This window comes from Actinophytocola glycyrrhizae (assembly GCF_042653545.1).
Taxonomy (GTDB): domain Bacteria; phylum Actinomycetota; class Actinomycetes; order Mycobacteriales; family Pseudonocardiaceae; genus Actinophytocola; species Actinophytocola glycyrrhizae.
The window spans coordinates 1-56,631 of sequence record NZ_JBHSIS010000004.1 but is presented as its reverse complement, the minus strand read 5'-3'; the positions used below and the strand labels follow the sequence as shown (position 1 = coordinate 56,631).

Annotated in this window: 51 protein-coding genes, 4 tRNA genes and 2 pseudogenes (1 of these 57 only partly in view); 14 read left to right on the top strand and 43 right to left on the bottom strand. The window is 68.4% G+C overall.

Features of this window, described 5'->3' with window-relative positions; translation table 11 throughout:
- From tuf to rplJ, 21 genes are all read right to left on the bottom strand, one after another.
- Positions 1-1,083, bottom strand: the 5' portion of a protein-coding gene (gene tuf, locus ACFPCV_RS09980; RefSeq protein ID WP_378055805.1) for an elongation factor Tu. The gene continues 111 nt to the left of window position 1, outside the view; the window shows 1,083 of its 1,194 coding nt (coding positions 1-1,083); it begins with the start codon at positions 1,081-1,083; its stop codon lies off the left edge, out of view.
- 118 nt (positions 1,084-1,201) lie between these two features.
- The gene (gene fusA / locus ACFPCV_RS09975) at positions 1,202-3,301 is read right to left on the bottom strand and encodes an elongation factor G (RefSeq protein WP_378055804.1); all 2,100 of its coding nucleotides are present in this window, start codon (positions 3,299-3,301) and stop codon (positions 1,202-1,204) included.
- A 62-nt stretch (positions 3,302-3,363) separates the two neighbouring features.
- Complete coding sequence (gene rpsG / locus ACFPCV_RS09970) at positions 3,364-3,834, bottom strand: 30S ribosomal protein S7 (protein WP_378055803.1); 471 nt, start codon at positions 3,832-3,834, stop codon at positions 3,364-3,366.
- On the bottom strand, positions 3,834-4,208 hold the full coding sequence (rpsL, locus tag ACFPCV_RS09965; RefSeq protein ID WP_133906284.1) for a 30S ribosomal protein S12: 375 nt from the start codon (positions 4,206-4,208) through the stop codon (positions 3,834-3,836). The genes rpsG and rpsL overlap by 1 nt, the downstream gene beginning before the upstream one ends.
- A 482-nt stretch (positions 4,209-4,690) precedes the next feature.
- Positions 4,691-5,227 (bottom strand): DinB family protein, encoded by a 537-nt coding sequence (locus tag ACFPCV_RS09960; protein WP_378055802.1) that lies wholly within the window; start codon positions 5,225-5,227, stop codon positions 4,691-4,693.
- Between the two features lie 55 nt (positions 5,228-5,282).
- A complete protein-coding gene (locus tag ACFPCV_RS09955) occupies positions 5,283-6,038 on the bottom strand; it encodes a D-Ala-D-Ala carboxypeptidase family metallohydrolase (RefSeq protein ID WP_378055801.1) in 756 nt (251 codons plus the stop codon).
- Positions 6,039-6,277: 239 nt separating this feature from the next.
- Complete coding sequence (locus tag ACFPCV_RS09950) at positions 6,278-10,177, bottom strand: DNA-directed RNA polymerase subunit beta' (RefSeq protein WP_378055800.1); 3,900 nt, start codon at positions 10,175-10,177, stop codon at positions 6,278-6,280.
- 94 nt (positions 10,178-10,271) lie between these two features.
- On the bottom strand, positions 10,272-13,766 hold the full coding sequence (gene rpoB, locus ACFPCV_RS09945; RefSeq protein WP_378055799.1) for a DNA-directed RNA polymerase subunit beta: 3,495 nt from the start codon (positions 13,764-13,766) through the stop codon (positions 10,272-10,274).
- 424 nt (positions 13,767-14,190) lie between these two features.
- On the bottom strand, positions 14,191-15,246 hold the full coding sequence (locus ACFPCV_RS09940) for a nuclear transport factor 2 family protein (protein WP_378055798.1): 1,056 nt from the start codon (positions 15,244-15,246) through the stop codon (positions 14,191-14,193).
- Between the two features lie 11 nt (positions 15,247-15,257).
- The gene (locus tag ACFPCV_RS09935) at positions 15,258-15,863 is read right to left on the bottom strand and encodes a hypothetical protein (protein WP_378055797.1); all 606 of its coding nucleotides are present in this window, start codon (positions 15,861-15,863) and stop codon (positions 15,258-15,260) included.
- A gap of 15 nt (positions 15,864-15,878) precedes the next feature.
- Complete coding sequence (locus ACFPCV_RS09930) at positions 15,879-17,144, bottom strand: MCE family protein (RefSeq protein ID WP_378055796.1); 1,266 nt, start codon at positions 17,142-17,144, stop codon at positions 15,879-15,881.
- On the bottom strand, positions 17,145-18,323 hold the full coding sequence (locus ACFPCV_RS09925) for an MCE family protein (RefSeq protein WP_378055795.1): 1,179 nt from the start codon (positions 18,321-18,323) through the stop codon (positions 17,145-17,147).
- Entirely contained in the window at positions 18,323-19,501 is a 1,179-nt protein-coding gene (locus ACFPCV_RS09920; RefSeq protein ID WP_378055794.1) for an MCE family protein, read from the bottom strand. The genes ACFPCV_RS09925 and ACFPCV_RS09920 overlap by 1 nt, the downstream gene beginning before the upstream one ends.
- Complete coding sequence (locus ACFPCV_RS09915; protein WP_378055793.1) at positions 19,498-20,490, bottom strand: MCE family protein; 993 nt, start codon at positions 20,488-20,490, stop codon at positions 19,498-19,500. The genes ACFPCV_RS09920 and ACFPCV_RS09915 overlap by 4 nt, the downstream gene beginning before the upstream one ends.
- Positions 20,487-21,536, bottom strand: a complete 1,050-nt coding sequence (locus ACFPCV_RS09910) for an MCE family protein (RefSeq protein ID WP_378055792.1) — start codon at positions 21,534-21,536, stop codon at positions 20,487-20,489. Before ACFPCV_RS09910 ends, ACFPCV_RS09915 begins: the two co-directional genes overlap by 4 nt.
- A 61-nt stretch (positions 21,537-21,597) precedes the next feature.
- The gene (locus tag ACFPCV_RS09905; RefSeq protein ID WP_378055791.1) at positions 21,598-22,947 is read right to left on the bottom strand and encodes an MCE family protein; all 1,350 of its coding nucleotides are present in this window, start codon (positions 22,945-22,947) and stop codon (positions 21,598-21,600) included.
- Between the two features lie 28 nt (positions 22,948-22,975).
- Positions 22,976-23,812 carry an MlaE family ABC transporter permease gene (locus ACFPCV_RS09900; RefSeq protein ID WP_378055790.1) on the bottom strand — a complete coding sequence of 279 codons (837 nt, stop codon included), beginning with the start codon at positions 23,810-23,812 and terminating at the stop codon, positions 22,976-22,978.
- Positions 23,813-23,817: 5 nt separating this feature from the next.
- Positions 23,818-24,612, bottom strand: coding sequence for an MlaE family ABC transporter permease (locus tag ACFPCV_RS09895; protein WP_378055789.1), 795 nt, complete (start codon positions 24,610-24,612; stop codon positions 23,818-23,820).
- Positions 24,609-25,742: an ABC transporter ATP-binding protein gene (locus ACFPCV_RS09890; protein WP_378055788.1), complete on the bottom strand. Its 1,134-nt coding sequence runs from the start codon at positions 25,740-25,742 to the stop codon at positions 24,609-24,611. The genes ACFPCV_RS09895 and ACFPCV_RS09890 overlap by 4 nt, the downstream gene beginning before the upstream one ends.
- A gap of 200 nt (positions 25,743-25,942) precedes the next feature.
- Positions 25,943-26,329, bottom strand: a complete 387-nt coding sequence (gene rplL, locus ACFPCV_RS09885) for a 50S ribosomal protein L7/L12 (protein ID WP_378055787.1) — start codon at positions 26,327-26,329, stop codon at positions 25,943-25,945.
- Between the two features lie 26 nt (positions 26,330-26,355).
- Positions 26,356-26,898, bottom strand: coding sequence for a 50S ribosomal protein L10 (gene rplJ / locus ACFPCV_RS09880; RefSeq protein WP_378055786.1), 543 nt, complete (start codon positions 26,896-26,898; stop codon positions 26,356-26,358).
- Positions 26,899-27,152: 254 nt separating this feature from the next.
- Here rplJ and ACFPCV_RS09875 point away from each other — a divergent pair, with 254 nt between their 5' ends.
- Positions 27,153-27,959 carry a hypothetical protein gene (locus tag ACFPCV_RS09875; protein WP_378055785.1) on the top strand — a complete coding sequence of 269 codons (807 nt, stop codon included), beginning with the start codon at positions 27,153-27,155 and terminating at the stop codon, positions 27,957-27,959.
- 81 nt (positions 27,960-28,040) lie between these two features.
- Entirely contained in the window at positions 28,041-28,949 is a 909-nt protein-coding gene (locus tag ACFPCV_RS09870) for a S1 family peptidase (RefSeq protein ID WP_378055784.1), read from the top strand.
- Between the two features lie 63 nt (positions 28,950-29,012).
- On the opposite strand, the gene rplA is transcribed toward ACFPCV_RS09870, so the two are convergent.
- The 5 genes from rplA to ACFPCV_RS09845 all read right to left on the bottom strand — a co-directional run bounded on the left by rplA (position 29,013) and on the right by ACFPCV_RS09845 (position 31,848).
- Positions 29,013-29,732 carry a 50S ribosomal protein L1 gene (rplA, locus tag ACFPCV_RS09865; protein ID WP_378055783.1) on the bottom strand — a complete coding sequence of 240 codons (720 nt, stop codon included), beginning with the start codon at positions 29,730-29,732 and terminating at the stop codon, positions 29,013-29,015.
- A 64-nt stretch (positions 29,733-29,796) separates the two neighbouring features.
- Positions 29,797-30,228: a 50S ribosomal protein L11 gene (gene rplK, locus ACFPCV_RS09860; RefSeq protein WP_378055782.1), complete on the bottom strand. Its 432-nt coding sequence runs from the start codon at positions 30,226-30,228 to the stop codon at positions 29,797-29,799.
- Positions 30,229-30,265: 37 nt separating this feature from the next.
- The gene (gene nusG, locus ACFPCV_RS09855; RefSeq protein ID WP_378055781.1) at positions 30,266-31,156 is read right to left on the bottom strand and encodes a transcription termination/antitermination protein NusG; all 891 of its coding nucleotides are present in this window, start codon (positions 31,154-31,156) and stop codon (positions 30,266-30,268) included.
- Between the two features lie 71 nt (positions 31,157-31,227).
- The gene (secE, locus tag ACFPCV_RS09850) at positions 31,228-31,713 is read right to left on the bottom strand and encodes a preprotein translocase subunit SecE (protein ID WP_378055780.1); all 486 of its coding nucleotides are present in this window, start codon (positions 31,711-31,713) and stop codon (positions 31,228-31,230) included.
- Between the two features lie 62 nt (positions 31,714-31,775).
- Positions 31,776-31,848 (bottom strand) — tRNA-Trp (locus ACFPCV_RS09845).
- Positions 31,849-32,172: 324 nt separating this feature from the next.
- On the opposite strand from ACFPCV_RS09845, the gene ACFPCV_RS09840 reads away from it, so the two are divergent.
- Positions 32,173-33,393 (top strand): pyridoxal phosphate-dependent aminotransferase, encoded by a 1,221-nt coding sequence (locus tag ACFPCV_RS09840; RefSeq protein ID WP_378055779.1) that lies wholly within the window; start codon positions 32,173-32,175, stop codon positions 33,391-33,393.
- A 279-nt stretch (positions 33,394-33,672) separates the two neighbouring features.
- Entirely contained in the window at positions 33,673-34,428 is a 756-nt protein-coding gene (locus tag ACFPCV_RS09835; protein ID WP_378055778.1) for an IclR family transcriptional regulator, read from the top strand.
- Here ACFPCV_RS09835 and ACFPCV_RS09830 read toward each other — a convergent pair.
- The 8 genes from ACFPCV_RS09830 to ACFPCV_RS09795 form a co-directional block, all read right to left on the bottom strand.
- Positions 34,425-34,835: a MaoC/PaaZ C-terminal domain-containing protein gene (locus ACFPCV_RS09830; protein ID WP_378055777.1), complete on the bottom strand. Its 411-nt coding sequence runs from the start codon at positions 34,833-34,835 to the stop codon at positions 34,425-34,427. The genes ACFPCV_RS09835 and ACFPCV_RS09830 overlap by 4 nt on opposite strands.
- Positions 34,832-35,284, bottom strand: a complete 453-nt coding sequence (locus ACFPCV_RS09825; protein ID WP_378055776.1) for an FAS1-like dehydratase domain-containing protein — start codon at positions 35,282-35,284, stop codon at positions 34,832-34,834. Before ACFPCV_RS09825 ends, ACFPCV_RS09830 begins: the two co-directional genes overlap by 4 nt.
- A gap of 2 nt (positions 35,285-35,286) precedes the next feature.
- Positions 35,287-35,454 carry a 50S ribosomal protein L33 gene (rpmG, locus tag ACFPCV_RS09820; RefSeq protein WP_378055775.1) on the bottom strand — a complete coding sequence of 56 codons (168 nt, stop codon included), beginning with the start codon at positions 35,452-35,454 and terminating at the stop codon, positions 35,287-35,289.
- Positions 35,455-35,646: 192 nt separating this feature from the next.
- Positions 35,647-35,719 (bottom strand) — tRNA-Met (locus ACFPCV_RS09815).
- A 53-nt stretch (positions 35,720-35,772) separates the two neighbouring features.
- Positions 35,773-35,845: transfer RNA gene (locus tag ACFPCV_RS09810), tRNA-Thr, on the bottom strand.
- An 80-nt stretch (positions 35,846-35,925) separates the two neighbouring features.
- Positions 35,926-38,601 (bottom strand): putative bifunctional diguanylate cyclase/phosphodiesterase, encoded by a 2,676-nt coding sequence (locus tag ACFPCV_RS09805; RefSeq protein ID WP_378055774.1) that lies wholly within the window; start codon positions 38,599-38,601, stop codon positions 35,926-35,928.
- A 158-nt stretch (positions 38,602-38,759) separates the two neighbouring features.
- Positions 38,760-39,788: a winged helix DNA-binding domain-containing protein gene (locus ACFPCV_RS09800; RefSeq protein WP_378055773.1), complete on the bottom strand. Its 1,029-nt coding sequence runs from the start codon at positions 39,786-39,788 to the stop codon at positions 38,760-38,762.
- Positions 39,789-39,802: 14 nt separating this feature from the next.
- Positions 39,803-40,948 carry a type I restriction endonuclease gene (locus ACFPCV_RS09795; protein WP_378055772.1) on the bottom strand — a complete coding sequence of 382 codons (1,146 nt, stop codon included), beginning with the start codon at positions 40,946-40,948 and terminating at the stop codon, positions 39,803-39,805.
- Positions 40,949-41,596: 648 nt separating this feature from the next.
- On the opposite strand from ACFPCV_RS09795, the gene ACFPCV_RS09790 reads away from it, so the two are divergent.
- Positions 41,597-42,223 carry a hypothetical protein gene (locus ACFPCV_RS09790; RefSeq protein WP_378055771.1) on the top strand — a complete coding sequence of 209 codons (627 nt, stop codon included), beginning with the start codon at positions 41,597-41,599 and terminating at the stop codon, positions 42,221-42,223.
- A 99-nt stretch (positions 42,224-42,322) separates the two neighbouring features.
- Here ACFPCV_RS09790 and ACFPCV_RS09785 read toward each other — a convergent pair whose 3' ends face one another.
- From ACFPCV_RS09785 to ACFPCV_RS09775, 3 genes are all read right to left on the bottom strand, one after another.
- Positions 42,323-42,553 carry a helix-turn-helix domain-containing protein gene (locus ACFPCV_RS09785; RefSeq protein WP_378055770.1) on the bottom strand — a complete coding sequence of 77 codons (231 nt, stop codon included), beginning with the start codon at positions 42,551-42,553 and terminating at the stop codon, positions 42,323-42,325.
- Complete coding sequence (locus ACFPCV_RS09780) at positions 42,553-43,203, bottom strand: hypothetical protein (RefSeq protein WP_378055769.1); 651 nt, start codon at positions 43,201-43,203, stop codon at positions 42,553-42,555. Before ACFPCV_RS09780 ends, ACFPCV_RS09785 begins: the two co-directional genes overlap by 1 nt.
- An 801-nt stretch (positions 43,204-44,004) precedes the next feature.
- Positions 44,005-44,088: transfer RNA gene (locus tag ACFPCV_RS09775), tRNA-Tyr, on the bottom strand.
- Between the two features lie 130 nt (positions 44,089-44,218).
- Here ACFPCV_RS09775 and ACFPCV_RS09770 point away from each other — a divergent pair.
- A complete protein-coding gene (locus ACFPCV_RS09770; RefSeq protein WP_378055768.1) occupies positions 44,219-44,710 on the top strand; it encodes a YajQ family cyclic di-GMP-binding protein in 492 nt (163 codons plus the stop codon).
- A gap of 58 nt (positions 44,711-44,768) precedes the next feature.
- Entirely contained in the window at positions 44,769-45,650 is an 882-nt protein-coding gene (rfbA, locus tag ACFPCV_RS09765) for a glucose-1-phosphate thymidylyltransferase RfbA (protein ID WP_378055767.1), read from the top strand.
- 266 nt (positions 45,651-45,916) lie between these two features.
- Here rfbA and htpX read toward each other — a convergent pair whose 3' ends face one another.
- A complete protein-coding gene (gene htpX, locus ACFPCV_RS09760) occupies positions 45,917-46,786 on the bottom strand; it encodes a zinc metalloprotease HtpX (RefSeq protein WP_378055766.1) in 870 nt (289 codons plus the stop codon).
- An 82-nt stretch (positions 46,787-46,868) separates the two neighbouring features.
- Positions 46,869-47,657, bottom strand: coding sequence for a siderophore-interacting protein (locus ACFPCV_RS09755; RefSeq protein WP_378055765.1), 789 nt, complete (start codon positions 47,655-47,657; stop codon positions 46,869-46,871).
- 58 nt (positions 47,658-47,715) lie between these two features.
- Between ACFPCV_RS09755 and ACFPCV_RS09750 the strand changes: the two genes are divergently transcribed.
- On the top strand, positions 47,716-49,050 hold the full coding sequence (locus ACFPCV_RS09750) for an amidase (RefSeq protein WP_378055764.1): 1,335 nt from the start codon (positions 47,716-47,718) through the stop codon (positions 49,048-49,050).
- Positions 49,047-49,589 carry a TetR/AcrR family transcriptional regulator gene (locus tag ACFPCV_RS09745; protein ID WP_378055763.1) on the top strand — a complete coding sequence of 181 codons (543 nt, stop codon included), beginning with the start codon at positions 49,047-49,049 and terminating at the stop codon, positions 49,587-49,589. The genes ACFPCV_RS09750 and ACFPCV_RS09745 overlap by 4 nt, the downstream gene beginning before the upstream one ends.
- Before the next feature lie 24 nt (positions 49,590-49,613).
- Here the strand turns inward: ACFPCV_RS09745 and ACFPCV_RS09740 are convergent.
- The 3 genes and pseudogenes from ACFPCV_RS09740 to ACFPCV_RS09730 all read right to left on the bottom strand — a co-directional run.
- Positions 49,614-50,669 (bottom strand): annotated as a pseudogene (locus ACFPCV_RS09740) (MFS transporter); the annotation flags it as partial.
- Positions 50,666-51,226: a helix-turn-helix domain-containing protein gene (locus ACFPCV_RS09735; protein ID WP_465251555.1), complete on the bottom strand. Its 561-nt coding sequence runs from the start codon at positions 51,224-51,226 to the stop codon at positions 50,666-50,668. The gene ACFPCV_RS09735 and the pseudogene ACFPCV_RS09740, both read right to left, overlap by 4 nt.
- 22 nt (positions 51,227-51,248) lie before the next feature.
- A complete protein-coding gene (locus ACFPCV_RS09730; protein ID WP_378055762.1) occupies positions 51,249-51,419 on the bottom strand; it encodes a phosphotransferase-like protein in 171 nt (56 codons plus the stop codon).
- 12 nt (positions 51,420-51,431) lie between these two features.
- Between ACFPCV_RS09730 and ACFPCV_RS09725 the strand changes: the two genes are divergently transcribed.
- Positions 51,432-52,106 (top strand): hypothetical protein, encoded by a 675-nt coding sequence (locus tag ACFPCV_RS09725; protein WP_378055761.1) that lies wholly within the window; start codon positions 51,432-51,434, stop codon positions 52,104-52,106.
- 34 nt (positions 52,107-52,140) lie between these two features.
- Here ACFPCV_RS09725 and ddaH read toward each other — a convergent pair whose 3' ends face one another.
- Positions 52,141-52,962: a dimethylargininase gene (gene ddaH / locus ACFPCV_RS09720; protein ID WP_378055760.1), complete on the bottom strand. Its 822-nt coding sequence runs from the start codon at positions 52,960-52,962 to the stop codon at positions 52,141-52,143.
- Positions 52,963-53,037: 75 nt separating this feature from the next.
- Between ddaH and ACFPCV_RS09715 the strand changes: the two genes are divergently transcribed.
- The 4 genes and pseudogenes from ACFPCV_RS09715 to ACFPCV_RS09700 form a co-directional block, all read left to right on the top strand.
- Positions 53,038-53,487 (top strand): Lrp/AsnC family transcriptional regulator, encoded by a 450-nt coding sequence (locus tag ACFPCV_RS09715; protein WP_378055759.1) that lies wholly within the window; start codon positions 53,038-53,040, stop codon positions 53,485-53,487.
- Positions 53,488-53,676: 189 nt separating this feature from the next.
- Positions 53,677-54,423: an enoyl-CoA hydratase gene (locus tag ACFPCV_RS09710; protein WP_378055758.1), complete on the top strand. Its 747-nt coding sequence runs from the start codon at positions 53,677-53,679 to the stop codon at positions 54,421-54,423.
- A gap of 134 nt (positions 54,424-54,557) precedes the next feature.
- Complete coding sequence (locus tag ACFPCV_RS09705; RefSeq protein ID WP_378055757.1) at positions 54,558-56,450, top strand: 2-oxoacid:acceptor oxidoreductase subunit alpha; 1,893 nt, start codon at positions 54,558-54,560, stop codon at positions 56,448-56,450.
- Positions 56,447-56,631: pseudogene (locus ACFPCV_RS09700) on the top strand (2-oxoacid:ferredoxin oxidoreductase subunit beta); the annotation flags it as partial. The gene ACFPCV_RS09705 and the pseudogene ACFPCV_RS09700, both read left to right, overlap by 4 nt.

The window sequence follows — 56,631 nt, the reverse complement described above, 5'->3', positions numbered from 1 at the left end:
GGAGGTGTTGTCGCCCGGCATGACCATCTCGGTGCCCTCGGGGAGGGTGACGACACCGGTCACGTCGGTGGTGCGGAAGTAGAACTGCGGACGGTAGTTGTTGAAGAACGGCGTGTGCCGGCCACCCTCGTCCTTGGACAGGATGACGACCGTCGCCTCGAACTCCGTGTGCGGGGTGGTGGTACCCGGCTTCACGACGACCTGGCCGCGCTCGACGTCCTCGCGCTTGATACCGCGCAGGAGCAGACCCACGTTCTCACCCGCGCGCGCGTCATCGAGGGTCTTGCGGAACATCTCGATGGCGGTGACGGTGGTCTTCTGGGCCTTCTCGCGGATGCCGACGATCTCGACTTCCTCCATCGGCTTGAGGACACCGCGCTCGACGCGACCGGTGACCACGGTGCCGCGGCCGGAGATCGTGAACACGTCCTCGACCGGCATCAGGAACGGCTTCTCGATCTCCCGCTCCGGCTCCGGAATGCTCTCGTCGACCGCGTCGAGCAGCTCGAGGAGCTTGTTGCCCCACTCCTCGTCGCCCTCCAGCGCCTTCAGCGCGGAGACGCGGATCACCGGAAGGTCGTCACCCGGGAACTCGTACTCGGTCAGGAGCTCACGGACCTCGAGCTCGACGAGCTCCAGGATCTCCTCGTCGTCGACCATGTCGGCCTTGTTCAGCGCCACCACGATGTAGGGGACGCCGACCTGGCGGGCGAGGAGCACGTGCTCCTTGGTCTGCGGCATCGGGCCGTCGGTCGCGGCGACCACCAGGATCGCGCCGTCCATCTGGGCGGCACCGGTGATCATGTTCTTGATGTAGTCCGCGTGACCGGGGCAGTCCACGTGCGCGTAGTGCCGCTTCTCGGTCTCGTACTCGATGTGAGCGATCGAGATCGTGATACCGCGCTGCTTCTCCTCCGGCGCCTTGTCGATCTCGTCGAACGGCGTGAAGGGGTTCAGCTCGGGGTACTTGTCGTGCAGAACCTTGGAGATGGCCGCGGTCAGCGTGGTCTTCCCATGGTCGATGTGACCGATGGTCCCGATGTTGACGTGCGGCTTGGTCCGCTCGAACTTCGCCTTCGCCACTTCTCTCGTCCTCCTGGACTTGTATCTCTCCGCCGTCTGACTCTCAGCGACGGCAGTTCTTGGGGTCAGTTGTGCGAACCATAGGGGGCGCTAGCCACGCAGCCCGCACCGGATTCAGTTACTCGCCGGTTGCCTTGGCGATGATCTCCTTCGCGACGTTCGTGGGAACCTCGGCGTAGGAGTCGAACTGCATGGAGTAGTTCGCCCGGCCCTGGGTCTTCGACCGGAGGTCGCCGACGTAGCCGAACATCTCCGACAGCGGCACCAGCGCCTTGACGACGCGGGAGCCGGTGCGCTCCTCCATGGCCTGGATCTGGCCACGGCGGGAGTTCAGGTCACCGATGACGTCACCCATGTACGTCTCCGGCGTGGTCACCTCGACGGCCATCATCGGCTCGAGGAGTGCCGGGTTCGCCAGGCGAGCGGCCTCCTTGAGCGCCATCCGGCCCGCGATCTTGAAGGCCATCTCCGAGGAGTCGACCTCGTGGTAGGAGCCGTCCAGCAGCGTCAGCTTGATGCCGACCAGCGGGTAGCCCGCGAGCACGCCGTCCTGCATGGCGTCCTGCGCACCGGCGTCCACCGACGGGATGTACTCCCTCGGCACGCGGCCACCGGTGACCTTGTTGTCGAACTCGTACAGCGCCCCGTCCGCGGTCGACATCGGCTCGATCTTGATGACGACCTTCGCGAACTGGCCCGACCCACCCGTCTGCTTCTTGTGGGTGTAGTCGTGCTTGTCGACGGTCTTGCGGATCGTCTCGCGGTAGGCCACCTGCGGCTTGCCGATGTTGGCCTCGACCTTGAACTCGCGGCGCATGCGGTCCACCAGGATGTCCAGGTGGAGCTCGCCCATGCCGGCGATGATCGTCTGACCCGTCTCCTCGTCCTGGTTGACCCGGAACGTCGGGTCCTCCTCGGCGAGCTTCTGGATCGCGGTCGACAGCTTCTCCTGGTCGGCCTTGGTCTTCGGCTCGATCGCGACCTGGATGACCGGCTCCGGGAACGTCATCGACTCGAGGACGATCGGGTTCGCCGGGTCGCACAGGGTCTCACCGGTCGTGGTGTCCTTCAGGCCGATCACCGCGTAGATGTGACCGGCGAGGGCTTCCGTGACCGGGTTCTCCTTGTTGGCGTGCATCTGGAAGATCTTCCCGATGCGCTCCTTGCGGTCCTTGACCGAGTTGATGACCTGCGCGCCGCTCGCCACCTTGCCCGAGTAGACCCGGATGTAGGTGAGCTTGCCGAAGAACGGGTGCACGGCGATCTTGAACGCCAGCGCGGAGAACGGCTCGTCGGTGTTCGGCTTGCGGAAGGCCGGCGTCTCGCCGTCCTGCAGCGTGCCCTCGACCGGCGGGAGGTCGAACGGCGCGGGCAGGTAGTCGATCACCGCGTCGAGCATGGGCTGGACGCCCTTGTTCTTGAACGCGGAACCACACAGCACCGGGTAGGCCGTGCCCTCACGCACGATCGTGCGGATGCCGTGCTTGATCTGCTCGACGGTCAGCTGCTCGCCACCGAGGTAGAGCTCCATGAGCTCGTCGTCGGTCTCGGCCACTGCCTCGATCAGCTGCTCGCGGTACTCGTTCGCCTTCTCGACGAGGTCGGCCGGGATCTCCTCGACCGTGTAGTCCTCGCCCTTCTTGACCTCACCACGCCACGTGAGAGCGCGCATGTTCACCAGGTCGACGACACCGGTGAAGTCGCTCTCCGCGCCGATGGGCAGCTGAATGGGCAGGGGCTTCGCGCCGAGCCGCTCGGAGATGGTGCGGATGGTGAAGTAGAAGTCCGCGCCGAGCTTGTCCATCTTGTTGACGAAGCAGATGCGCGGGACGTCGTACTTGGTCGCCTGCCGCCAGACCTGCTCGGACTGCGGCTCGACACCTTCCTTGCCGTCGAACACCGCGACCGCGCCGTCGAGCACCCGGAGGTTGCGCTCCACCTCGACGGTGAAGTCGACGTGTCCGGGGGTGTCGATCAGGTTGATCTGGTGGTCCTTCCAGAAACAGGTCGTCGCGGCGGACGTGATCGTGATGCCGCGCTCCTGCTCCTGCTCCATCCAGTCCATGACGGCGGCGCCGTCGTGCACCTCGCCGATCTTGTAGCTGATGCCTGTGTAGAACAGGATCCGCTCGGTCGTCGTGGTCTTGCCCGCGTCGATGTGGGCCATGATCCCGATGTTGCGGACCTTGGCCAAGTCGGTGAGCACGTCCTGTGCCACGGGTGTCTTCCCCTGTCTCAATCAGCGTTGGTGCGGCCTGGTCAGCTGTTGGCCGCGGGCCGTCACCAGCGGTAGTGGGCGAAGGCCTTGTTCGACTCCGCCATCTTGTGCGTGTCCTCGCGGCGCTTGACACTCGCCCCGAGACCGTTGCTCGCGTCGAGCAGCTCGTTCATCAGCCGCTCCTGCATGGTCTTCTCCCGGCGCGCCCGCGAGAAGGTGACCAGCCAGCGCAGCGCCAGCGTCGTGGAGCGACCTGGCTTCACCTCGATCGGCACCTGGTAGGTGGCGCCACCGACGCGGCGGCTCTTGACCTCGATGGTCGGCTTCACGTTGTCCAGCGCACGCTTGAGCGTGACCACCGGGTCGGTGCCGGTCTTGTCACGAGCGCCCTCGAGCGCGCTGTAGACGATCTTCTCGGCGACCGAGCGCTTACCGTCCACCAGCACCTTGTTGATCAGCTGGGTGACCAGCGGGGAGCTGTAGACCGGGTCGGTGATCAGCGGTCGGCGGGGGGCAGGTCCCTTGCGAGGCATCAGGCCTTCTCCTTCTTCGCACCGTAGCGGCTGCGCGCCTGCTTGCGGTTCTTCACGCCCTGCGTGTCCAGCGAGCCGCGGATGATCTTGTAGCGAACACCAGGCAGGTCCTTCACACGGCCACCACGCACGAGCACCATCGAGTGCTCCTGCAGGTTGTGGCCCTCCCCCGGGATGTAAGCGGTGACCTCGATGCCACTGGTCAGCTTGACGCGCGCGACCTTGCGCAGCGCGGAGTTCGGCTTCTTCGGGGTGGTGGTGTACACGCGGGTGCACACGCCACGCCGCTGCGGGCTCCCCTTGAGGGCCGCAGTCTTCTGCTTGGCGACCTTGTCCTGGCGGCCCTTACGGACCAGCTGCTGGATCGTGGGCATGGACCGGCTTTCTCCCTGGTGTACTGCTCATTGCTGTGTGGTTGGTGCTCCCGCCGTATCACGAGGTCGGGCGTGTCGCCCTTCCCTCATGGCGCCCAGGCAGGATCGAATCATCCCTACGAGGCTCGGAAGGAACTCCGCGGTTACTGCGAGGTGTCCGTTCGCACGGACTCCGCGCACAGGCACGCGGATCGACCCGACATAGGCCGGGCGCGAGTACTCAAGATACCTGGCGCCCCGAGGGGGGTCAAAACCGGGGTCGACCTATGCCTCAACGCTCGAAGAACGGGGCTTGTTCCCGGCACCTGTCACCGGCCGCGGCTGACACCACGACGATCACCACACACTATATCCATCCCTGGTCACGGGCCGTGCGGCGGCCTCGTCCGGCCGCGGGCCCACAGCTTGGCCACGGCGGAGGAGATGCGGTCGCGGACCGTCCCGGCGGACAGTCCGGGTCCGCGCGTGGAGATCCCCCCGGATCACTGGCCCGTCACGTCGTGCAGGTGGTGGACCGGGTCGTGGATGAAGTAGCGGGCGAACGTGTCCACTGTGAAGTGCGCGCCGTCGCTGCGGGTGCCGGTGCGCTGCCACTGGTCGCCGGTGACCTCGGCGAAGCGGTCGGCCAGGGTGTTCGCGGCCTCGGTGAGTTCCGCGGCGACGGTGGCCGGGTCCTGCTCGCCGTAGCGGTCCGTGACAGCGGTCGCGTCCTGGTCCCAGTTCGGATAGGCGGGAGCGTCCTCGGTGAGCATCAGGTGGAGGCGTTCGGTGTAGACCCGGCAGGTGTCGCGGACGTGGGCGGCGTACTCCAGGGGCGACCACGTCGTGGGGGCCGGGCGCTGCCGCACCGACGGTCCGGCGAGGACGGCCCGCCATGCCGCCGCGTTGGCACGCAGCATGGCGGGCACCTCGTCGTGGTGGAACGTGCTGGTGTCCAGCCCGCACTCGGGGCAGGGACGCTCCAGGACCCAGGTCCAGTCCTTCGTGTCGGGCGGGATCTCCATGCCCGACAGCATCATGGAGCCACCCGTGTGGACACCAGCAAACGTTCCTTCATCATTCGTGAAGCAGTGCTCAGCAGTTCGGCGCGCTCCAGAACCGGCTGGACTTGTTGCCGACGTGCACGTGGTCGTTGTGGCCGGGGTAGCCCGGTCCGAGGATCTCCTCGAACCCGGCGGAGCGGGCGCCGCTCCACATCTGGCACTGGCTCGGGGAGCTGCTGAGACCCAGGTCAGCGCCCTGTCCGTACATGTGCAGGCTGCTCGAGGACCCGCCGACCGAGCTGTTGCACGACACGCTGCGGAACCCGGAGGTCACCACCATCGGCCGGTCGCCCAGCTTGTGCCGCAGGGCTTCGAGCTGCCACATGATCCGGCGGATGTTCTCCTTGGCCGTCGACGCGCTGACCCTGCCGCCGTTGAAGTTGTTGGCGCCGCAGTTGTCGTCGAACTCGCTGTAGCTGAAGTGGATCGGCGTGCAGTCGTTGTCCTGCAGCGCGTAGATCTTGTTGAACGTCTGCGAACCGGCGATGCCGTCCGCGGTCAGGCCGTAGCCGGCCTGGAACCGTTTGACCGCGTTGGCCGTGGCCGGGCCGTACTGGCCGTCGAGCGCGAGGTTCTCGCCGGACGCGACCCAGCCGGCCACGCGGATCTGCAGCTGGGTGACGTCACTGCCGCTCGCGCCCTGGGACAGGGTGCGGTTCCAGGTGTAACAGGCGTCGGCTGCCTGGATGTCCTGCGCGGTGACCGGGTTCGGATCGGCCGATGCCACGCTCGCCGCGGTGAGGGGGAGGGCGCTCGCGACCAGCGCGAGCAGGATCCTTCGTATCATGTGGAAAGCACCTTTCGAAGCAGGGGTGAAGGTGTCTTCCCGGGTGAGAGTGTCGAAGGATCATGGATTGGTCAATCAGTAACGACTGAAAACCTGCATTTCGGTCGAAAGCAACCACTAGTCGGCCTACTGCCGTGACTCTCGACGGGCTACAGCCGGTTGCCGCGATCCGCCCAGACCTCAGGGCAAAGGAAGGAGCCCCCGGCCGAATGGCCGGGGGCTCCTTCCCATCAACTGCCTCAGCGGTAGTCGCGGCCGAAGTCGTAGTCGTCCAGCGGGACGGCTGCGCCCGTGCCGGTACCGAACACGTCCGGGGTGTAGTAGCCGTCGTCGTAGCTCGGGATCGCGTACGCGGCGACCCTGGCCTCCTCGGTCGGCTGCACCTGGATGTTGCGGTACTTGTTGATGCCGGTCCCCGCGGGGATCAGCTTGCCGATGATCACGTTCTCCTTCAGGCCGACCAGCTTGTCCGACCGGCCGTTGATCGCGGCGTCGGTCAGGACACGCGTGGTCTCCTGGAAGGAGGCCGCCGACAGCCACGAGTCCGTGGCCAGCGACGCCTTCGTGATGCCCATCAGCACCGGGCGGCCCGAGGCCGGCTCGCCGCCTGCGGCGACGACCCGGCGGTTCTCCCGCTCGAACTCGGCACGCTCGATGAGCGCGCCGGGCAGGAACTCCGCGGCACCCGAGTCGAGGATCGTGACCCGGCGCAGCATCTGCCGGACGATGACCTCGATGTGCTTGTCGTGGATGGACACACCCTGGGCCCGGTACACCTTCTGGACCTCGTCCACCAGGTGCAGCTGGGCCTCACGCGGACCCATGACGCGCAGGACCTCGTGCGGGTCCGGCGTGCCCTCGAGCAGCTGCTGGCCGACCTTGACGTGGTCACCGTCCGCCAGCGGGCCGTCCGGCGTGGCCGCGAGGCGCTGCCGCTTCGACAGCTTGTCGAAGATGATCTCCTCGCTGCCGTCGTCCGGGATCAGCGTGATCTTCCAGAACCGGTCGCCGTCCTCGATGCGCACGCGGCCGTCCACGTCCGCGATCGGGGCCTTGCCCTTGGGCTGGCGGGCCTCGAACAGCTCCTGCACACGCGGCAGACCGGTCGTGATGTCCTCACCGGCCACACCACCCTGGTGGAACGTACGCATCGTCAGCTGGGTACCCGGCTCACCGATGGACTGCGCCGCCACGATGCCGACCGCCTCGCCGACGTCGACCAGCTGGCCGGTCGCCATGGAGCGCCCGTAGCAGGTGGCACAGACCCCCACCGCCGACTCACAGGTGAGCACCGAGCGGACCTTCGCCTCGGTGACACCGGAGCTGACCAGCTTCTCGATCGCCGGGTCGCCGAGGTCGTCACCGCGGTTGAGCAGGACGTTGCCGTCCTTGTCGGTGATCTCCGTGGACAGCGAACGCGCGTAGACCGAGGTCTCCACGTGCTGGTCGCGGAGGACACGACCGTCCACACCCGGCTCGCCGACCTTCATGATGATGCCGCGCGTGGTGCCGCAGTCGACCTCGCGGACGATGACGTCCTGCGACACGTCCACCAGACGACGGGTCAGGTAGCCCGAGTCGGCGGTACGCAGCGCGGTGTCCGCGAGACCCTTGCGGGCGCCGTGCGTCGCGATGAAGTACTCCAGCACCGAGAGGCCCTCACGGAAGTTGGCCTTGATCGGTCGCGGGATGAACTCGCCACGCGGGTTGGTCACGAGGCCGTTCATGCCGGAGAGCTGGCGGATCTGGGTCATGTTGCCCGCCGCGCCCGACTTCACGATCGTGGGGATCGGGTTGGTGTCGGGGTAGTTCTCCTCCATGGCCTTCGCGACGTCCTCCGTCGCGTTGCTCCACACCTTGACGAGCTCGTTGTTGCGCTCGGAGGCGGAGAGCTGACCACGCTGGTAACGCTTCTCGACCGCGTCGGCCTTCTTCTCGTACTCGTCGAGGATCTCCTGCTTGCGCGGGGGCACGACGACGTCCGAGATCGCGATGGTCACGCCGGACCGGGTGGCCCAGTGGAAGCCCGCGTCCTTCAGCTTGTCCAGCGTCCTGGCCACGGTGACCATCGGGTACCGCTCGGCGAGGTCGTTCACGATCGCGGCCTGCCGCTTCTTCGGCATCGGCTCGTTCATGAACGGGTAGTCGTCGGGCAGCAGGTCGTTGAACAGCACCCGGCCCAGCGTGGTCTCGGCCAGCCACGGCTGACCGGGCTCCCAGCCCTCCGGCTGCATGCCGGGACCAGGCGTGCGGTCCGAGATGCGGATCTTGACCAGCGCCTGAAGGTCGATCACGCCGCGGTCGAAGGCCATGATGGCCTCGGCCGGCGACGAGAACGCCAGGCCCGTGCCCTTGCCGTCCTCCTTGAGGCGGGTCAGGTGGAACAGGCCCGTCACCATGTCCAGACGCGGCATGGCCAGCGGACGGCCGGACGCGGGCGACAGGATGTTGTTCGAGGACAGCATCAGGATGCGGGCCTCGGCCTGCGCCTCCGCGGACAGCGGGAGGTGCACGGCCATCTGGTCACCGTCGAAGTCCGCGTTGAACGCCTCGCAGACCAGCGGGTGCAGCTGGATGGCCTTGCCTTCCACCAGCTGCGGCTCGAAGGCCTGGATGCCGAGGCGGTGCAGCGTCGGTGCGCGGTTGAGCATCACCGGGTGCTCGGTGATGACCTCTTCCAGCACGTCCCACACCGCGGGGCGCGCGCGCTCCACCATCCGCTTGGCGGACTTGATGTTCTGCGCGTGGTTGAGGTCGACGAGCCGCTTCATGACGAACGGCTTGAACAGCTCGAGCGCCATCGCCTTCGGCAGACCGCACTGGTGCAGCTTGAGCTGCGGGCCGACCACGATGACCGAACGGCCCGAGTAGTCGACACGCTTGCCGAGCAGGTTCTGGCGGAACCGGCCCTGCTTGCCCTTCAGCAGGTCGGACAGCGACTTCAGCGGGCGGTTGCCCGGACCGGTGACCGGCCGACCGCGGCGGCCGTTGTCGAACAGCGCGTCGACGGCCTCCTGCAGCATCCGCTTCTCGTTGTTGACGATGATCTCGGGCGCGCCGAGGTCGATCAGCCTCTTGAGACGGTTGTTGCGGTTGATCACGCGGCGGTACAGGTCGTTCAGGTCCGAGGTGGCGAACCGGCCACCGTCGAGCTGGACCATCGGCCGCAGGTCCGGCGGGATCACCGGGATGCAGTCGAGGACCATGCCCATCGGCGAGTTGTTCGTGTGCGAGAACGCCGCGACGACCTTCAGCCGCTTGAGCGCGCGGAGCTTCTTCTGCCCCTTGCCGTTGCGGATGGTGTCGCGCAGGTTCTCGGCCTCGGCCTCGACGTTGAAGTCGGCGGCCAGCTTCTGGATGGCCTCCGCGCCCATGGCACCGGTGAAGTGGTCGCCGTAGCGGTCGACCAGCTCGCGGTACAGCATCTCGTCGGCGATCAGCTGCTTGGGCTCGAGCTTGGTGAAGGTGGTCCAGATCTCCTCGAGCCGGTCCAGCTCGCGCTGGGCCCGGTCACGGAGCTGGCGCATCTCACGCTCGCCGCCCTCCTTGACCTTGCGGCGCACGTCGGACTTGGCGCCCTCCTCCTCGAGGGCGGCCAGGTCGGCCTCCAGCTTCTGGGCCCTGGCCTCGATGTCGGCGTCCCGCCGGTTCTCGACCTGCTTGCGCTCGACGTTCATCTCGCTCTCGAGCGTGGGCAGGTCGGTGTGCCGCTGCTCGGTGTCCACCGTGGTGATCACGTAGGCAGCGAAGTAGATGATCTTCTCGAGGTCCTTCGGGGCCAGGTCGAGCAGGTAGCCCAGCCGCGACGGCACGCCCTTGAAGTACCAGATGTGGGTGACGGGAGCGGCCAGCTCGATGTGGCCCATCCGCTCACGCCGCACCTTGGCGCGGGTGACCTCCACGCCACAGCGCTCACAGATGATGCCCTTGAAGCGGACCCGCTTGTACTTGCCGCAGTAGCACTCCCAGTCCCGGGTGGGACCGAAGATCTTCTCGCAGAAGAGCCCGTCCTTCTCCGGCTTCAGGGTGCGGTAGTTGATGGTCTCGGGCTTCTTGACCTCGCCGTAGGACCACTGGCGGATGTCGTCCGCGGTCGCCAGGCCGATGCGAAGCTCGTCGAAAAAGTTGACGTCCAACACGTCGGGACTTCCCCTTTTGTTGGGTTACAGCCGTTTTGGTTCTTGGGGATCGGGCGGCGGCGGGGGCGCGGTGCGCACCCCCGCGCCGGCCCGGTCAATTCACGACGTCGTCGACGGACGGCGACTCATTGCGGGACAGGTTGATACCCAGGTTGGCTGCCGCGCGCTCGAGGTCCTCGTCGTCCCCGTCGCGCATCTCGATCGCGGCGCCGTCCGAGGACAGCACCTCGACGTTGAGGCACAGCGACTGGAGCTCCTTGAGGAGCACCTTGAACGACTCGGGGATGCCCGGCTCCGGGATGTTCTCGCCCTTGACGATCGCCTCGTAGACCTTGACGCGACCGAGCACGTCGTCGGACTTGATCGTCAACAGCTCCTGGAGCGTGTACGCCGCGCCGTAGGCCTGCATGGCCCAGCACTCCATCTCACCGAAGCGCTGGCCACCGAACTGCGCCTTACCACCCAGCGGCTGCTGTGTGATCATCGAGTACGGGCCGGTCGAGCGGGCGTGGATCTTGTCGTCCACCAGGTGGTGCAGCTTCAGGATGTACATGTAGCCGACCGCCACCGGGTACGGGAACGGCTCGCCGGAACGCCCGTCCAGCAGCGTCGCCTTGCCGTCCTCGCCGACCATCCGCTCGCCGTCCCGGTTCGGGAGCGTCGAGCCGAGCAGACCGGTGATCTCGTGCTCCTTGGCGCCGTCGAACACCGGCGTCGCGGTGTTCGTGCCGGGGGCCACGTCGGACAGCTCCTCGGACAGGTTCTTCGCCCAGTCCGGGCTGCCCTCGATCTTCCATCCCTGGGAGGCGAGCCACCCGAGGTGCAGTTCGAGCACCTGTCCGATGTTCATACGACGGGGCACACCGTGCGTGTTCAGCACGACGTCCACCGGGGTGCCGTCCGGGAGGAACGGCATGTCCTCGACGGGGAGCACCTTGCCGATGACGCCCTTGTTGCCGTGGCGGCCGGCGAGCTTGTCACCGTCCTGGATCTTGCGGCGCTGGGCGACGTACACCCGGACCAGCTCGTTGACGCCGGGGGGCAGCTCGTCCTCGTCCTCGCGGGAGAACACCCGGATGCCGATGACCTTGCCGGTCTCGCCGTGGGGCACCTTCAGCGAGGTGTCGCGGACCTCGCGCGCCTTCTCGCCGAAGATCGCGCGGAGCAGCCGCTCCTCCGGGGTCAGCTCGGTCTCGCCCTTCGGGGTGACCTTGCCGACCAGGATGTCGCCGTCGCCGACCTCGGCACCGATGCGGATGATGCCGCGCTCGTCGAGGTCCGCGAGGACCTCCTCGGAGACGTTCGGGATGTCCCTGGTGATCTCCTCGGCACCGAGCTTGGTGTCGCGGGCGTCGATCTCGTGCTCCTCGATGTGGATCGAGGTGAGCACGTCGTCCTGGATGAGCCGCTGCGAGATGACGATGGCGTCCTCGTAGTTGTGGCCCTCCCACGGCATGATCGCCACGAGCAGGTTCTTGCCGAGCGCGATCTCACCGTTCTCGGTGCACGGACCGTCGGCGATGACCTGGCCGGCGAGCACGCGGTCGCCCTCGGACACGATCGGCTTCTGGTTCACGCAGGTGCCCTGGTTGGACCTGCGGAACTTGTACAGCTGGTACGTGCGGCGGGAACCGTCGTCGGCCATGATCGTGATGAAGTCGGCCGACAGCTCCTCGACCACGCCGTCCTTCTCGGCGACGATGACGTCACCGGCGTCGACGGCGGCCTTGAGCTCGGTGCCCGTGCCGACCAGCGGCGCCGAGCTGCGCAGCAGCGGCACGGCCTGGCGCTGCATGTTCGCGCCCATGAGGGCACGGTTCGCGGCGTCGTGCTCGAGGAACGGGATCATCGCGGTCGCGACGGAGACCATCTGGCGCGGCGAGACGTCCATGTAGTCCACGTCGAACGGCTCGATCAGCTCGACCTCGCCGCCCTTCTTGCGGACGAGGACGCGCTCCTCGACGAAGTGGCCCTGCTCGTCGATCGGCGCGTTCGCCTGCGCGATGACGTGCCGGTCCTCCTCGTCGGCGGTCAGGTAGTCGATCTGGTCGGTGACCTGACCCTCGATGACCTTGCGGTAGGGCGTCTCGATGAAGCCGAACGGGTTGACCCGCGCGTAGCTCGACAGCGAGCCGATCAGGCCGATGTTCGGGCCTTCCGGCGTCTCGATCGGGCACATGCGGCCGTAGTGGCTGTGGTGGACGTCGCGGACCTCCATGCCGGCGCGCTCACGCGAGAGACCACCGGGGCCCAGCGCCGAGAGGCGGCGCTTGTGGGTCAGACCGTCGACCGGGTTGGTCTGCTGCATGAACTGCGACAGCTGCGAGGTGCCGAAGAACTCCTTGATCGCGGCCACGACCGGCCGGATGTTGATCAGGGTCTGCGGCGTGATGGCCTCGACGTCCTGCGTGGTCATGCGCTCGCGGACGACGCGCTCCATGCGGGACAGGCCGACCCGGATCTGGTTCTGGATCAGCTCGCCGACGGTGCGCAGGCGACGGTTGCCGAAGTGGTCGATGTCGTCGACCTCGACCGGCACGTCGTCGTCGTTCGCGCCGTGCATGGTGGTCTCACCGGCGTGCAGGCGGACGAGGTACTCGATCGTGGTGACGATGTCGTCCTCGGACAGCACGCCGACGTTGCTGGCCGTGGTGAGGCCCAGCTTCTTGTTGATCTTGTACCGGCCCACCTTGGCCAGGTCGTACCGCTTGTCCTTGAAGAACAGGTTCTCCAGCAGCGTCTGCGCCGACTCCTTGGTCGGCGGCTCACCGGGGCGCAGCTTGCGGTAGATGTCGAGCAGCGCCTCGTCGGTGCCCGCCGTGTGGTCCTTCTCGAGCGTCGCGAGCAGCGTCTCCGAGAAGGAGAAGCGCTCGCGGATCTGCTCGGTGGTCCAGCCGAGCGCCTTCAGCAGCACCGTGACGGGCTGGCGGCGCTTGCGGTCGATGCGCACACCCACCGTGTCGCGCTTGTCGACGTCGAACTCGAGCCACGCGCCGCGGCTCGGGATGACCTTGGCCACGAACACGTCCTTGTCCGTGGTCTTGTCGACGGAGGTGTCGAAGTAGACACCCGGCGAGCGGACCAGCTGCGACACCACGACGCGCTCGGTGCCGTTGACGATGAACGTGCCCTTGTCCGTCATGACCGGGAAGTCACCCATGAACACGGTCTGGCTCTTGATCTCGCCGGTGCCGTGGTTGGTGAACTCGGCCGTCACGAAGAGTGGGGCCGCGTAGGTCATGTCCTTGTCCTTGCACTCCTCGGTCGAGGCCTTGACCTCGTCGAAGCGCGGGTCGGAGAAGGAGAGGGACATCGAGCCGGAGAAGTCCTCGATCGGGGAAATCTCGTTGAGAACCTCTTCGAGACCACCGACGGGGTTCTCGTCACCGGCGTCGACACGGCGCTGGAACCACGCCTCGTCACCGGTGAACCACTGGAACGATTGGATCTGCAGGTCGAGCAGGTTCGGCGTGCCCAGCGGCTCGCGGATCTTCGCGAACGAGACCCGAAGCGGTGCGCCGGGGATGCCAGAGTTCGACATGGTGGAGTTGGTCGCAGCAGTGGCTTGGGTCGCGCGGGAGACTGCCAAGATGCGTCCTTCCAGGACTATGTGCGGTTGAGCAGCCTCGTCAGCAACTGCATAACGGGGCCATTCAGGGGTGCGGTCGTGCCCAACAGTCTAGGGCATGCGAAAGTGGGCAGCGCAAAGGGGCAGTCTAGCCACAAAGTCGGCGACTGTCTAGGCCCGCACTCAACCGTCCTCCTGCCGAAGGCGTGCTTGGGGAATAGCGTGACTCCGAGGTGGCGCTGAGTCAAGATGCCGCGCCATGTTCTCCCGGCTGGTTCGGACGGGACGCCAGCGTTGCTCCATCGGTGGATCAGCAGGTGAGCGCAGGTGAGCCGGGGGGCGGACCCGCCGGCGCGACCACCGGGAGGCGATCTCCGGGCCGGGCGTGGCGGGCTCGTTCAAACTGTACGCAACGTCACATCGGTCAAGGTTGCCACACCGGCTTTCAGCACTTGGGGGCCGGTTTGCCGTTGAAGAGCGGCTGGCCGAACATGTCGAACTCGGTGATCTTCCAGTGGTCGCCGTCCTTGGCCGCCTGCACCGCGAACTGGCCGCCGACCGCGACGGTCTTGTTCACGTCGACCCTGGTGGACAGCTGGTCGATGTAGACGAGCGCCTCGGCCCGGTCGCCGTCGACGCGGACCAGCGCCAGCTCGCGGACCGTGGTGTCGAGGACGATCTTCTGCTCCGGCGCGTACTCCTTGACCTCGCCGAACAGCAGGTTGTACTCGCAGAGGGCCTTGCCGACCAGGTTCTCCTTGACGGCCTTCTCCGTCGAGTCCAGGTCGGTGTAGTTGTAGCTGAACGTCTGCTTGATGGCGTTGGTGAGCTGGCCCTTGATCTGGCTCGTCGCCGCCGGGTCGGTCAGCGCGGTGTTGGTGTCGCCGCTGGTCAGGTCGTCGGCCTGGCCGCGGAAGAACACGGCGAGGGCCACGAACACGACGGCGACCACGACCAGGACCATCGCGGCAGCGCTGTGCCGCTGGCCCCTGGTGCGGGTGGCGCCCGCGCCGGCGCGCTCGCGCCGGGCCCTGCGCTGCGCCGCGCCGGTCTCCGCGGAGGCCAGGTCGTCGGGGCGGGCGCTGCCCGTCGAGCGGCGCTTGCCGGCCGGGCGGCTGCCAGGACCGGGCCGTGGCTTGCGCGCGGGCTCGGCAGGCTCCTCGTCCTGGTCCTGGTCCTCGTCCTCGGCGATTCCGTGGTCCTCGTCGGCCACCGCCGGTGGTGGCTCGGCCGCGGCGCGGCGGGCGGCCGACTCCTCCTGCTCGTCCTGCTCGTCCCCGGCCCGCTCCGGTGCCTGGCCGAGCACGCCCGCCAGGACGCCGGAGACGCGCTCGGACTCCTCCTCGGTGACCGCGGGCTGGTCGGTGGTCTGGTCGGTGGTCTGCTCGGTCGCGTCCTCGGCCTGCCGGCCGGGGCGGTTGCGCAGGCCCGCGACCTTGGGGCGGCGGATCGGTGGCGCCTGGCCCGTGTTGGGGGCCGGGCGGCGGCGGTGCGGTGGCACGTCGTTCTCCCTTACTGGCCCGGCTGCAGGTACGGGACCTGCCCGATCTCGTACAGCTTCCAGCCGTCCTCGGTGCGCTGGAGCTTCGCCGCGAGGCGCATGAACTTGTCCTTCGGTTCCTCGCCCTTGACCGCGACGTGCACCTTCAGCGCCACGAGGATCGAGGCCTGGCCCGCGCGCTCGTCCAGTTCGGACACCGCGGAGGACAGGATCGTGGCCTTCGTGACCGACTCGGCGGCCACGATCGCCTCGCGGCTGGTCGCCTTGCCCTTGACCACCTCGTCGTGCAGCGCGCCCGTGGTGACCGTCTCCCAGTCCTTCAGGCCCTGGTCGACCTTGCGGTAGTCGAGGTTGTTCATGGTGACCACCGCGGCGGAACCGACCCGGTTCACCTCGTCCCGGACCCGCGAGTACGCCAGCGAGTCGTCGTTGGCCGCGTTGAACCACGCGACGCCGAACCAGCCGGCGACCGCGGCGGCCGCGACCACCAGCGCGACGGCCACGGTCAGCAGTACCTGGGGCAGCCTGCTCTCGCGTTCGGGCTGCCCCTCCGCACCGGTCTCCGCCATGGGCGGGTCCTCCACCTCGGTCTTCACCGGCTTCACCGATGTCGTCACTGGCTCTCCAGACTCTCAGCCCGGCAGGCCGAGCAGTGCGGCGAGTCCCGGCTGGCCGCCACCCGGCAGGCTCACCGTGCCGGGCAGGCCGTCCAGCGGGCTCACTGGCTGCTGTGTCCCATCACCGCCCGGCGGCACCACCGGCTGGTCCTGAGCCACGGGTTTACCACCGAATGGCGCGTTCGCGGAACCACGCACGTTGATGGGGCTGCCGGGCGGTTCAGCGCAGTAGGTCTCCGGCGGCGTCCCCTGTGCGGGCGGGGCGAGCTCGTTGCCGTCGCGCCGCTGGGTGTTCTCGTAGCCCGCCGTGCACGGTGGCGGGTTGAACAGGTTGAGCGCGAGCCCGAGGTGCGCCTGGCCGGGGTCGTCGGCCAGCAGTCCCTGCCCGGCCGCGCTGAGCAGCGGATACGCGACCAGCAGGTACTCGAGGCCGTCCTTGCGGGCCCGCAGGATGTCCGAGGTGGTCAGCAGGTTCGCGATCGTCACCCCGAGACCGGGACCGGATTCGGCGAGCAGGTTGGTCACCTGCGAGGCGACCTTCGGTCCCTCGGCGATCAGCCTGCGCAGGTCCGGGTCGGACGTGCGCAGCTGCTCGGCCAGCAGGTTCAGGTCGTTCGCGAACGAGGTGATGTTGCCCGCCTGCGCGTTCTGCGTGTCGAGGACCGTGCCGCCGTCCTGGATCAGCGCGATCGTCTGCGGCAGGTGCTGCCGTGCCATCGACGTGAAGTCTCGGGTCGAGTCGAGCAGTACCTGCAGGTCGTCGCCGGTGCCGGCGAACGCGCGGTCCAGCTCGTCGACGACCGTGCGCAGCGAGTCGGTCGGCACGGAACTCGCCAGGCTGTCCAGGTCGCGGATGATCGTGTCGGTCCCGACCGGGGTGACCGTGCGGTCCGCCGCGATCACCGACGCGTCCGACAGGTAGGGCCCCTCGTTCTCGCGTGGGCGCAGGTCGACGTACTGCTCGCCGACCGCGGACCGGTTCGCGACGACCGCGTCGAGGTTCGACGGGATCCGCGGCGCGTCCGGGTCGATGTTCAGGTCGACCTGGATGCCCTCCTCCGTCAGGTGGATCTCCCCCACCCGGCCCACGTTGTAGCCGCGGTAGGTGACCTCGGCGTTGGTGAAGATGCCGCCGGACTCGTCGAGGTTCATCCGCACCGTGTAGCCGTCGGCGCCGAACACGCGGCCGAGGTCGGTGAACCGGAACGCCGCGTAGGTGACCGCGAGGACCGCGATCACGAGGAACGCGATCAGCTGGAGCCGTACCTGCCTGGTCAACATCTACCGGCCACCTCCCCCGAGCAGCCCGCCGAGCAGGCCACCGAGACCGCCGCCACCTCCGGATGGCTGCTGTTCGTCCCCGCCGCCGATGATCGGCACCGGCAGCAGCGGGCCCTGGGCCGCGCCTTCCTGTCCCCCGACGAGATCGCCGACGACCGGGACGTCCTGCAGCGGGTCGCGCCTGCTGCGGGACAGGTTGTCGATGATGGTCTGCAGGTTCAGGTCGATCTTGGCGTACAGGTTGAAGTAGTCGCCCCGCACGCCGTGCACCGCCTCGTCCGAGAACGGGATGGTGAACAGCAGCTCCAGCGACTTCGGCAGGTCCGCGCCCGCCTCCCCCAGCTTCTGCAGCGCCGGGGTCAGCGCCTTCAGGTCGGCGACGATGTCCTCCTGACTCGCGTTCACGGTGGCCACGGCGACGTCCGAAAGGGACTGCAGGCTCTGCAGCATCGTCACCAGCTGGCTGCGCTGCTGGTTCAGCACCTCAAGGCCGGGGCCCAGCGCGTCGATGGCGCCCGCGAGCTGGTCCTTCTCCGCGGCCAGTGTCGCCGACAGCTTGTTGACGCCGTCGATGGCCTGCGTGATGTCGTCCTTGCTCTCGTCGAGCGTGGTCACCAGGGTGTCCACGTTGGCCAGCGTGGCACGCAGGTCCGGCTCCCGGCCCTCCAGGGCGTTGTTCAGCTCCTGCGCGATGTTCTGGAGCTGCTCGACGCCGCCGCCGTTGAGCAGCATGGACAGCGCACCGAGCACCTCCTCGATGTCGGTGTTGCGGTTGGTCCGCTCGATGGGGATCCGCGCGCCGTCGGCCAGCCGCCCCCGCGCCGCACCGGAGGGCGGCGGTGACAGCTCGACGTACTTCTCGCCGAGCAGGCTCGACTGGCGCAGCATCGCCAGCGCGTTGGCCGGCAGCTCGACGTCACCGTTCACCCGCATGGTGATCTCGGCGCTCCACCCGTCCGGCGCGAGCCGGATGTCCTCGACCCGGCCGACGGGCACCTCGTTGACCTTCACACCGGACTGCGGCACGAGGTCCAGCACGTCCCGGAACTCGGCCTTCACCGTGTACGGGCGGTCACCGAGGTCGGCGCCGCCGGGCAGCGGGATGTCGTAGATGCCGGTGAACGAGCTGCACCCGGACAGCACCAGCACCGAGGCGGCGACCGCGACGAGACGCTTCATCAGTTGCCCCCCGCCAGGTTGCCGGGGATCGGCAGCGGCGGCGCCTCGCCGTTCTGCAGCGCGGTCAGCACCTCCGCGGGGGTCGGTAGCGGCACCAGCCCCTCGACCACCGGTTTCAGCTGGTCACAAGCGTCCGCGAGGACCTGCGGCAGGTCGTTGGGCGTGCCCTGCCGGACCAGGTTGCACACGGTCACGATCGGCGGCTGCGCGAGCTCGTTGAGGTCGGAGCGGGCGTCCAGCGTGCCCGCCGAGCCGTTGTAGGAGTTGATGATGTTCGACAGCGCGAGCGGCGCGACGTCCACCACCTCCGACAGCGCGGCCCGCTGGTCGACCAGCACCTGGGTGATCGCGGCGAGCTTGTCGACGTTGGTCTTGAGGTGCGCCCGGTTGTCGTTGATGAACTGCTGCACCGCGCCCAGCGCGATGCCGAGCTGCCGCACGGCCGCGCCGAGGTCCTCCCGCTCGTCGGCGAGGAACCGGCTGACCTCGGCGGCCTGCTCGCTGAACTCGTTGACCGCGGCGTCGTTCGCCGCGAGCGCGGAGGTGAACTTCTGCAGGTTGTCGACGGTCGCGAACAGGTCATCGTCGCTGCCCGACAGCGTGCGCGCCATCTGCGACAGCTGCGTGATCGTCTGGTTGAGCGCCGTCCCGTTGCCGTCGGCGTTCGCCGCGAGCGTGTCGAGCAGGTCGGCGAGCGCGCCGTTCTCGTTCACCCCGTTGGGGCCGAGGGTGACGCTGACGCGGTTGAGGCTCGCGTACAGGTCGTCCACCTCGAGCGGGGTCGCGGTGCGCTCCTTGCCGAGGACCGTGCCCTCGGCCATGGCCTGCCCCCCGGTGTACACCGGGGTGAACTGCACGTACCGGTCGCTGACCAGCGCGGGCGCCACGATCACGGCCTTGGCTGCTGCCGGGATCCGCACCGTGCGGTCCACCAGCATGTCCACGCGGACCGTGTCGCCGTTCGGGGTCACCTTGTCGACGTGGCCGACCTTCACGCCGAGCACCCGCACGTCGTTGTCCTCGTAGAGGCCGACGACGCCGGTGAACACGGCCGAGTACCGGCGCTGGTTGCCCTGCACCAGCAGCCACCACAGGGCCAGCGCGACCACCAGCGCGAGCACGATCGCGATCGAGACACCCCTGGCGAGGTCACGGCCGAACCGGGAGGCGAAACTCATGAGGTCCTCCCGAGACAGCCCTCTTCGTTGACGGCGCCGATCTGCGGTGGCAGCAGCCCGCACAGGTAGTTGTCGAACCAGCGCCCGTTGCCGACCGCGTTGTTGAACAGCCGCACGAACGGGGCCATGTTCTTGATGCCCTTGCCGAGCGCGTCCTGGTTGCGGGCCAGCATGCCGGTCAGCTGGTCGAGGCTCGTCAGCACCGGCCGCAGCTGCGCGTTGTTGTCGTCGACGAGGCCCTTCAGCTCCTTGGACAGCGCCTGCGTGCCCTCGAGCAGCGTGGTGATCGCGTCGCGGCGGCGGCTGATCTCCGCGAGCAGCAGGTTGCCGTCCTGCAGTAGCTTCACGACCTCCGCGTCGCGTTCCGCGAGCGTGTCGCTGATCTTGTGGGTGTTGGCGAGCAGCGTGGCGAGCTGCTGGTCGCGGCTGGAGATGGTGCTCGACAGCTGCTGAAGACCGGTCAGCGCGCCCTTCACGTCGTCCGGGGTCTCGCTGAACGTCTCGGCGATGACCTCGAAGCTCTCCGCGAGCTGGGTCGTGTCGATCGCGTTCGTGGTCTCGGCGAGCCCGCGGAACGCCTCCAGCACGTCGTAGGGCGCCGTCGTCCGGTCCCTCGGGATCGGTGTGCCGGGGTCGAGCACGTCCCGGCCGTCCGGTTCGAGCGCGAGGTACTTCTGGCCGAGCACGTTCTTGATCTTGATGGCGGCCATGGTCCGGTCGCCCACCCACGCGTCCTTGACCTTGAAGGTGATCAGGACGTTGCCGCCGGACAGCGCCACGTCGGACACCTCGCCGACCTTGACGCCCGCGATGCGCACCTCGTCGTCGGCCGCGATGCCCGCGGCCTCGCTGAACTCGGCCGAGTAGCTGGTGCCGCCGCCGATGATCGGCAGGTCGTCGGAGAACATCGCCACCGACAGCCCCAGCGCGATCACCACGATCCCGGCGACGCCGATCGGGAGCGGGTTGCGGGAACGGAACGACCTCATCGGACACACCTCTGCGGGGTCGACGGCGCGAGCGGTACCTCGATCGGCTGGGTGATGATCCCCGGGATGCTGACCTCGCCCGTCATCTCGCAGACGTAGAAGTTGAACCACGACCCGTAGCTCACGGTCCTGGTCAGCTTCGCCGTCTTCTCCGGCAGGAACTGGATGAAGTGCTCCACGACCTCCTCGCTGTCGTTGAGGTTGTTCACCAGCCCGCCGAGCGCGGCGATGTCCTCCTTCAGCGGCTGCCGGGCCTGCTGCAGCAGACCCGCCGTGGTGTCGGTCAGCCCGCCGAGCGCGTCGATCGCGTCACCGATCGGCTCCCGGTCGGCCGCGAGCCCCGACACGAGCTGCTGCACCTGGACCACCAGCGTCGACAGCTTCTCGCCGCGCTGGTTGATCGTGGTCAGCGCGTTGTTGAGGTTCGTGATGACCTCGCCGATCACCTGGTCCTTGCCCGCGATCGCCGAGGTCAGCGTCGCGGTGTGCGCGAGCAGCGACTCGACCGTGCCGCCCTCGCCCTGCAGTACCTGGATGATCTCGTAGGACAGCTTGTTGACATCGTCCGGCGACAGCGCCTGGAACAGCGGCTTGAAACCGTTGAACAGCTCGGTCAGGTCCAGCGCGGGCCTGGTGCGTTCCAGCGGGATCGTGTCGCCCGGTTCGAGCACCTCGTTGGGGTCGCCGCCGCTGCCCTGCGACAGCGACACGTACCGCTGCCCCACCAGGTTGCGGAACTTGATCTGCGCGATCACGTTCTTCGGCAGCTTCTTGCCCGCGCTGACCGAGAACGTGACCTCGGCCTGCTTGCGGTCGACGATGCCGACCTCCTCGACCTGGCCGACCCGCACCCCGGCGATGCGCACGTCGTCGCCGGGCAGCAGCAGGGTCGCGTCCGTGAAGCGGGCCTTGTAGTCCTGCGTCGCCGACAGGTTCACGTTCGCGATGCTGATCCCGAGCAGCGCGGTGGCGGCGACCGTGACGACCGTGAACACCAGCAGCTTGGTCAGCGGGCCGATGACGCCCAGCGCGGAACCCTTCGTCATGGCAGCTCCTCACCGGCTCGAAGCGGCCACGGCGCCTGGTGGTTCACTCCGGGAACTCCGTTCACCGCACCGTCACCTCCGCCCCGCGGAACACCGGCCCCAGCAGCAACGTGGACCAGCCGGGCACCTGTGACGGCGAGAGGCCCATGCCCGGCGCGACGAGCTGGGCGAGGAACTCCTGCTCGGCCGGGGTGTTCGCGATCGAGTCCGCGGTGGTCACCGCGTTCGGCCCGGTCAGGTACTCCGCACCGTTCACCGGCGGCAGCAGGCCGTCCTGCTGCGTCCGGTTCTGCGGGCCGTGCGAGGTGCCGTCCTGCAGCGGGCCGTCCGGCGGCTGGTCGGGGAACGGGGTGCCCATCTGCTCCGGGTCGTAGCAGCGCGGGCCGCGGTGCTCGTTGAACTCCGGGGTGTCCTTGCCCGGCTCGTACGGGCCCTTGTTCACGACCACCTCGATCGTCGCGTGCAGCCCGGGCGCGTCGGAGCCGGCGCCGAAGACCGGCTCGGCCGCGTCGACGAGCGCGGCCATCTGGTTCAGGAAGCACGGGTAGGACGGCGAGTACCTGGCCAGGATCTCCAGCGTGTCGCGGGAACTGTCGGAAAGGCGGATCAGGTTGCCGGAGTTGGCGCGCAGGAAGGACTCCAGGTCGCGACTGGACATCGTCAGGTCGGCGAACAGCGCGTCCAGGTTGGCGCGCTGCTCGTACACCGTGCGCGAGGTGACGGTCAGGTCGTCGAGCGCGGCGACGAAGTCCGGGATCGCCTCGGTGTAGGTGTCGCTCACCTCGACGAGCGCCCTCAGGTCGTGCGTCAGCTGCGGCACGTGCGGGTTGATCTCCCCCACCAGCTTGCCGAGCTCGACCAGCGTCTCGCCGAGCTGGTCGCCCCGGCCCTCCAGCGCGGTGGAGATCGCGGTCAGCGTCGTCGACAGCTTCTGCGGCTGGACCGCCTGCAGCACCGGCAGCAGGTGGTCCAGTGCCTGCGACAGCTCCACGGCGGGCGCGGAGCGGTCCTGCTCGATCCGGTCGCCCTCGCGCAGCGACCGCGAGTCGGGGTCCTCCGGGATCTGCAGCGCCACGTACCGGTCGCCGAACAACGTCTTCGGGATGAACCGGGCGGACACGTTGCGCGGGATCAGGTCCGCCTTCTCCGGGTCGAGCGCCAGGTCCAGCACCGCGCCGTCCTCGGTCGGCGTGATGTCGCGGATCTCCCCGACGATCAGCCCGCGCGCCTTCACGTCACCGAGGACCTGCAGCTGGTTGCCGACCTTGTCGGTGCTCAGCGAGACGTTCACGAACGGCGTGAACGCCTTGTTGTACATCGCGATCGACAGGCTCACCAGCGCCGCGATCACCACGATGAACCCGACGCCGAGCAGGCGCCGCCGGATCGTTGCTCCCGTCCCCGACCTCATCGGCAACCTTCCGCTCCGCAAGCTCCGCTCATCCGCCGATCCTCACCGTCACGGTCGTGCCCCAGATGGCGAAGCCGATGAAGAAGTTCAGCAACGCCGCGGTCACGATCGTCGTTCGCACCGAGCGGCCGACCGCGAGACCGACACCGGCGGGGCCGCCGGAGGCGCGGTAGCCGTAGTAGCAGTGCACGAGAATGATCACCACGCTGAAGATGAGCACCTTGCCGAAGGACCAGAACACGTCCTGCGGCGGTAGGAACAGGTTGAAGTAGTGGTCGTAGGTGCCCGCCGACTGGCCGTAGAAGTAGACGACGATCGTGCGGGACGCGAGATAGCTCGACAGCAACCCGATGATGTACAGCGGGATCACCGCGATGAAGCCCGCGATGATCCGCGTGGTCACCAGGAACGGCAGGCTTGGCACGCCCATGACTTCCAGCGCGTCGATCTCCTCGGAGATCCGCATCGCGCCGAGCTGTGCGGTGAAGCCCGCGCCGACCGTCGCCGACAACGCCAGGCCCGCGACCAGCGGCGCGACCTCGCGGGTGTTGATGTAGGCCGACGCGAAGCCGGAGAACGCGGCCGTGCCGATCTGGTCCAGCGCCGCGTAGCCCTGCAGGCCGACGACGGTGCCGGTGAACACGGTCATGCCGACCATCACGCCGATGGTGCCGCCGATGACCGCGAGCGCGCCGGAGCCGAAGCTGACCTCGGCGAGGATGCGCATGGTCTCGCGCATGTACCTGCGCAGCGTGCGGGGGATCCACCCGAGCGCGCGCAGGTAGAACGACAGCTGATCGCCCAGCGTGTCCAGCCAGTTCAGCGGCGCGTTCGCCACCCGTCGCGCGGTGTCTCCGATCGCCATGTCCCTCAGCTGCCCTTCTGCGGAACCACGGACAGGTACACGGCGGTGAGCACGAAGTTCACGAAGAACAGCAGCAGGAACGTGATCACCACGGACTGGTTGACCGCGTCGCCGACCCCCTTCGGCCCGCCCTTCGGGTTGAGCCCGCGGTAGGCGGCGACCACACCGGCGATGAAGCCGAAGATCAGTGCCTTGATCTCGGAGATCCACAGGTCCGGCAGCTGCGCCAGCGCCGAGAAGCTCGCCAGGTACGCACCTGGGGTGCCGCCCTGGAGGACCACGTTGAAGAAGTACGAGCCGAGCACGCCTACCACGCTGACCAGGCCGTTCAGCAGGACCGCGATCACCATCGCGGCCAGCACGCGCGGCACGACCAGGCGCTGGATCGGGTTGACGCCCAGCACCTCCATCGCGTCGATCTCCTCGCGGATGGTCCGCGCACCGAGGTCGGCACAGATCGCCGAACCAGCCGCACCGGCCACCATCAGCGCGGTGACCAGCGGCGCGGCCTGCTGGATGATCGCCAGCACCGCGGCGGCGCCGGTGAACGACTGCGCACCGAGCTGGACGATCAGCGACCCGAGCTGCAATGCGACGACCGCACCGAACGGGATCGCCACCAGCGCCGTCGGCAGGATCGTGACCGACGCGACGAACCAGCACTGCTGGATGAACTCGCGGACCTGGAACGGCCGCCGGAACGTCTGGACGATGACGTCCAGAGCGAGCGCGAACAGCCGGCCCGTCTCCCGCAGCGCGCCCGCGCCGGGAAAGCTCGCCGGTGCCTGACGAGTGGTCATGTACCGCTCCGCGGCGTGTCGCGGAAGTTCGAGGTGGGCAGCTCGGCGACGTCGAGGTCACCGGACGCGCTCCGCCAGCCGTTGTCGGCGCGCGGGTGCGGGCTCGGCCGGAACGCGGTCGCGCCCGCGTTGACGCCGTAGCGGGCCCGCTCCTGTGGGGTGAGCGAGTCGATGATGCCCTCCTGCGCCTGGCGCGGGAGGGTGTGGATGATCCGCATGACGCGGTCCTTGCGGCGGCGCACCGCACCCCGCTCACCGAGTCCGGGGGTCGGCTCGATCTGCGGGACCACACCGCGGACGTCGTCGGTGCCGCCGTCGTGGTGACCAGCCTCGACCTGGGCCTGCTCGGCGGCCATCGTGGCCTCGTCCTTCTCCTCGGACATGCCGATCGGGCCGATGCGCGAGCCGTTGAGGAACTGCTTCACGACCGGTTCCTCGCTGGTCAGCAGCACCTCACGGGGGCCGAACATGACCAGCTCGCGGCGGAACAGCATGCCGATGTTGTCCGGCACGGTCCGCGCGAGGTTGATGTTGTGCGACACGATCAGGATCGTCGCGTCGATCTGCGTGTTCAAATCGATCAGCAGCTGCGAGATGTAGGAGGTGCGGACCGGGTCCAGACCGGAGTCCGGCTCGTCCACGAGGATGATCTCCGGGTCCAGCACCAGCGCGCGGGCGAGCCCGGCACGCTTGCGCATACCGCCGGAGATCTCGCCGGGCAGCTTGCGCTCCGCGCCGTTCAGGCCGGTCATGTCCAGCTTCTCGAAGACGATCCTGCGGATCTCCGACTCGGACTTCTTGGTGTGCTCGCGCAGCGGGAAGGCGACGTTGTCGTACAGGTTCATCGACCCGAACAGCGCGCCGTCCTGGAACAGGACGCCGAACAGCTTCCTGATCTCGTAGAGCTTGTGCTCCGAACAGGTGACGATGTCGACGCCGTTGATCTCGCAGCGGCCCTGGTCGGGCTTGAGCAGCCCGATCATCGACTTGAGGAACACCGACTTGCCGGTCCCCGACGGTCCGAGCATGACGCTGACCTCGCCAGGAGGGAGGGTCAACGTGACGTCCCGCCAGATGGTCTGGCGACCGAAGGACTTCGTCAGGCCCTCGACGACCACCTCGGCGCCCATCGAACCTCCCGCTCTGCTTCTCGCATCCCCGACTACCCGTAGAACGAGCGTGTCCCGTGTGGGTTACTGCCCGGTTAGGCCATGGGGAGGCAAGCTACCCAGTCACTCACGGTGGGTGAAGGCGGGGCCTGACCTGCAAGATGCACGAAAGCCGGCACCCGACGAGTCGGGTACCGGCTTCCGCGGTGGTTCGAGCTAGCTCACTTGAGCGAGACCTTGGCGCCCGCGCCCTCGAGCTTCTCCTTGGCGGCCTCGGCGGCCTCCTTGGTGACCTTCTCCAGGATCGGCTTCGGCGCGCTCTCGACGAGCTCCTTGGCCTCCTTGAGGCCGAGGCCGGAGACGACCTCGCGCACGACCTTGATGACCTGGATCTTCTTGTCGCCCGCGCCCTCGAGGACGACGTCGAACTCGTCCTGCTCCTCGGGCGCCTCGGCCGCGGCGGCGGCCGGGCCGGCGGCCGCGACGGCGACGGGGGCAGCGGCGGTGACCTCGAAGGTCTCCTCGAACTGCTTCACGAAGTCCGACAGCTCGAGCAGCGTCATCTCCTTGAACGCGTCGAGCAGCTCGTCGGTGCTGAGCTTCGCCATGACGGCATTTCCTTTCTGGTGGTTGTTCAGCTCTCGGCGGGAGCCGCTTGCTCGGCGGACGCCTTCTTCTCCTGCAGTGCCGCGGCCAGGCGGGCGACCTGCGAGGCCGGGGCGTTGAACAGCCCGGCGGCCTTCGAGAGGTTGCCCTTCATGGCACCCGCCAGCTTGGCGAGCAGCACCTCGCGGGAGTCGAGGTCGGCGATCTTGTCGACCTCGTCGACCGTGAGCGGGCGGCCGTCCATGTAGCCGCCCTTGATGACCAGGCCCTTGTTCTCCTTGGCGAAGTCGCGAAGTGCCTTCGCGGCATCCACCGGCTCACCCTGGACGAACGCGATCGCGGTGGGACCGATGAACAGGGCGTCCAGGCCCTTGACGTCGGCGGCCTCCGCGGCGCGCTGCACCAGGGTGTTCTTGGCAACCCGGTAGGTCGTGCCCGTGCCGAGAGCGCGACGCAGGGTGGTCAGCTGGGACACGGTCAAACCGGTGTACTCGGTGACAACGGCAGCCGAGCTGTTGCGGAACCGGTCCGCGATCTCAGCGACGGCCTCAACCTTGTCTGCCTTCGCCATGGTCGCCTCCTCTCATTGGCTGTAGCCACTGATCAGCCTCGGAGACGACGAACGCCCCGGCGCAGAACGGCACGGGGCGCTATACCTGAGCAAACTCAGGACAACCACGTTCCTCCTGCGCGGGCCGCCCGCCTGCTCGCGGGACCTTCGTCTGCCTTGCGGCAGAAACCAGCGGTCTTCGGTAGAACCGCTGATGACACTACACAGGATGTAGTGTCACCAACAAACCGGGTACGACACGGCATGATGGACCCGTGGCCGACAACGAGCACCCGCGTGAGCACGACCCTGCCGCGCCCCCGCCCGCGGTGCGCGAGCCCACCGACATCACCCCCGACCAGGTGCGCCAGTTCCAGGAGTTCCAACGGTTCCAGGAGCTGATGCGCGAACAGGCGGAGAAGGGTCTGCCGCCGGGCAGTCCCCCGCCAGGGCTGCTGCAACCGTGGGGCCCGCCACCGCCGAGGGAAAGCCTCCCGAAGCGACTGCTCAAGAGCGCCGTCAGCAAGATCGTCACCGGCCTCGTGGTGCTCGCCATCCTGGTCCTCGGGGGCTACCTGGCCATCGACTACTTCTTCGGCGAGAACCACGACCAGCTCCCGGCCTCCCAGACCGGCGGCGGCAAGACCAGGGACAACCTGATCCTGGACACGAACCCGTACGAGACCGTCCGGAAGATCTACCACCACATCGCGAACGGCGAGAACGGCGTGCCGGAGCAGGTGTGCCTGCGTTTCCAGGACCGGGGCGAGGAGTTCGCCGAGGACATGGGCTACGCCGACTGCACGGCCGCGGTGCGCGGGCTGGCCGGGGAGGTGACCGACTCCAACGCGTACGCGGAGTCGATGCCCTCCTACACGACCACCGAGGTCCCCGGTGAGCAGATCCGCATCAGCTCGTGCGAGGACAACATCCGCGGCGGCATCCAGGGTGGACCGGCGCTCGGCGTGTTCACCGTGTCGAAGATCGCGGGCTCGAAGGGCGGTCAGTGGATCATCACCGGTCACCAGACCGAGCCCGCCTGCCCGACCGGTTCCGCGGGTCCGACAGGTCCGACCAGTTGAGGTTGGTGAACCGCCCCTGAGGTCTCCTCGTGTACGGAACGGATCCAGTTCGCCCGGTTCCGTTACCGAGGAGGTCGCGAATTGCCAGCCAGACATCGGAGCGCCACCCGGAAGGGCCTGTTCGCCGCCGCTGGGGTCGTCGCGCTCGGCGGTCTTGTCGCGGTGCTGTTGCCGCAGGCCAACGCCGAGCAGGACGCGCAGGACGGCGTTTCCGCCATGGACGCGTTGACGAGCCTGCGGCAGGAACGCATCCCCGGCACCGCGTGGGCGGTCGACCCGCGCACCGACCGGATGATCATCACCGCCGACGCCACCGTCACCGGGGACACCTGGAACGACCTCGAACGCGCGGTCGGCGCGGTCGGCGACGACGAGGCCAGGCTGCGGCGCAGCGACGGGGAGTTCCGGCTGTTCGCCGAGGGCGGTGACGCGATCTTCTCCGGCAACTCGCGTTGCTCGCTCGGCTTCAACGTCGTCACACAGGACGGCAGTCCGGGCTTTCTCACCGCGGGCCACTGCGGTGTCGCCGCCGAGCAGTGGTCGGACGCCGCCGGTGGCGCCCCGGTCGCCACCGTTCAGGAGGCCGTCTTCCCAGGCGATGGCGACTTCGCCCTGCTCACCTACGACGACCCGGACGAGGAGGCGGTCAGCGCGGTCGACGTCGGCGACGGGCAACTGTTCGAGATCACCGGTGTCGCGGACGCGGAGGTCGGGCAGCAGGTGTTCCGCATGGGCAGCACGACCGGGCTGTTCGACGGCCAGGTCGTCGGGCTGGACGCGACCGTGAACTACCCGGAGGGCACGGTCACCGGGTTGATCCAGACCACGGTGTGCGCCGAGCCGGGGGACAGCGGCGGCCCGTTGTTCACCGAGGAGGGCGCCGCGGTCGGCCTCACCTCGGGCGGCAGCGGGAACTGCTCGACGGGAGGTGAGACGTTCTTCCAGCCGGTGACCACGGCACTCGAAGCGGTCGGCGCCGACATCGGCTGACCGGCAGCGGACACGACGAGGGCCGCACCCCGCGCGGGAGTGCGGCCCTCGTCTTCCAGAAAACTACGCGACCGGCTCGTCCTGCAGCAGGTTGCGGGTGCGGGCCGGGTCGACCGGGATGCCGGGGCCCATGGTGGTCGAGAAGGTGACCTTCTTCAGGTAGCGGCCCTTCGCGGCGGACGGCTTCGCGCGCAGCACCTCGTCGAGGGCCGCGGCGTAGTTCTCCACCAGCTTCTCCTGGTCGAAGGAGGCCTTGCCGATCACCATGTGCAGGTTGGCCTGCTTGTCGACGCGGAAGTTGATCTTGCCGCCCTTGATGTCGGCGACCGCCTTCGTCACGTCCGGGGTCACGGTGCCGGTCTTCGGGTTCGGCATGAGGCCACGCGGGCCGAGGATGCGGGCGATGCGACCGACCTTGGCCATCTGGTCGGGGGTCGCGATCGCGGCGTCGAAGTCGAGCCAGCCACCCTGGATACGCTCGATCAGGTCTTCGGCGCCCACCTCGTCCGCACCCGCGGCGACGGCCTCGTTGGCCTTGTCACCCGTCGCGAACACGATCACGCGTGCCGTCTTGCCGGTGCCGTGCGGCAGGTTCACCGTGCCGCGCACCATCTGGTCCGCCTTGCGGGGGTCGACCCCGAGCCGGATGGCGACCTCGACGGTCGCGTCCAGCTTGACCCTGGAGGTCTCCTTCGCGAGCTTCGCGGCCTCGAGCGGCGAGTACAGCCGCTCCCGGTCGATCAGCTCCGCCGCCTGGCGGTAGGCCTTGCTGCGCTTTGCCATTTCTGTTCCTAACAGTCAGTGGTAACGAGCCAGCGCCTGGCTCTCCCACGCGTTCAGAGGAGACTTATTCGACCGTGATACCCATCGAACGGGCCGTGCCCGCGATGATCTTGGCTGCTTGGTCGACGTCGTTGGCGTTGAGGTCCGCCTTCTTCGCCTCGGCGATCTCACGCACCTGGTCCCAGGTCACCTTGGCGACCTTGTTCCGGTGCGGCTCGCCGGAGCCCTTGTCGACGCCCGCGGCCTTGAGCAGCAGCTTCGCCGCCGGCGGGGTCTTGAGCTTGAAGTCGAACGAGCGGTCCTCGTAGACCGAGATCTCCACCGGCACCACGGTGCCGCGCTGTGACTCCGTCGCGGCGTTGTACTGCTTGCAGAAATCCATGATGTTGACGCCGTGCTGACCCAGCGCGGGGCCGACGGGCGGCGCCGGGTTGGCCTGGCCTGCCGTGATCTGCAGCTTGATGATCGCGGACAGCTTCTTCTTCTTGGGTGGCATTTCGTTCCTTGCTTGGATGTCTTCCGGCTGTCCCGGGTCAGATCTTGGAGACCTGGCTGAACGACAGCTCGACCGGCGTCTCCCGACCGAAGATCGACACGAGGACCTTGAGCTTCTGCCCGTCCGCGTTGACCTCGCTGATGGTCGCGGGGAGCGTGGCGAACGGCCCGTCCATGACGGTGACCGACTCGCCGACCTCGAAGTCGACCTCCACGACGGGACCCTTGGCCGGTGCGGCCGCCGTGCCCTTGCCCGTGGTTGCCGGCTTGGCCTCCTCCACCTGCGGAAGGAGGAACTTGAGAACCTCGTCGATGGTCAGCGGCGATGGCTTGGACGTCGCGCCGACGAAGCCCGTCACGCCCGGGGTGTTGCGCACCGCGGACCACGACGGGTCGTTCAGTTCCATCCGCACGAGGATGTAGCCGGGCAGCACCTTGCGCTGGACCTGCTTGCGCTGCCCGTTCTTGATCTCGGTGACCTCTTCGGTCGGCACCTCGACCTGGAAGATGTAGTCCTCCATGTCGAGGGTCTGGATCCGGGTCTCGAGGTTGGTCTTGACCTTGTTCTCGTAGCCGGCGTAGGAGTGCACGACGTACCACTCGCCCGGCGCGCGCCGCAGCGCGTCCCGCATCTCGGCGACCGGGTCGGCCGGCTCGGGCTCACCCACCGCCTCCGCGTCGGCCGCGTCGTCGTCCGCCGCGTCGTCGTCCGCCACCGGCTCGGCCAGAGCGTCGTCCGCCTCGGTGTCCGTGCCGGTGTCGTCGCCGGTGTCGTCCGCGTCGTCGTCGGTGTCGTCCGCCGCCGCCGCGACCTCGTCGTCGACGGCCAGGGCCGCCTCCGCGGCCGCCACGTCCTCCGTGCGCACGTCGCCGTCCTCGGCCAGGCCGGTCAGCTCCTCACTGCCAGCCGCGCCGTTGTCGGAGCTCACTGTTCGGTCCCGCTTCCTTTCATAGATCGCGTACCCCGCCTACTGTGCCGGTGCGCCCGCGAAGGCGCAGCTCAGCCGAACAGCGCGGTCACGCCCTGGGCGAGCGCGAGGTCGAGACCCGCGATCAGCGCCACCATGAAGGCCACGAAAACCAACACGACAGCCGTGTACGTAATCATCTGCTTGCGCGTCGGCCAGATGACCTTGCGCAGCTCCGCGACCACTTCCCGCAGGAAGCGGAAGAGCCTGGCGAACAGGCCGGGGCGTGCGTCCTTGCCCCGGTCCCGCGTCGGCGTGGGCCTGCCCTTGTGCTCGCCCTTCTGGGCGGTCTTGGCGGCCGGCTTCGCGTCGCTGTCGGACTTCGCCTTGGCCTTCGGCTTCGCCTTGTCCTCGGCGCTCTTCGCGCCGGACCGCGCGGCCTTGGTGTCCTCCGCGGAGGACTCCTTCCCCGCGGCAGGGCGAGCGGAAGCACGGCGCTCACGCCGCGCCGCGGCGGTGACCGGTCGAGAAGGGCGCTCCTGTCCCTTGCTCGGCTCCTTGTCCCGGTCGTCAACCACGCCAGTTCCTCCGCTCGGTATTCACGGAACCGGGGAGGTCCTCCCCGGCCTTGCGCCTGACGCAGGGGTGACAGGACTTGAACCTGCAACCTGCGGTTTTGGAGACCGCTGCTCTGCCAATTGAGCTACACCCCTTCGCGTTGCCGATCACTCGGCGCCACGAATTCGGACGCATTCGACCTGCCCCGTGTCGCACGCGGAGCGGGGTCGTCAACTTCCAAGTTCCAGAGTGTACGGCAACCGCGATGTCGGCCCGCAAGCACCCAGTCCGCCTCCCCGAACTTCAACGTGTTGGTTCCGACTCAGCGCCACCGGCGGACCGCAGGCGGTTGGTGGCCGAGTGCCGTCACGTTCCCCTGGGATAACTGCTGATCAGGCTAAGACTCACCACAACGATCCGGTGGCCCGGCTTCCATGGCCGGTGGCTATTCCGTTCGGCCTATCTGGGACGATGCCAGCATGAGCGAGACCACCGTCCCCCCGCGCCGGATCTCTGGCCGTATCGGCGGCATCGCCGAGTCCGCCACGCTCGCGGTGGACGCGAAGGCCAAGGCACTGAAGGCCGCCGGCAGGCCGGTCATCGGCTTCGGCGCCGGTGAGCCGGACTTCCCGACGCCGCCGGAGATCGTCGAGGCCGCCGTCACCGCGGCCAAGGACCCCAGAAACCACCGCTACACGCCCGCGGCCGGCCTGCCCGAGTTGCGCGAGGCCATCGCGGCGAAGACCAGGCGCGACTCCGGCTACGAGGTCGCCGCGAACCAGGTGCTGGTCACCAACGGTGGCAAGCAGGCCGTGTACCAGGCCTTCGCCACGATCGTCGACCCCGGCGACGAGGTGCTGCTGCCCGCGCCGTACTGGACGACCTACCCCGAGGCCATCGGCCTCGCCGGTGGCGTGACCGTGCCGGTCGTCGCGGACGAGACGACCGGCTACCTCGTGACGGTCGAGCAGCTCGAGGCCGCCCGCACCCCGCGCACCAAGCTCCTGTTGTTCTGCTCCCCGTCCAACCCGACCGGTGCCGTGTACCCGCGCGAGCAGGTCGAGGCCATCGGCCGCTGGGCGGTCGAGCACGGCATCTGGGTGATCACGGACGAGATCTACGAGCACCTGACCTACGACGGGGTCACCGCGCCGTCCATGCCGGTGGTAGTGCCAGAGCTGGCCGACACCTGCGTCGTGGTCAACGGCGTCGCCAAGACGTACGCGATGACCGGCTGGCGGGTCGGCTGGATGATCGGCCCCGCCGACGTCACGAAGGCCGCGGGGAACCTGCAGTCGCACCTGTCCTCGAACGTCGCCAACGTCTCGCAGCGGGCCGCGCTCGCCGCGGTTTCCGGGTCGCTGGACGCCGCGCACGCGATGCGCGCCGCCTTCGACCGGCGCCGCCAGGCGATCGTGAAGCTGTTGTCGGAGATCCCCGGCGTCGAGGTGCCGACTCCGCAGGGCGCCTTCTACGTGTACCCCTCGGTCAAGGGGTTGCTGGGCAAGGAGATCCGCGGGGTTCGCGCCGAGTCCAGCGTGGACCTGGCAGCGCTGGTGCTCGAGCACGCCGAGGTGGCCGTCGTGCCCGGCGAGGCGTTCGGGACGCCCGGTTACTTCCGGTTGTCCTACGCGCTCGGGGATGACGACCTCGCCACCGGGATCACCCGGATGGGCGCCCTGCTCGCCGAGGCCAAGTAGCTCGTCAAGGCCGGAGGCCGACCTGAGTGGCGTCTCCCGGGCATCCGAGGAGCCTGGGAGACGCCACTCAGGTCTCATTCCGGCGGGGTCAGGGCCGGCGTTCGGGGTGCCGCTGGGTCACGGCCCGGCATCGGCAGCGGCTCCACGCACGCACGTCCGCCGGCGACGGGAACCGCTGCGGGGACGTCGGCCATGCGTCGAGGCTGTCAGGGGTCGCGCCGCGGAGGGAAGCCGTAATATTTCAGATGGTGAAAGAGGCTCCACGGGAACGGTGACGCGATGCGCGACAGAGGGCCCGAGCCGTCTGATCTCGTCCGGTCGGTGTCCAGGGCCTTCCGGATCCTGGAGGAGGTCGGCGCGAGCGGAGCGCCTCTCACCGTCAAGGCCATCGCCCGCCGCTGTGAGCTCAACCTGTCCACCGCCTACCACCTGGTGCGGACCCTGACCTACGAGAACTACCTGGTCCGCACGCCAGAAGGCGGTTACGCGCTCGGCGTCTCGGTGGCGCGGCGGTTCCGTGACCTGCTGATCTCCTTCGACCAGCCACCCGAGGTGCACGAGGTGATGCGGCACCTGTCGGCGATGACCCGCCGCACCGTGTACCTGGGGCGGTTCGTGTCCGGCCGGATCCTCATCACCGACCTCGTGGAAGGGCCCGAGTCGCCCCACCTGGAGGACCTGGCGGTGGGGATGGACGTCGCGGCGCACGCGACGGTCATCGGCAAGGTGCTGCTCGCCGAACTGCCGAGGGCCCGGCGCGCCGAGTACCTCAACGACCAGGGCATGCGGCGGTTCACGTCGCGGACGGTGGTCGATCCCGACGCACTGGACCACGAGCTGACGTCGCTGGGCGACGGGCCGGTGCTGGAGTCCGGCCAGTTCCGCGACGGGGTCTCGTGCGTGGGTGCGGTCGTGCGGCGGGACAGCGCGACCGCGTCGTGGGCGCTCGTGGCGTCGACCATGGCGGAGGAGGTGCCCCCGGAGGTCGTGTGGCACACGGTGCGGGCCGCGGCGGACCTCACACCCGCGTCCTAGGCAGGCAGGCGGACTACCGCGATGGCCTTGCCGAGCACGGCCTTGCCCTCGAACTTGGCGGTGATGTCGACGCGGGCCGTGCCGTCGTCGCGGACGTCCTTCACCTTGCCGGTCAGCTCGACCAGCGCGCCGTCGTCGTCGTTGGGCACGACCACCGGGCGGACGAACCGGGCGCTGTACTCGAGGACGGCGCTGGGGTCACCGGTCCAGTTGGTGACGAGCCTGCCGGCGAGCGCCATGGTCAGCATGCCGTGCGCGATCACGCCGGGCAGCCCGACCGACTCGGCGACCTTGTCGTTCCAGTGGATCGGGTTGAAGTCGAGCGAGGCGCCCGCGTAGCGGACCAGGTCCGCGCGGCGCACCCGCACCTCGAGCGGCGGCAGCTCGTCGTTCGGTGCGACCGTCATGCGTCCTCCGCCCGGATGACCAGCTGCGCGGTCGCGGTGACGACCCGCTCGCCGTCCTCGGTGTCGATCTCCGCACGCAGGCTGAGGAAGTCGTTGCCCATGCGGGTGTCGATGGCGGCGATGTGCGTGGTCACCGTGAGCCGGTCACCGGCGTGCACGGGCCGTGCGTACTGGAACCCCATGTCACCGTGCACGAGACGGCCGTAGTCGACGCCGAGTTTCGGGTCGTTGACGATGTCCGCCATCGAGTAGTGGCTGAACAGGATGATGGGAAAGGTCGGCGGGGCGATCACGTCCGGGTGCCCCGCGGCGGCCGCGACGGCCGCGTCGCGGTACATCGGGTGGTCGTCACCGACGGACTCGGCGAACTCCCGGATCTTGGCCCTGCCGACCTCGTAGATCTCCGACGTCGGGTACGTGTGCCCGACGAACGACGCATCCAGCGGCACCCTCAGCGGGTTTCCTTGTGCGCGCGGTGCGTGCCGCAGTTCGGGCAGAACTTCTTCATCTCCAAGCGGTCCGGGTCGTTGCGCCGGTTCTTCTTGGTGATGTAGTTGCGGTGCTTGCACTCCTCGCACGCCAGCGTGATCTTCGGGCGAACGTCGCTGCCACCAGCCACCAGAAATCCTCTTCCTCAACTCGTGTCCCCGGACCCGAACCAACGCACCGAGCAGCCGAAGCAGCCGACGAAACGCAACCAGTCCGGGGGCCCGGGGGCTTGCCCCCGGCCGGGGTCTGGGGGCTGGGCCCCCAGGATTATGCGGAGCGATGCAGGCCTGCGCTCTCCGCAGGCACACCTCGCCCAATCGCGTAGCGGTGGCCGGACTTGAACCGGCGACACAGCGATTATGAGCCGCTTGCTCTACCGACTGAGCTACACCGCCTTGACATGCCTGTACCGCGGTGCCCGGAAACGAACACCGCGGCCAGTTCACCGAGCCCCAATACGGAATCGAACCGTAGACCTTCTCCTTACCATGGAGACGCTCTACCGACTGAGCTATTGGGGCGGATCCGGAACGTGATCCGTTCCTGTGGAGCCGTGAGAAGACTACACAACGGCTCGGCGACCGCGAAATCGGGTATCCCCTCACGACAGCAGCGTCAGCACCGTCTCGTCCCGCAAGCCCCTGGCCTGCATGGTTCTGGCCTGAAGCCACGCCTCCAGGCGTTCCTCGGACAGCGGCCGCGAGATCAGGTAGCCCTGCGCGACGTCACAGCCCATCGCGGCCAGCTGGTCGCGCGCCACGTCCTCCTCGACGCCCTCGGCGACCACGGTGAGCCCGAGCGAGTGCCCCAGCTCGACGATCGACCGCACCACGGCGAGGTCGCCGAGATCACTGCCCATGCCGAACACGAAGCTCTTGTCGATCTTCACCTCGTCGACCGGCAGCTGGCGCAGGTACGCGAGCGAGCTGTAGCCGGTGCCGAAGTCGTCGACGGCCAGCACGACGCCGAGGTTGTGCAGTGCGCGCAGCACCGGCAACGCGCGCTGCGGGTCGGCCATCACGCCGGACTCGGTCAGCTCCAGCGTCAGCAGCTCCGGCGGCACCCCGTGCCGTGCCAGTGCCGCGGCCACCCCGTCCGGGAAGTCCAGGTTCGCGAGGCTGCGCACGGACAGGTTGACCGCGACGCCGATCCGCAGGCCGCGGTCCATCCAGCCGCGGACCTTGATCAGTGCCTTGTCCAGCACGAAGTCGGTCAGCGCGTCGACAAGGCCCGCCGCCTCGACGGCTGGCACGAACTCGTCCGGGTGCAGGTCGCCGAACTCCGGGTGCCGCCAGCGGACCAGCGCCTCCACCCCCAGCACCGCCCGGCTGGGCAGTGCGATCTTCGGCTGGTAGTGGATCCTGACCTGGCCGGTCTCCATCGACTGCCGGAACTGCGTGACCAGCTGGAACCGGCGCAGGAACATCTGGCCCATGCTCGGCACGTACGCCCTGGCGTGCTCGCCGCTGGTCTGCGCGGCCCGCAGCGCGACGTCGGCCCGCTTCAGCAGCTCGTCCACGTCGAGTCCGGCTGGTGCCCCGTCCCTGGCGCCCGGCAGGGTTGAGGTCACTGTCGACGTCGAGTCGGAGAACAGCACCCCGTCGGCCATCGTGGCGGAGGAGTAGCCGATGACCACGCCTGCCTCGATCGACAGCCGGTCCACCTGGTACGGCGCGGTCAGGCTCGTGACCAGCCGGTTCGCGACGAGTTGTGCCTGCTCGAAGTCCGAGTCGACGAGCAGTGCCGCGAACGCGCCGCCCTCGAGCCGGGCGAGCGGGGTGTCCTGGCCGAGTGTCTCGCGCAGCCGCCGCGCGGCGGCGATGACGATACGGTCGCTCCACGCGTAGCCGAGCGCGTCGCTGATCGCGGGCTGCACCTCCAGGTCGGCCCGCAGCATCACCGAGCCGGGGTTGGTGGTGAGCAGCTCCGTGGCGACCTGGCGGAAGCCGGGCCGGTTGTACAGGCCGGTCAGCGGGTCGTGGTAGGCGTCGTGGCGCAGGGTGGCCAGCAGCCTTCTGTTGTCGAGCGCGGTCGCGAGGTGGCTCGCGGTCGTGCCGATCATGCGGATGTCGGCCTGGCCGAAACCACGCCAGCGGGACAGCTTGTCGTGCGCCTCGACCACCCCGAGCAGGTGGCTCGCGCTGCGCAGCGGCACGACCAGCGCCTCCTGCGCGTTCCGCTGGACTAGCGCGCCCCGGACCTCGGGCAGTGCGTCGATGCGGCGGAAGTGGCGGACGTGCGAGCCGGGCAGCCGCAGCAACGCGTCGGCGCGGGGACCGGAGGACTCGACCTCGTGCATGTCGGCCGCGAGCTCGTCACCGGCGACGACCGTGTGCATCGGCTGACCGGGGTCGAACCGCAGCCGCAGCACCACGCGGGCGGCGCCGAGCTGGTCCTTGATCCGCTGGGCGATGCCGAGCCAGTCCTCCGAGCTGACCGCGGCCGCGGTCTCCGGCCCGGCGGCAGGCCGGGCCGCGGCCCGCCGCCCCGAGCGGGCGACGATGAGGCTGACCTCGGACAACGCCTCCAGGTCACGTTGTTCGCGCAGCAGCCCGGAGTAGGCGAGGTAGAGGGCCCACAGCCCGCCGAGCATGGCGAGGACCAGCGGCCAGCCGTGGTCGACGCCGGTCGCTACCTCGAACCCGACGACGCCGACGGACGCGTTGACCAGGCCGAGGACCAGCGTGCGGGACACGAGCTTGGTGGCTGCGCCCAGGCGCATCCGCCTGCCGAGGACGTGCACGGCGACCAGCGCGAGCAGGGTGCTGGTGATGGGCGCGGACAGCGCGCCGGCGAAGACGGCGAACCACGCCGGGTCGCCACCGCCGAGCACGTTGCCGACCAGCGTGAACACGGTGAACGCGACGGCGATCTCGAAGATCTCGGCGCCGGTGTTGTAGAGGACGCGGTCCTGGACGCGCCTGACCAGCAGCGTGCCGACCCCCGCGATCAGGTGCGCGGCGAGGACGACCTGGAACGGCGCCACGAACAACCCGATGGCCAGCGGGATCTCGGTGAAGGAGATCGTCCAGGACACGCCGCCCCGGACGTCGATGTTGACCGAGAGCTGTTCGACCACGAGGAACCCGAGCACGAGCAGCAGGCCGGTCCAGATCAGCTCGGCGTCGCCGTCGAAGGGCAGCCACCAGGAGACACCTGCCGCCGCGGCCACTCCCGAGACCAGCACGAGGACCGAGAAAACGCTGAACCGGCGGTCCAGCAGTGGGTAGTCGTCGGTGGTGCGGTCAGTGGCCGCCGGCATGGCGTGGTCCGGCATGCAACCTCCTCGGCCGCCCAGTTGGCGACAACACAGACCAATCCGCCACGCAGTGACGAGACCCCCCGATCGGGCTAGTCACGGTCGAGTAACTGTACCCCCTCCGTGCACGGAATCCGACTGTGCTAAGTGGCCACTGGAGGCGATAAACCGGCTGGTCAGTCCGCAATTCTCGGCGCGCCGACGGACAGCTCCGCCCGCCGTCCGAGGAATCTACCGAGGTCAGCCGCCTCGCCAGATAGTTCACGCGTCAACCGAGCCGTGATCGTTGTGAAAGGTGTCACCTCGATACCGAGAGGACCGGGCGTGGACTTCAGGCTCCAGACACCGTGAATTCGCCCACTCACTGAGACGGCCGGCATGACGAACCCACCACCCGTCTGGATGACTTTGCGGAATGCCGCCGAAACCGGTCGCTCTCGGTAACCAAGCAGGAAGGCGTCGAAGTGCCCGAGCAGCCGAGCTTCGACGGCATCCACGACCGGCCGGTCACGAAGCCAGAAGAGGTCCCCGACGGGCTCGATCAGGTCCCGGACCTCGTCGAACGCCCTGCGTGCGGCCGTGAGCGGCAACCCGGACCAGGCAGCGAGGTCCGCCGGCGAGGCAGGCCCGTACCCGCGGAGGTACCGGAGGGCGAGCAGGCTGTCCTCCCCACCGGCCACCCAGTCGTCGACGAGCACGTAGGTGGGCTCACTGCCCCGCTCGGGCCCCCGGCACACCACCCCTTCGAACGCGGCGAAGGCCAGGAAGTAGGGCGCGGCCTGCCCACGGAGATCGAGGTCGACCCGCTCGACGATCTCCGCCCGGGTCATCGGTTCGCGGAGGAAGGTCGCGAGCTGCCGCACGCCACGCGCACAGTCGTCGTCGGTGAGCCCGAGCCGCCCCCGCCGAGGCCGCTGCCGATCACGGAAGTAGGGCCCGAACACCTTGGTGACCCACCTCAGGTCCGCGGCGGCGACGAGGTGCAGCGTCCCGCGCATGGCCCAGGTCCGCACCACCTCCCCACGCGCGACGGCACCGTCCACGTCCCCCGCGGTGAGCCCGCCGGTCCGCGCCCGCACGGCGAGCCGGGTAGCCCGCACGTCCTGCCCCTGCAACGCGACGACGTTGCGCACCGCGTCCACGACGGACCGGGCCCGGCCGGCGCCGAGCCCGTTGGCGTACGCACGAGCAGCCCAGACGTCCACCCGGGCGACGCTAGTCAGTCGGCGAGGACCGGCTCCACGGCCGGGGCCGGCACGACCTCGGCGCCGATCCCGTTGGTGAGGTACCGGTGCACCGTCTGCCGCAGCAGGTCGGCGTACCGGTAGATGTCCTGGACGTCGTCGATCGGAAGCCGCGTCTCGCTTCTGGTCTCGTCGAACACCCCGAGGTACTTGCGCGACCGGTTGAGCCAGAGCCGGGCGATGGGTTTGCGGTTGTTGTCGTCGAGCAGCACGCCGCAGTAGGTCTTCGTGTCGCGGACCACCACCCGGGAGACCGGCACCTCACTGCAGACGATGGCCCGCACGATGCGGTACCCCTCGATTTCCTCTTCGGTGGTGACGACGTCACCGTTCGCGTCCACGGGCCGCTCCTCAGGCACCGGCTCGGCTACCGGGGTGCCGGAGGAAACGCTGACATACGAGTCGGGTCCGCCGAGCGCGTTCTTGAGTCGGTCGTTGACCTGCTCGTTGAGGAACTGCCCGGCCGCCTTGACGACGAGCGGCACGAACTGCTCACGGACCCGCTGGGTGAAGGAGCCTTCGTAGACGCGGGTGGTGAGAAACCGGACCCAGTCGCCTTCCGGCTGCTTGAACTGGGCCGCGAGCACCCGCTTGAGCTGCCCGATGTACTTCAGCTCGCCTGCGGCACTGATCACCGAGTCGAGATCGAACGACTCCCTGGTGAGCTTGGCCAACTCGGGCAGGAGGGTCTCGTCGAGCGCGGCGAAGTCGAGCACCAGGAAGGGCTTCGCGTCCATCCGGTTGGGCGCGTCGAGGTCGGTGTAGAACTGGTAGACCTCGCCGTTGGTGAGTATCGCGATACGCGCGTTGGTCACCGCGAAGTACCGGAAAAGTTGAGACGCGTGCTCGATCCGCAACGGGTCGTTGACCTTCTTGACCTCGATGAGCAACTGAATCTGCCCACCGTGCGACACGGCGTAGTCGATCTTCTCGCCCTTCTTGGTCCCGACGTCGGCGGTGAACTCGGGAATCACCTCGGCGGGATTGAAGACGTCATATCCGAGCACGGTGCTGATGAAAGGCATGACGAACGCGTTCTTCGTCGCCTCTTCGGTCTCGATACCGGCCTTGTGCTTCCGGATCTTCAACGCCAACGCCTGAGTCCGCTCAGCGATCTCCATGCCAACCTCCCAAGTGGATGGCCTGTGCGTCGCCGACGAGAACCCCCGCGTTACCGCTTTCCAGCACAGAGACGTCACCGATGAACGCCGGTCGACTGCCGCCGCGGCTGGCACCCACGTAACGGCAAAACGGCCCACCGACGCTGAAGTCAGTGGGCCGTTGTGGCTGGGCGGCGGATGCAGGTTCAAACCTGCGTAGCTTGCGCGACAGGTTCACAGGCCATACCAGCAGCCTCTCTGAACAGGCAATATTGGTTGCCAAGGTCAATTCAGGCACGTATTGGGGCACGACCAAGCACTCAGAGCGTCGCCGACGCCACCCCGAAGACTGCGTGGTGCCATCAAGCAACCGTGTCGCTCTGACGCAGTCGGCCATGAGACGAGCTTTGGGTCAGATCCGGACACCGATACAACGCGCTCTAATCGAGGCACGCAGTGCGTGAAAGCATGAGGCTTCGCCGTGCAGGCCTAGCGACATCCGCCAGATGGCGGATTGAACACGAGTAGATACGAACAGTAACGTCAATTTGCGTCATTCATTCACGATGGGGCACACGGGGGAGCACTGCTGTTAGCAGATGAGCTGAGAATCTGGGGCATCAACGTAAACGTGCTACCTTCGTGCGCCTCTCGCAACCGGAGAGGCCCATGAAGAGAAACCTTCTTCGAGCAGTATCAGCCGTAACCGTTCTGGCAAGCCTGTTCTTTCTGTCCGCGACGGCCAGCAGTGCGACACCGGAAGGTGCTGACATTGCTCCAGAAGCAAGGATCGCGCTTGAGAGAGTCACGGAAACCGGGATTCTATCCGAGGCGGACCGTGAAACATTGCTGAGACACCCTGATATTGCAGCGATGCTGGTTGATCCACGTCCGACGGCGGTAGAGACGGGCGGGACTACGACTCGAGATGTTGCGAGCGAGAAAGAATTTGGAGCCAGTGCATGCTGGATCAGTGAGTGGTTTATTGATGGATTCACGGTGCTCGGATCACATGCGTACCGCTGGCACCATCGTGCCGATTGGTGTGAAAACGGCAGCAGCGTGACCAGTGTCCATTACAGGAATGGCTGGGCAACCCAACTCGCGACCTTCTTCTACTATCGCGGGATCGCGAACGACACCGTGACACCCATTCCGTCGTTTGAAGTTCAGTCCACCATGCAAGGACTGATCGAGAATTGCCACCCTCTCGGCGGCTGCACGAACATGAACCACCCATGGGTCAAACACATCCTGCGCGCCAATTTGACAGGCTGGAGCGAGCGAGGTCACTGACCCAGGACCCGAGCACGTCGAGAAGTGATTAAGTGAGACTATAACGCCTGCCAGCGAGGGTCGCGCACCGAGCGAGAACGAAGTGCGACCCTCGCCTGGCTATTCCCCATGAGAGAGAAGGTCACCCGGCTGACAATCTAGCTCTGCACATAGCCTGCTGAGTGTACTGAACCTTATCGCTTTAGCTCTGCCGTTCTTCAAGATGGACAGATTCACTATCGTGAGATCGACCCTACGGGATAGTTCCGTAAGAGTGATTCCACGTTTATCCAGCAGTTCACCCAAATGTACTCGAATCGATAGCGCATCATCTGATATCGCTGATTCCATCAGACTGTCCCCTCAAGATCCACCCGCATACGAGCACTGATCCGTATTACCCTGGAGAAGGAGAGCAGTACAGCGCCGATAAATACTCCCAGCAGCGGGATGTTCCAGTCACTGAGCCAGGCATTCGCTTCGATGGATGTCGTCACCATCGTCTGCGTCAGCCAAATTCGTGACAGGGCTTCCGTCAGAGTGGCAACCAATTCGCCAAGCAGGATGAACCAGCCCAGCAGTCGCATTCGCCTCGCCAGACGGTCCGTGAAAATCCCCGCACTGTCGGCCGCACGAAACACGCTGATTGCCAGCATCAGCGATCCAACGAAAACGAGAATCGAGGGGAGTTCGTTAAGGACTCGAAGAACTCTCTGAACTAGAGTCGGCTGGCCATCGCATAGTGTCACTGTCGACAACGTCGCCCGAACGCCGTCGACCACGTCGGCCACTGGCACGTTGCTGGCCGCCGAAACCCCGACGACACCATTTCGAGCGTCGACACAGACCTCATTCCGTCCGATGCCAAATATCGACCCGGAACCCAGAAGTACTCCAGTGGCAGTAAGGAGAACACCGACACCCACCAATGCAAGCACGACGCCCACTACTGTTTTGGCAGGCTCAATCGGACTTTGACCCCGAGCCATCTCGACCCCCACTCAAGACAGACTAACCTTATCGATTAACGATAATAACGTTAATCGATAAACAGATTCGTTGTCAAGCAGACAGCGCCACAAGGTGCTGCGCGCCAGGTCGTTGGGGCGGTCACCTCACCGCCCGGACGGGCCAGCACACCAATCTGGACGGGGCACGGCCTCGATCACCAGGACAGACTCCGTGCCTGCTTGAGGATCCGGGCATACGCGGACCCGCTCGGCGCGACTGACACCATCGGCAACTGCGATAACCTTGATAATCTGCGCGGGGTAGAAGTCGAGTAGCTCCTTCACGCCGATCGATTCGTTACCATAAAGTCGCGCGCTCACTGTGGAACCAGTGATCTCAGCGACAGAAAGGCCTCGGCCAGCCTGACGGTGCATAGAACAACTGGACGGCCGCGTGGCGTACCCGATTCTGTCCTTTGGCCGCGCCAAGGTAGTTCCTCTGTCGTGCATGACTTCTGTCGCTCACACGCGAAGGACACAACTCAGACACGACCAGCACATCAACGGAGAGCTTGACGCTCTGGCATGCGGTTGTCCTGCTGATTAGAGGGGTGCCAGTGGCACGGTAGCCAGTTCCGAGAGGCCCCGACCGCAGTAGCAACGAGCTCCGGAGCGGGCTCTGACGCTGCTACATCGGTAGGCCCACCCAAGCAGTGCGCAGCCACGGTCAGCCACATAGCCCACAAATGGGCCACAACAGAGCCGCGCTCTGCCCACCGGCGCCGGACAAAGCCGGACAGTCAGCAACGGCCCCCCGACCTGTTCTAGCTGGTCAGTGGGCCGTTTGGCTGGTGGTGGCGGGTGCAGGGTTCGAACCTGCGTAGCTTGCGCGACAGATTTACAGTCTGCTCCCTTTGACCGCTCGGGCAACCCGCCGGGAGTGTCCGGTCGTGACCGGACGGGCGAAACCATACCCAATGCCCTCGCGGCGCTCACAACCGGTGTCCCCTCCACCGGTAGGCTCGTGTGCGGCACTGGCAGTACGGCGGCTCGAGAGGTGAGACTGGTGGCGGATCCGTCCTTCGACGTGGTGAGCAAGGTTGACCGGCAGGAGGTCGACAACGCGCTCAACCAGGCGAGCAAGGAGCTGTCCACACGCTTCGACTTCCGCGGCACCGGCGCCTCGGTGAAGTGGGCGGGCGAGGAAGCCGTCACGGTCGAGGCGGAGACCGAGGAGCGTTGCAAGGCCGCGGTCGACGTGTTCAAGGACAAGCTGATCAAGCGGCAGATCTCGCTCAAGGCGTTCGACGTGGGGGACCCCGCCGTGTCGGGGAAGACCTACAAGGTCACCGGCAAGATCGTGCAGGGCATCGACTCCGAGCACGCGAAGAAGATCGCCAAGAAGATCCGGGACGAGGCGCCCAAGGGCGTGCAGGCCCAGATCCAGGGTGATCAGCTGCGGGTGTCCGGCAAGAAGAAGGACCACCTGCAGGAGGTCATCGCGCTGCTCAAGGGCGAGGACTTCGGCATCGCGCTGCAGTTCACGAACTACCGCTGAGCTGACAGGGCCGCTCCGCTGGTGATTCCCTGTACTGGTGCCCGCTAGGGTGGGGCTGATGAAAGGCATCGTGCTCGCGGGCGGCAGTGGGACCCGGCTGCACCCCATCACGCAGGCCGTCTCCAAGCAGCTGCTGCCCGTCTACGACAAGCCGATGATCTACTACCCGCTGTCGGTGCTGATGCTGGCCGGCATCCGGGACGTGCTGGTCATCACGACGCCGCAGGACATGCCGTCCTTCCAGCGGTTGCTGGGCAGCGGCAACCAGTGGGGCATCGAGATCAGCTACGCGGAGCAGCCGCAGCCCAACGGGCTCGCGGAGGCGTTCATCATCGGCGAGTCGTTCATCGGTGACGACGACGCGGCGCTCGTGCTCGGTGACAACATCTTCTTCGGCGCCGACTTCGCCGCGGTGATGCACGACTACGTCACCAACATGGACGGTGCCGTGCTGTTCGGCTACCCGGTGAAGGACCCCGAGCGTTACGGCGTCGGTGAGGTCGACGAGCACGGCATGCTCGTCTCGATCGAGGAGAAGCCCGCCAAGCCCAAGTCCAATCGGGCGATCACGGGCCTCTACTTCTACGACAACGACGTGGTCGAGATCGCCAAGAGCCTCACCCCGTCGGCGCGTGGCGAACTCGAGATCACCGACGTCAACCTCACCTACCTGCGGCAGGGGCGCGCGCGGCTGCTCGACCTCGGCCGCGGCTTCGCGTGGCTCGACACCGGCACCCACGACTCCCTGATCGAGGCCGGGCAGTTCGTGCAGGTCCTCGAACACCGGACCGGGGTGCGGATCGCGTGTCTGGAGGAGATCGCGCTCGACAAGGGCTTCATCAGCGCCGACGACTGCTACGCCCTCGGCAGCAAGCTGGCGAAGTCCGGCTACGGCGACTACGTGATGGACGTGGCCATGGCCGCCGGTGCGACCGGCTGACCGCCGCGGTCCTGTCCGGCCGAGCAGCGGAACGCGATCGAGTCGCGCTCGGCAAGTCTGGCTCCGGCGCGTGGCCACGCCATTCAGGACGTGACACCCATCATCCACACAGCCACGGCGTGCACCCGCAGGCCGGCCCGGTGCCGTGAGAGGCGCGTTCACGGCACAACCAGTGCCCTGAAAGGCGCGTTCAGGGCACTGGGCGCCCTGAACGCGCCTTTCAGGGCACTGGCACAAGAAAGCCAGCACTTCACGGAGTCGATCGTTCAGCGGCCCAGGCCGCGGCGGGCCATTTCCTCCAGGCGGCGGATGCGGTCCGGGATCGGCGGGTGGGTCGAGAACAGGCGGGCCATGTTCTCGCCGGGACGGAACGGGTTCGCGATCATCAGGTGGGCCTGCGACACGACCTTCGGTTCCGGGGCGAGGGGGGCGCGGGCGGTGCCGTACTCGAGTTTGTGCAGCGCCGACGCCAGGGCGAGCGGGTCGCCGGTCAGTTCGGCGCCGGACGCGTCCGCCTGGTACTCGCGTGAGCGGCTCACCGCCATGTGGATGATGCCAGCCGCGACCGGGCCGAGGATGGCCAGCAGCAGCATGGCCAGCGGGTTCGGGCGGTCCTCGTCCGAGCCGCCGAAGAGGCCGGCGAACAACGCCAGGTTGGCCAGCACGCTCACGACCGACGCCAGGGCACCCGCCACGCAGGAGATCAGGATGTCGCGGTTGTAGACGTGGGACAGCTCGTGCCCGAGCACGGCACGCAGTTCGCGTTCGTCGAGCAGTTCCAGGATGCCGGTCGTGCAGCAGACCGCCGCGTTGCGGGGGTTCCTGCCGGTCGCGAACGCGTTCGGTGCCAGCGTGGGGCTGAGGTACAGCCTCGGCATCGGCTGGCGCGCGGAGGTCGCCAGTTCGCGAACGATGCGGTACATGGCGGGCTGTTCCGCCTGCGAGACCGGTCTGGCGCGCATCGCACGCAGCGCCAGCTTGTCGGATTTGAAGTACGCGTAGCCGTTCACCAGCAGGGCGACCGCGAGACCGATCAACAACGCGCCGCGTCCGAACAAGCCGCTGATCAGGATGATCAGCGCGCCCATTCCGCCAAGCAGCAACGCGGTCTTCAGCCCGTTGTAGTGCTTGTGCACTTTCCCGCCTCCGTGACCGTTCCTACTGACGCGTAACGGACACGGTCGGGCGAAAGTTCCCCGTGAACGGCAAACCCGCTGGTCAGTTGCCTGTCTCGCCCCTGCGCCAGTACGTCGTCGGGCGCACCCTGGTCCGCTCGTAACCGCGGTCGTTCAGCAGGTGGGTGCGCAGCGCGACCATCGACGACCGCTCCCCCGCGAGCCACGCGTCGACCCGGCCGGCCGGCAACTCGGCCGCGGCGACGGCCCGCGCAAGCAGGTCGTCAGTACCGTCTCGGTGCAGCCAGGTCACCGCCGCGTCGGCGGCGGTCGGCAGCTCCTGTTCCTCCCCGGCGTCGTGCACCTCGACGAACACGTGCGCGGGCACGCCGGGTCGCAGCTCCCCCAGGATCGCCGCGATGGCGGGCAGTGCGGACTCGTCGCCGGCCAGCAGGTGCCAGTCGGCGGTCTCGTCGGGCACGTAGGCGGGCGACGGGCCGACGAAGATCAGCTGGTCGCCCGGCGCGGCCCTCTTCGCCCAGTCCGACGCCGGGCCCGCGGCCTCGTGCAGCACGAAGTCGAAGTCGATCTCACAGGCTTCACGGTCGTAGCGGCGGACGGTGTACGTCCTGGTCAGCGGGCGGACCTGGGACCACATGCCGCGTGCGGACTCCAGCGTCAGCGGCTCCGGCAGCTCGACGTCGTCGGGATAGAAGTAGAGCATCACGTTCTGGTCGGTGCCCGCGGCCGCGAAGTCGGCGAGGTCGGGGCCGCCGACCGTCACCCGCGTCATCCTCGGGGTCACCCGCTCGACGCGGCGCACCGGGACCCGCCACAACTTCGTCTGCTGCCTGCGCGAACGCCTGCTCACCGTCGTGTTCATCGCGTCCATCTTCGCACCGCCCGTTTTCGCGGTTACCGTTCGTTCGAACGAACGGGAGGAGGGCCGGATGCTGGCGGCGCAGGCGGCGGCACTGGCACGGGGTGAAACCACTTCTGTACAGCTGACACAGGACGCGCTCGGCCGCGCCCATGCCACCCAGCCCACGCTCAACACGTTCCGCCTGCTGCGCCGGGACGCCGCGCTCGTCGAGGCCGAGGACGCCGACCGGCGGCTCGCCGCCGGTGAACGGCTGCCGCTGCTCGGCGTGCCGGTCGCGATCAAGGACGACATGGACCTCGCCGGGGCGCCGACCGCGTTCGGCTGTGCGGGTGACTTCCCGGTCGTCGCCGAGGACGGGGTGCTGGTCCGCCACCTGCGTGCGGCCGGCGCGGTGATCGTCGGGAAGACGAACACGCCCGAGTTCGGGCTGTGGCCGGTCACCGAGGGCGAGGCGTTCGGGGTCACCCGCAACCCGTGGCACCCCGGCCACACGCCCGGTGGCTCGTCGGGTGGATCGGCCGCCGCGGTCGCGGCCGGCATCGTCGCGGCGGCGGTCGGGTCGGACGGCGCGGGGTCGATCCGCATCCCGGCCGCGTGGACGCACCTCGTCGGCGTCAAACCGGGCCGCGGCACGCTGCCGACGCCCGCGGCGTTCAACGGGATCACCGAGTGGGGCCCGCTCGCGCGCACGACCGAGGACGCCGCGCTGCTGTTGGACGTGCTGGCAGGCGAGTCCCGGTTCCGTGCCGCGGCTGCCCGCGAACCGGCCCGGCTGCGGATCGCGTTGTCGCTGCGGGCCGCGTTCATGGGCGGCGTCCGGGTGCGGCTCGACCCGCGGGTCCGGGCCGCGGTCGTCGGGGTCGCGCGGGAGCTGCACGCGCTCGGGCACGAGATCGTGGTCGACGAACCCGCCTATGGGCTCATCGGGCTGACGTTCCTGCCGCGGTCACTGGCCGGGGTCGAGGAGTGGTGTGCCGCCGCGCCGGACCGGTCGCTGCTCGATGTCCGTACGAGTGACACAGGAAAGCTCGGCGCGCGGCTTTCCGGTCGTGCGCTGCGGCTGTCCCGCGCGTCGCTCAGGCACTACCGGCGCAAGGTGGGGCGGGTCTTCGAGCGTGTGGACGTGGTGCTGGCGCCCACGACCGCCACTCCCCCGCTGCCGGTCGGCGCGATCGACGGGCTCTCCGGGTGGCGCACGGACCGGACGGTGATGGCTGCGTGCCCGTACGCGTGGCCGTGGAACGCGCTCGGCTGGCCGGGCATGAACGTCCCCGCGGGGCTGACGGCCGACGGTCTGCCGGTGGGCGCGCAGCTGCTGGCGCCCTCGGGTGGCGAGGAGCTGCTGCTCTCGCTGGCCGCGCAGCTGGAGTCGGTGCTGCGCTGGGACGAGCGGCGGCCGTGACCACCAGGGAACGGATCCTGCACGCGGCGCTGCGGGTGATCGGCACCGACGGTGTCGCCGGCGTGACGAACCGGCGCGTGACGCGGGAGGCCGAGGGGTCGCTCGGCTCCCTCACGTACCACTTCGAGTCGCAGCGGGAGTTGTTGCGGGAGGCCATGGTGCTGTTCGTGGCCGAGGAGTCCGCCCGGCTCGCGGCGCTGGCGGACGCGCATCCCGGCGCGTCGGTCGAGTCGGCGGCGGCGCTGGTCGAGCGGGTCGCGGTGGACACCCGGTTCGGGCACGAGCAGATCGCGCCGCTCGAGCTGTACCTCCAGGCCGGGCGGGCCCCGTCGCCGCGGGACGCGGCCGCGTCGTGCTTCGAGGCATACGACCGCATCGCGGTCACCGTGCTGACCCGGCTCGGTGTGCCGTCACCGGACCGGCTCGCCGGCCCGGTCGTCGCGCTGCTCACCGGGCTGCAGCTGCGGCGCCTCGCCACCGACGAGCCTGGCGCGACGGGCATCGCGGACGCGGTGACGATGCTGGTGCGCGAGCAGTAGACCACCAGCCGCGACGTGCAGGAACGCTTGTGCGTCAAGGAGGAACGGGGACTCGACGGCACCCGCGACGAGCATGCCTGCGACGGTACCGAGCGTCATCAGCGCGAACGCCGCGGCGAGGAGCCTGCCGGTCGCGGCGGCGGGCACCGCGGACTGCAACACGGACGCGAGTCCCGAATTGGCGACCACCCCCGGCGCGCCGACGGCGATGAACAGCCCGACGTACACGCCGATGGCGGTGGTCAGCGCGGGCCCGTGCCAGACGCACGCGGACACCAGCCCGAACGCGACCGCACCCCAGGCGAACAGCCCGGTCGGCGCGACCCGGCGCGCGACCGTGGCGACGGCTAACCCGGCGACGAACCCGCCGATCGCCTGCACACCGCGCAGCAACCCGACTCCGCCAGAACCGGCGCCGAGGGTTTCCAGTACGAACGGCACAAAACGCACGAGGAAGATCCCCTGCGCCACGCACATGAGCGTGAGTGCGATTCCGACCGGCACAAGACTCCGGCCGACGCGCAGCGGCGGCAGCTTCACCCTCTTCGCGCGCCGCGTGACCGGGAACCGCCCGCACATGGCGACCGCGCCGACGCCCAGCACACCCGCGTACACGGCGTAGACCAGCGGGATCCCGCCGGTGGCGAGGAGCGTGCCACCGAGCCACGCGCCGACGAGCCGCGCGACGTTGGCGCTCGCGGCGAGCAGCCCGTTGGCGCCGGTGCGGCGCTCCGCGGGCACGAGGTCGGCGACGAGCGCGTTGCGGGCGGGTTCGAAGAACGCGGCGAGGCTGGTCTGGAGCGCCATGACGACCCAGCACATGGCGTCGTCGACCAGCAGCGGCGCGGCGACGAGCGCCTGGCCGATACACACGGCGAGCAGCAGCCGCGGCCGGTGCACGCGGTCGGCGACCAGCCCGGTGACCGGGCTGAGCAGCACCATCGGCAGCAGCCCGACGACCATCATCACCGCGGTCGACGCAACCGACCCGGTGGCCTGGAAGACGAGCACCGGCAGCGCGATCTGGAGCATCCACTCGGCGGTCTCGGAGCAGAAAGACGCCAGCAGGAGCCGTTTCACCTGTTCAGCCACAGGAACGCGCGGAAGGCGGCGTGCACCGTGCGGGCCTCGGCGGGCGCGTCGTCGCGGACGGTCGTGACGTAGGGGCGGAGCAGCGCGTCGATCCTCGCGGCCAGCGCGGTCAGCTCCTCGGGCGTCACCTTGAGCGCGTAGTTGTCGAGCGCGCCCGCCTCCCGCCACGCGGGCGGAAGCTCGTCGGCGTGGTCGAGGAAACGTTGCGTGAGCTGCTGGTCCTGCCGCAGTGCCGCGCCGAGGACGGCGAGCTGGGCGGTGCGCATGGTGTCGTCCTGCGCCAGCTCGCCCAGTTCGAGGCCGACGATCGTGGCGCGCCAGGGCCGCTGCCGCCCGTCGGCGCCGTCGACCGGCTCGACGAGGCCGAACTTGGCGAGCTGGCGCAGGTGCCAGGAGCAGTTCGAGGCCGTGGACCCGACCGCCTCGGCGCACTCGCTCGCGGTGCGGGGGCCGTGTGCGAGGAGGTGGCGGAGCAGCTCGCCGCGGAGCGGGTGGGCGAGGGCGGTCATCAGCTCGACGTCGGTGACACGGTGCCGTTGTTCCATATCTGAAATCCTCCTTTCGAAATTATTCTTTCACACCTTTGCCCGAAGATCCCATCCCGGTCACCCGGTCGCCCCGCGCGATCTCCCGCCGAGCAGCGGCGGCGGCGTCGCAGCGGACACCGACCCAGAGCGTGCCGACGTCGCCGAGCGCCGCCAGCCAGCGGCCCTGCGACACCGCACCGCCGAGGAACACCTCGTCGACGCTGTGTCGGCGTATGAGAACGGCCGGAAGAAGCCGACACTGGACACCGCTGAGCACCTGCTGACCGCGTCGGGCTTCGAGCTGTACATCCGTCCGCGGATCTCGTTCCGCGCTGTCCCGGGCACAAGAGGCCACGTCCACGAGGTGCCGGATCAGCTCCCTTCGCTTCCGCCGCACAAGGCGCTGGCGACGGTGGAGCTGCCGCTGTCGCTGAACTGGTCACAGCCGGGCCGTGAGTACCGGCTCAGGGATCGCTCGGACCGAGCCCGCGTCTACGAGGCAGTGCTACGGGAGGGCAGCGCGAAGGACGTACTCACCTACGTCGATGGCGCGTTGCTGGTCGACCTGTGGGATGAGCTGGTGCTTCCCCCGGGACGTCCGCGCCGCATGGGACCCGCTGGTCTCGGGGTTGGTCGCCTAGTGTCGACCAGCTCAGAGGACGTCCCCCTCACCGACTTCCAGCTCCAGGTCGCGAAGCTCTTCTTCGGCCTCCCCGCCAGCGACGGCTTCGTCCTCGCCGGGGGCGCCGCGCTCATCGCGCAGCACCTGACGTGCCGCCCGACCCAGGACCTGGACTTCTTCACCGACCGAGAGCCACTTTCGTCGACAGACGGTCACAGACGGCTCGGCCAGCGCCGGTCTACCGAAACCGCCCTCTCGCTGCGGTTTCGGGCCTGACGCTGGCCGAGAGATCCTGGCGGGGAGTTACCGATTAGTCCCGGAGTTCCATCGTGCAGCACTTGGGGCCGCCGCCGGACTTCCGGAGTTCCGAGATGTCCACGAAGGTCGGTTCGTAGCCCGCGTGGACCAGGCGTTCCGCGAGATGGGTGGCTTCCATCGGCAGCACGACGTTGCGGCCGTCCGAGACGCCGTTCAGGCCGAGGCATTCCGCGTCCGCCGCGTTGGCGATGATCGCGTCCGGGAACAGGCGGGCCAGCACGCGCTGGGAACCTGGTGAGAACGCCTCCGGGTAGTACGCGATGTGGTCGTCCGACAGCACGAAGAGTGCCGTGTCGAGGTGGTAGAAGCGGGGGTCGACCAGCTGGAGCGACACCACCGGCACGCCGAGCACCTCCTGCGCCTCGGCGTGGGCGCCGGGGTCGGTGCGGAAGCCGGAGCCTGCCAGCAGCAGGCGGCCGGTCCACGCGAAGTCGCCTTCCGCCTCGTTGACGGCGGTCGGCATCACCACGTCGCGGTAGCCGTGGTCGAGGAACCAGCGGCGGTAGTGGTCGGCCTCCGCGGTGCGTTGCGGGTTGCGGAAGCGGGCGCCGAGGACGCGGCCGTCGACGACGGTGCCCGAGTTGGCGGCGAACACCATGTCGGGCAGGCCGGGCACGGGGCGGATCGTGTCCACCCGGTGGCCGAACCGGCGGTAGGTGTCGGCGAGCTCGGTCCACTGTTTGACGGCGAGTTCCGCGCTGACCGGTTCGTCCGGGTTCATCCACGGGTTGATCGAGTACTCCACGGTGAAGTACGTCGGCTCGCACATCAGGTAGCGGCGCGGTGTCGGCTCGCGTCGGGGGGTGCCCGTCATGATTCACATTGTGCGACGCGGGCAGACCGGCGATCAATGTCGCATCGTTCCCTCCAAACCAGCAGAATGTTGCGTGTGGACGCGATAGATCAGCGAATCATTTCGCAGCTGGTGTCTGACGCACGCAGCAGCTACTCGGAGATCGGCAAGGTCGTCGGATTGTCGGCTCCCGCGGTGAAGCGGCGGGTGGACCGGCTGCTCGACGCCGGCGTCCTTCGCGGCTTCACCGCCGTGGTCGACCCGGAGGCGCTCGGCTGGGGCACCGAGGCGTTCGTGGAGGTGCACTGCATCGGCAACGTCTCGCCCGACCGCATCCGTGCGCGGCTGCTCCCGCTGCCGGAGGTCGTCGCGGCGTACACGGTGTCCGGCGCCGCGGACGCGATCGTCCACCTGCGCGCGGCGAACATCCACCACCTCGAGGACGCGCTGGAGCGGCTGCGTGCGGTGGACATGATCGACCGGACCGTGTCGACGGTGGTGCTGTCGACGCTGCTGGACCGGCCACCGGCACCGGACGTCAGCTGAACGGGGTGGCATCCCCTTGGTGGTGGGGTTTACGCCACCGTCGGGGCTGCGGCCGGGCGCGTCGACGGCGTGGCTGATGCCCTGAAAGGCGCGTTCAGGGCGCTGAGCGCCCTCAACGGCCCATTCACGGCACCGGTTGGGTTTCGGTGTTCCTGGGTGGGGCTTCCGCTGCGGCTAGGGTGCCTGGCCATGACTGTTCAGCTTGACCGGCGTGCCGGGGTCGGGGTCATCACGATCGACCTGCCCGAGCGGCGGAACGCCATCACCCTGCCGATGTCCACGCAGCTCGTCGAGCACGTTCGCGCCTGTGAGCAGGACGACGACGTGCACGCCATCGTGGTCACCGGTGCGCCGCCCGCCTTCTGCGCCGGGGCCGACCTGACCGCCCTCGGCGAGGCCCGCGAGGACGGTCTCCGGGCCATCTACGCCGGGTTTCTCGCCGTGGCCGCGTCGTCGCTGCCGACCGTCGCCGCGGTCAACGGGGCGGCGGTCGGGGCCGGGCTGAACCTCGCGCTCGCCTGCGACGTCCGGCTCGCCGGGCCCTCGGCGCGGTTCGACGCGCGGTTCCTCCAGCTCGGGCTGCACCCCGGCGGCGGCATGACCTGGCTGTCCCAGCGGCTCCTCGGGCCGCAGACGGCCGCCGCGATGACGTTGTTCGGGCAGGTGCTCGACGCCGACGAGGCCGTGCGGACCGGGCTCGCGTTCCGGAAGACCGACGACGTCGTCGCCGCCGCCGTCGAGTTCTGCGCCGCCACCGCCGCCGCACCTAGGGAGCTGGTGATCGCCACCAAACGCACCCTCCGCACGACGGCCGCCTACCATCGACACGACGACGCCGTCGAAACCGAGCTCGTCGCACAGCTGGCGTCGATGGAGACCCCCGCGTTCGCCGAACTCCTGTCCGCGATGCGGGACCGGATATCCCGCCAGTCGTGACAAACGTCCCAGCATGCGGGAACCCGTACTGTGACGTCCAACGCGAATACCCTGTGCACCAGGGGAACGTTGAGTTAGGCACGACTACCCTCACTCAGGAGGCACGCAGTCGTGCGAGGAGGGACCAGCAGAGCATGAGCACCAGCGTCAACGGGGGCGGTCGGGCCACCCAGGTCACCAAGCTCGACCGGGTCGTGATCAGGTTCGCCGGCGACTCGGGTGACGGGATGCAGCTCACCGGTGACCGGTTCACCTCCGAGGCCGCGGCGTTCGGCAACGACCTGGCCACGCTGCCCAACTTCCCCGCCGAGATCCGGGCGCCCGCGGGCACCCTGCCGGGTGTCTCGAGCTTCCAGTTGCACTTCGCCGACTACGACATCCTCACGCCGGGCGACCGGCCGGACGTCCTGGTCGCGATGAACCCGGCCGCGCTCAAGGCGAACATCGGCGAGCTGCCCGTCGGCGGCACGCTGATCGTCAACACCGACGAGTTCTCCAAGCGCAACCTCACGAAGGTCGGCTACGAGTCGAACCCGCTCGAGGACGACTCGCTGTCGAGCTTCCAGGTCCACCAGGTCGCGATGGCCACCCTCACGCAGGGCGCCCTCGCCGACACGGGCCTGTCGAAGAAGGACGCCGAGCGCAGCAAGAACATGTTCGCGCTCGGCCTGCTGTCGTGGATGTACCACCGGCCGACCGAGGGCACCGAGCGGTTCCTGCGGGAGAAGTTCGCCCGCAAGCCGGACATCGCCGAGGCCAACGTGCTGGCGTTCCGCGCTGGCTGGAACTACGGCGAGACCACCGAGGCGTTCGCGGTCACCTACGAGGTGCCGCCCGCCGAGTTCCCGGTGGGCACCTACCGGCAGATCACCGGCAACGCGGCCCTCGCCTACGGGATCGTCGCGGCCGGTCAGTGCTCGCGGCTGCCGGTGTTCCTGGGCAGCTACCCGATCACGCCCGCCTCCGACATCCTCCACGAACTGTCGAAGCACAAGAACTTCAACGTCACCACCATGCAGGCCGAGGACGAGATCGCCGGGGTCGGCGCGGCGCTCGGCGCGGCATACGGCGGCGCGCTCGGCGTCACCACGACCTCGGGCCCCGGCATCGCGCTCAAGGCCGAGACGATCGGCCTGGCCGTGATGTCCGAACTGCCGCTGCTGGTGATCGACGTGCAGCGCGGCGGCCCGTCCACCGGGCTGCCGACCAAGACCGAGCAGGCGGACCTGCTGCAGGCCATGTACGGCCGCAACGGCGAGTCGCCGGTGCCGATCATCGCGCCCAACTCGCCGGGCGACTGCTTCGCCGCGGTCCTCGACGCGACGCGGATCGCGCTGACCTACCGGACGCCGGTGCTGCTGCTGTCGGACGGCGCCATCGCGAACGGGTCGGAGCCGTGGCTGATCCCGCAGGTCGGGGACCTGCCGGACCTGTCGGTCACGTTCGCGTCGGAGCCGAACGCGCTCGACGGCAGCGACGAGCACTGGCCGTACGTCCGGGACACCGAGACGCTCGCCCGCCAGTGGGCCATCCCCGGCACGCCCGGTCTGCAGCACCGTATCGGCGGGCTGGAGAAGGCCGACGGCAAGGGCAGCATCTCCTACGACCCCGACAACCACGACCGCATGGTCCGGTTGCGGCAGGCGAAGGTCGACGGCATCACCGTGCCGGACCTGGTGGTCGACGACCCGTCCGGCGCGGCCCGCGTGCTGGTGCTGGGCTGGGGCTCGACGTTCGGGCCGATCGGCGCGGCGTGCAGGCGGGTGCGCGGGCAGGGCATGGCCATCGCGCAGGCGCACCTGCGGCACCTGAACCCGTTCCCGCCGAACCTGGGCGAGGTGCTGGCGCGGTACGACCGGGTCGTGCTGCCGGAGATGAACCTGGGACAGCTGGCGCTGTTGCTGCGCGGCAAGTTCCTCGTGGACGTGCGGACCTACAACAAGGTCGCGGGGCTGCCGTTCAAGGCGGAGGAGCTCCAGCACGTTCTCACCGAACACGTGCACGCTGTGGAAGGGGTGCGGGCATGACCGCCGTCGATCTGGGACTCCCGTCGCTTGGCGGGCTCGGCCTGGTTCCCACGGACGACACGCCGCAGAAGGCGAAGGATTTCAAGTCCGATCAGGAAGTGCGTTGGTGTCCCGGGTGCGGGGACTACGTCGTGCTCAACGCCATGCAGTCGTTCCTGCCCACCCTCGGACTCAAACGCGA

Excerpts from the sequence above, each read along its gene's own strand:
- ACFPCV_RS09750 (WP_378055764.1), top strand. The coding sequence starts at position 47,716 with ATGCTGGCGGCGCAGGCGGCGGCACTGGCACGGGGTGAAACCACTTCT.
- ACFPCV_RS09755 (WP_378055765.1), bottom strand. The coding sequence starts at position 47,657 with ATGGACGCGATGAACACGACGGTGAGCAGGCGTTCGCGCAGGCAGCAG.
- ACFPCV_RS09895 (WP_378055789.1), bottom strand. The coding sequence starts at position 24,612 with ATGACCACTCGTCAGGCACCGGCGAGCTTTCCCGGCGCGGGCGCGCTG.
- ACFPCV_RS09735 (WP_465251555.1), bottom strand. The coding sequence starts at position 51,226 with ATGGAACAACGGCACCGTGTCACCGACGTCGAGCTGATGACCGCCCTC.
- ACFPCV_RS09795 (WP_378055772.1), bottom strand. The coding sequence starts at position 40,948 with ATGGAGATCGCTGAGCGGACTCAGGCGTTGGCGTTGAAGATCCGGAAG.
- ACFPCV_RS09925 (WP_378055795.1), bottom strand. The coding sequence starts at position 18,323 with ATGAAGCGTCTCGTCGCGGTCGCCGCCTCGGTGCTGGTGCTGTCCGGG.
- ACFPCV_RS09840 (WP_378055779.1), top strand. The coding sequence starts at position 32,173 with ATGAGCGAGACCACCGTCCCCCCGCGCCGGATCTCTGGCCGTATCGGC.
- ACFPCV_RS09930 (WP_378055796.1), bottom strand. The coding sequence starts at position 17,144 with ATGTTGACCAGGCAGGTACGGCTCCAGCTGATCGCGTTCCTCGTGATC.
- rpsG (WP_378055803.1), bottom strand. The coding sequence starts at position 3,834 with ATGCCTCGCAAGGGACCTGCCCCCCGCCGACCGCTGATCACCGACCCG.
- ACFPCV_RS09905 (WP_378055791.1), bottom strand. The coding sequence starts at position 22,947 with ATGAGGTCGGGGACGGGAGCAACGATCCGGCGGCGCCTGCTCGGCGTC.
- ACFPCV_RS09710 (WP_378055758.1), top strand. The coding sequence starts at position 53,677 with ATGACTGTTCAGCTTGACCGGCGTGCCGGGGTCGGGGTCATCACGATC.
- ACFPCV_RS09910 (WP_378055792.1), bottom strand. The coding sequence starts at position 21,536 with ATGACGAAGGGTTCCGCGCTGGGCGTCATCGGCCCGCTGACCAAGCTG.
- ACFPCV_RS09900 (WP_378055790.1), bottom strand. The coding sequence starts at position 23,812 with ATGGCGATCGGAGACACCGCGCGACGGGTGGCGAACGCGCCGCTGAAC.
- ACFPCV_RS09955 (WP_378055801.1), bottom strand. The coding sequence starts at position 6,038 with ATGATACGAAGGATCCTGCTCGCGCTGGTCGCGAGCGCCCTCCCCCTC.
- ACFPCV_RS09785 (WP_378055770.1), bottom strand. The coding sequence starts at position 42,553 with ATGGAATCAGCGATATCAGATGATGCGCTATCGATTCGAGTACATTTG.
- ACFPCV_RS09830 (WP_378055777.1), bottom strand. The coding sequence starts at position 34,835 with ATGACGGTCGCACCGAACGACGAGCTGCCGCCGCTCGAGGTGCGGGTG.
- ACFPCV_RS09805 (WP_378055774.1), bottom strand. The coding sequence starts at position 38,601 with ATGCCGGACCACGCCATGCCGGCGGCCACTGACCGCACCACCGACGAC.
- ACFPCV_RS09705 (WP_378055757.1), top strand. The coding sequence starts at position 54,558 with ATGAGCACCAGCGTCAACGGGGGCGGTCGGGCCACCCAGGTCACCAAG.
- rplL (WP_378055787.1), bottom strand. The coding sequence starts at position 26,329 with ATGGCGAAGCTCAGCACCGACGAGCTGCTCGACGCGTTCAAGGAGATG.
- rpsL (WP_133906284.1), bottom strand. The coding sequence starts at position 4,208 with ATGCCCACGATCCAGCAGCTGGTCCGTAAGGGCCGCCAGGACAAGGTC.
- ACFPCV_RS09915 (WP_378055793.1), bottom strand. The coding sequence starts at position 20,490 with ATGAGGTCGTTCCGTTCCCGCAACCCGCTCCCGATCGGCGTCGCCGGG.
- ACFPCV_RS09920 (WP_378055794.1), bottom strand. The coding sequence starts at position 19,501 with ATGAGTTTCGCCTCCCGGTTCGGCCGTGACCTCGCCAGGGGTGTCTCG.
- ACFPCV_RS09890 (WP_378055788.1), bottom strand. The coding sequence starts at position 25,742 with ATGGGCGCCGAGGTGGTCGTCGAGGGCCTGACGAAGTCCTTCGGTCGC.
- rplA (WP_378055783.1), bottom strand. The coding sequence starts at position 29,732 with ATGGCAAAGCGCAGCAAGGCCTACCGCCAGGCGGCGGAGCTGATCGAC.
- rplJ (WP_378055786.1), bottom strand. The coding sequence starts at position 26,898 with ATGGCGAAGGCAGACAAGGTTGAGGCCGTCGCTGAGATCGCGGACCGG.
- rplK (WP_378055782.1), bottom strand. The coding sequence starts at position 30,228 with ATGCCACCCAAGAAGAAGAAGCTGTCCGCGATCATCAAGCTGCAGATC.
- ACFPCV_RS09790 (WP_378055771.1), top strand. The coding sequence starts at position 41,597 with ATGAAGAGAAACCTTCTTCGAGCAGTATCAGCCGTAACCGTTCTGGCA.
- rfbA (WP_378055767.1), top strand. The coding sequence starts at position 44,769 with ATGAAAGGCATCGTGCTCGCGGGCGGCAGTGGGACCCGGCTGCACCCC.
- ddaH (WP_378055760.1), bottom strand. The coding sequence starts at position 52,962 with ATGACGGGCACCCCCCGACGCGAGCCGACACCGCGCCGCTACCTGATG.
- ACFPCV_RS09835 (WP_378055778.1), top strand. The coding sequence starts at position 33,673 with ATGCGCGACAGAGGGCCCGAGCCGTCTGATCTCGTCCGGTCGGTGTCC.
- ACFPCV_RS09960 (WP_378055802.1), bottom strand. The coding sequence starts at position 5,227 with ATGATGCTGTCGGGCATGGAGATCCCGCCCGACACGAAGGACTGGACC.